The organism is Candidatus Hydrogenedentota bacterium, assembly GCA_012730045.1.
In the GTDB taxonomy this organism is placed as follows: Bacteria; Hydrogenedentota; Hydrogenedentia; order Hydrogenedentales; family CAITNO01; genus JAAYBR01.
Map to the genome: position 1 here is coordinate 1 of JAAYBR010000044.1, position 48,567 is coordinate 48,567.

Genomic DNA, 48,567 nt, shown 5'->3' on the forward strand with positions numbered 1-48,567 from the left:
CTTCTGACGAAGTACGAGTTCCCCGGGGACGAGATTCCGATCATCCGGGGCTCGGCGCTGAAGGCGATGGAGGGGGACCCGGAGGCGGAGCAGAAGATATTCGAGCTGATGCAGGCGGTGGACGACTACATTCCGACGCCGGTGCGGGCGCTTGACAGGGACTTCCTGATGCCGATCGAGGACGTGTTCACGATCACGGGCCGCGGGACGGTGGTGACGGGGCGCATCGAGCAGGGCAAGGTGAAGGTCGGGGAGAAGGTGGAGCTTGTGGGGATCCACGAGGAGACGAAGGACACGACGGTGACGGGGGTGGAGATGTTCCGCAAGATGATGGACGAGGGCCAGGCTGGGGACAACGTGGGGCTTCTTCTCCGGGGCGTGGACCGCGAGGAGGTGGAGCGCGGGATGGTGGTCGCGAAGCCGAAGAGCATCAAGCCGCACACGAAGTTCCAGGGCGAGGTGTACGTGCTGAAGAAGGAGGAGGGGGGCCGGCACACGCCGTTCTTCACGGGGTACCGCCCGCAGTTCTACTTCCGGACGACGGACGTGACGGGCGCGATGGACCTTCCCGAGGGCGTGGAGATGGTGATGCCGGGCGACAACATCCGGATCACGGCGGAGCTGATCACGCCGATCGCCATGGTGGAGGAGCTGCGCTTCGCCATCCGCGAGGGCGGCCGCACCGTCGGCGCCGGCGTCGTCACCAAGATTTTCGAGTAGGAGCAACCTGGGCGCCGCGCCGCGCGGGGCCCGAACTGGAGACTGAGACATGGCATCAGGCCATAAGATTCGCATCAAGCTGCGGGCGTACGACCACCGTCTGCTCGACCTGGCGACCGCGGGCATCGTGGACGCCGCCAAGCGCACCGGCGCGGGCGTGCACGGGCCGATCCCGCTGCCGACGACGATGTCGAAGCTGACGGTGCTGCGCGGGCCGCACATTGACAAGAAGTCGCGCGAGCAGTTTGAGACGCGGACCCACAAGCGGCTGATTGACATCGTCGGGCCGAGCGCGAGCACGGTTGACGCGCTGATGAAGCTGGTGCTCCCCGCCGGCGTGGACGTTGAAATCAAGCAATAACCGCGGCAGGCGCATGGCACGGCAACGTGCCGCGTTGTAAGGACACTGAACGATGCTGAAAGGTTTATTGGGGCGAAAGTTGGGCATGACCCGCATCTTCAACGAAGACGGGCTTTGGGTGACCGTCACCCTTCTGGAGGCCGGGCCCTGCACGGTGGTTCAGCGCAAGACGACCGAGAACGACGGGTACGAGGCGGTGCAGGTGGGTTTCGGCGACGTCAAGGAGAAGCGGTGCACCAAGCCGCTGCGCAGCCACTTCCAGAAGGCCGGCGTGGCCCCGAAGCGGGTGCTCCGCGAGTTTCGGGTGGACCAGGCGAGCGTGCTGAAGCCCGGCGACGAGGTCGGCACGGACATCTTCAAGGTGGGCGACCATGTGGACGTGTCGGGCGTGTCGAAGGGCAAGGGCTTCCAGGGCATCATGAAGCGGCACGGGGCGCACGGCGGCCCGGGCGGCCACGGCTCGAACTTCCACCGGGCGCCCGGCTCGATCGGCTCCAGCGCCGACCCGTCCGAGGTCATGAAGGGCAAGACCCTTCCGGGCCGGATGGGCAACGAGCTGGTGACGGTGCAGCACCTTCAGGTGGTGGACGTCGTGCCGGAGAAGAACCTCCTGGTGGTGCGGGGCGCGGTTCCGGGCGCCCCCGGCGGGATGGTTGTGGTGAAGCAAAGCGTGAAAGGATCCAAATAACCATGGTGTCCTTGAAGGTCATAAACATGGACGGCGCCGAGCAGGGCGTCGCGCAGGCCAGCGACGCGGTGTTCGCCGTCGAGGCGAATGAGGCGCTGGTGCACGACGTGGCGGTGGGCCTGATGGCCTGCCAGCGCCAGGGCACGCACAAGACCAAGGTCCGGCACGAGGTTTCCGGCGGCGGCATCAAGCCGTTCCGCCAGAAGGGCACGGGCCGCGCGCGCCAGGGCAGCAGCCGGGAGCCGCACATGCGCGGCGGCGGCACGGTCTTCGGGCCGGTGCCGCGGGACTACCGCCAGTACGTCACGCCGCGGGCGAAGCGCCAGGCGCTGTGCTGCCTGCTGAGCGACCGCGCGCGGGGCGAGCGGCTGAGCGTGGTGCGCGGGCTGTCGGTGGAGGCGCCGAAGACGAAGGTGGTGGCGCGGATGCTGTCGCAGGCGGCGCCGGAGGCGCGCAAGACCCTGATAGTGACGGCGGACCACGCGCCGAACGTGGTGCTTTCCTCGCGGAACCTGCCGCTGGTGACGGTGCGCACGGCCGCGGACGTGAACGCCCTGGACGTGCTCCATGCGTCGCGGGTGCTGGTGCAGGAAGAGGCCCTTGCCAAGCTCGAGGAGCGGCTGTCATGAAAATTGACCCCCACAAGGTCGTGCTGAGTCCGATCATCACGGAAGAGGCGCAGATCCAGACGACGAAGTCGAAGTCGGCGAAGTACACGTTCCGCGTGACCCCGAAGGCCACGAAGTCCCAGATCCGGGACGCCGTGGAGGAGATCTTCAAGAAGAGCGAGATCCGGGTGGTCGCGGTGAACACGATGAACTACGAGGGCAAGGTGCGCAACCGCATGGCGTCGCGCCGGCCCGGACGCCGCCCCAACTGGAAGAAGGCGATCGTGACGCTCCGGCCGGGCGACGCCATCGAATTGATCTAAGGAGTTCCCGGGATGCCTCTGAAAAGATTCAAACCCTACACGCCGTCGCGGCGCTCGATGACCGTGTCCGACTTCTCCGAGCTTTCGGGGAAGGCGCCGGAGAAGGGCCTGCTGGAGAGCAAGCGCCGCATCAGCGGGCGCAACAACCAGGGCCGCATCACGATGCGGCGCCGGGGCGGCGGCGCGCGCCGGAAGTACCGGATTGTGGACTTCCGCCGGGACAAGGACATGATCCCCGCGCGGGTGACGGCGCTTGAGTACGATCCGAACCGGTCGGCGCACATCGCGCTGCTGGTGTACGCGGACGGCGAGAAGCGCTACATCGTGGCGCCGGGCGGGCTGGCGGTGGGCCAGACGGTGCTCAGCGGCGACGACGGGGTGGAGTTCGAGGTGGGCAACTGCATGCCCCTGTCGCGGATGCCCCTGGGCGCGAACGTGTACAACGTGGAGCTGCGCCCGGGCGCGGGCGGGCAGATCGCCCGGTCCGCGGGCAACGGCTGCCAGCTGCTGGCGAAGGAGGGGCGCTACGTGGCCCTGCGCCTGCCGTCGGGCGAGATGCGCCGGGTGCTCAGCAACTGCCGGGCGACGGTGGGCCGCGTGGGCAACGAGGAGTGGCAGAACGTCCACCTGGGCAAGGCGGGGCGCACGCGGTGGCTCGGCCGGCGTCCCAAGGTGCGCGGCGTGGTGATGAACCCGGTGGACCACCCGCACGGGGGCGGCGAGGGCCGCACGTCGGGGGGCCGCCACCCGGTGAGCCCGTGGGGCACGCCGTCGAAGGGCTACAAGACGCGCAAGAAGAGCAAGAGCACGAACAAGTACATCATCCGCCGCAGGAACGGCTGAAGATGGGGCCCGCCGGGCGGCGCGGGTGCGCCGGCGGCAACAAGGAGATTGGACAGTGCCTCGTTCGTTGAAGAAAGGCTATTTCATTGAGGGCTCGCTGCTGGAGAAAGTCCAGCGGCACCAGAGCTCGGGCGACCACCGCGTCATCAGGACCTGGTCGCGGCGGTCCACGATCATTCCGGAAATGGTCGGGCTGACGATCGCGGTGCACAACGGCAAGACGCATATCCCGGTGTTCGTCACCGAGAACATGGTCGGCCACAAACTGGGCGAGTTCGCGCCGACGCGTGTCTTCAAGGGGCACGCGGGCGCGAAAAAGTGACGGGAGTTTTGACCAATGGCTAACGAGCGAAACGACAGCGCGGCGGCGCCCAAGTACGCGGAGGCGCGCGCCCGGCTCAGCGGGCTCCAGATGTCGCCCCGCAAGGTGCGCCTGGTGGCGGACATGATCCGCGGCAAGCGCGTTGCGGACGCGAGGGACATCCTGCAGTTCACCGTGAAGGGGTGCTCGGAGCCGCTTCGGAAGCTCCTGGACTCCGCGGTGGCGAACGCGGAGAACGCGGCGGCGGAGGTTCGGCGGCGGATCAACACGGACGACTACCGGGTGACGCACATCGCCGTGGGCGACGGGCGGACCCTCTACCGGTTCCAGAACATGCCGCGCGGGCGCGCCGGCAGGGTCAGGCACCGCAGCAGCCATGTGGACTTGGTGATCTCGCAAGAGTAAGGAGAATGTGATGGGTCAGAAGGTGCATCCTTTCGGCTTCCGGCTGGGAGTGATTCAGGACTGGAGTTCGCGCTGGTACGCGGGAAGGAAGGACTATGTGGAGCTTCTCCACAAGGACCTGGAGATCCGGCGCTACGTGAAGCAGCGGCTGGACAAGTCGCTGTCCGACGGCCGCGCCGAGATCGCGAAAATTGACATCGAGCGCGCGGGGCGGAAGGTGAAGGTCATCCTGCACGCCGGGCGCCCCGGCCTGGTGATCGGCCCCCGCGGGGAGCGCGTGGACGAGCTGCGCAAGGAGCTCGAGGTGCTGACGGGCCAGGACGTGATGCTGGACGTGCGCGAGGTGAAGGTGCCCGACCTGAGCGCGCAGCTGGTGGCGGAGCGGCTGGCGGCGGACATCGCCAAGCGGGTGTCCTTCCGCCGGGCGATCAAGCGGGCGATGCAGAACACGATGCGCGTGGGGGCCAAGGGCATCCGCGTGCGGGTGGCGGGCCGGCTCAACGGCGCGGAGATCGCGCGGACGGAGCAGGCGCGCGAGGGCAGCGTGCCGCTGCACACGCTGAAGGCGAACGTGGACTACGGTTTCGCCATCAGCCACACGACGTACGGCACGATCGGCGTGAAGGTCTGGATTTATCTGGGCGACATCAAGCCGGGCGAGCGCGTGACGGCGGTGGGCGAGGAGATCCTGCGGGGGGCGGACGCGCGGCGCGGCGACCGGGACCGTGACGGCGGCCGGGGCGGCCGGGGCGGCCGCGACGGCGGCCGCGGCGGCCGGGGCCGGAACTGAAGAGCGGAATAGTCGCGGGCGGCGTTCGGCCGCCCGAGTGGAGAACCTGAACGATGTTGATGCCGAAGCGAGTCAAGTACCGCAAGCAGCAGCGCGGGCGACGGTCGGGGATGACCAAGGGCGCGGCGACGGTGGACTACGGCGATTTCGGGATGAAGGCGCTGGAGGACGGCTGGGTGACGGCGCGCCAGATCGAGGCGGCCCGCGTGGCGATCACGCGCCACCTGCGCCGCGGCGGCAAGGTGTTCATCCGGGTGTTTCCGGACAAGCCGATCACGAAGAAGCCGGCCGAGACGCGCATGGGCAAGGGCAAGGGCGCGCCGGAGGCGTGGGTGGCGGTGGTGAAGCCGGGGCGGATGATGTTTGAGATTGAGGGCGTGCCCGAGCAGCTTGCGCGCGAGGCCGTGAGGCTGGCGGGCTTCAAACTGCCCATAAAGACCAAGTTCGTCGCCAGGGCCATCTGACCGGGCGCAAATCGGGAGACCAGGACGTGAAGGCACGTGAATTGAGAGAGATGAACGAGGAGGCGCTGCGCGACCTTCTGGGCGCGCGCAAGGCCGACATCATGAATTTCCGGCTGCAGCTTGCCACCAGCGTGGTGGAAAACGTGCGCCAGGCGCGCGAAAAACGGCGTGACATCGCGCGCATCCTGACGATCCTCAGGGAGCGGGAGCAGTCCGCGGCGAAAGGGATGAAGTAGGATGGAAGACCGGGTGAATGCAGAAGTCGTTGACGGGCGCGGGCACCGCAAGGACCGCGTGGGCATCGTGGTGGCCAACAAGTCCCAGAAGACCATCACGGTGGCCGTGGAGACGGTGAAGACGCACCGGCTCTACAAGAAGGCGCTCAAGCGGACCAAGAAGTTCCGTGCGCACGACGAGGAGCAGCAGTGCAACCTCGGCGACGTGGTGCGCATCCGGGAGACCCGCCCCCTCAGCGCGACCAAGCGCTGGCGCCTGGTGGAAATCATCAAGCGTGCCGACTGACCAGGGAAGGACTGAGTCATGATACAGATTTACTCAAAGCTCAACGTGGCCGACAACTCGGGCGCGCGCACCATCCGGGTGATCCAGGTGATGGGCGGGTCGAGGCGGCGCTACGCCGGCCTGGGCGACATCGTCACCGCGAACGTGCGGGACGCGCTCCCGAACGCCGCGATCAAGAAGGGCGACGTGGTCAAGGCCGTGGTCGTCCGCGTGAGGCACGACACCCAGCGCCCGGACGGGACGGTCATCCGTTTCGACACGAACGCGGCGGTGATCATCAACAACCAGAAAGAGCCGCGCGGAACCCGGATTTTCGGGCCCGTGCCGCGCGAACTGCGCGAGGGGGGGTTCCTGCGGATCCTCTCCCTGGCGCCAGAAGTGCTGTGAGGTAGGCCATGTTCATCAGAAAAAAAGACACGGTGGTGATCACACGCGGGGCCTACAAGGGCCGCCGGGGCAGGGTGCTGGAAGTGTACCCCAAAGAGGGGCGCCTCCTGGTGGAGGGGGTGAACATGATGAAGCGGCACACGCGCGCCCGCAGCCGGAACCAGTCCGGCGGCATCGTGGAGCGCGAGGCGCCGATCCACATCTCGAACGTGATGCCCTGGTGCGAGGCGGCCGGCAAGCCGTCGCGGATCGTGATGAAGCGCCTGGAGGACGGGCGGCGCATCCGGGTGTGGAAGCTGACCGGAGAGACGCTTGACTGACCGGGTCCGCCCGTGTCGGATGGCAGGATGGAACCAGAATCAAGGAGTGGCCCGCCGTGGCAGACAGACTCAAGGACAGGTACAGGACGGAGGTGGTGCAGGCGCTGATGGGCGAGTTTAAGCACTCGAACATCATGGAAGTGCCGCGCCTCGAAAAGGTGGTGGTCAACATGGGCGTGGGCGACGCGATCGCCGACGCGAAGCTGCTGGACGCGGCGATGGCGGAGCTGGCGACGATCACGGGCCAGAAGCCGAGCGTGCGCCGGGCGCGGAAGTCCATCTCGAACTTCAAGCTGCGCGCCGGCGTGGCGATCGGCTGCGCGGTCACGCTGCGCGGCGACCGGATGTGGGAGTTCATGGAGCGGCTTTTCAACGTCGCCATCCCCCGCATCCGCGACTTCCGGGGGATCAACCCCCGGGGCTTCGACGCCTTCGGGAACTTCACGCTGGGCCTGCGCGACCAGACGATCTTTCCGGAGATCGACATGGACAAGGTGGCGCGCGTGCGCGGCATGAACGTGACCTTCGTGATGAAGGCCGCGTGCCCGGCGGCGGAGAGCCTTTACCTGCTGAAGAAACTTGGAATGCCCTTCGCCAGCTGAGGCGGGGCGCCAGAAGAAGAGGACAAGACCCGTGGCCAAAACGAGCAAGATTGAGAAGAACAAGAAGATTCTGCGCCTCATGGCGAAGCACCACGCGCAGCGCGAGGAGTTGAAGGCGCGGGTCCAGGACCAGGAGCTTTCCTTCGAGGAGCGCAAGGCGGCGATGATGACCCTGGCCGCGCTGCCGCGCAACGCGTCGCCGGTCCGCTACCGGAACCGGTGCAAGGTGAACGGGCGGCCCCGCGGCTACCTGCGCGCCTTCGGCATGTCCCGCGTTTCGTTCCGGGAGCTTGCGCTTGAGGGCAAGATCCCCGGCGTCACAAAGTCCAGTTGGTAACAACAGCCCATTAGGAAGAGCACGAACCATGTCAATGAGTGACCCGATCGCCGATCTGCTGGCCAGGATCCGCAACGCCGTGCAGGCGCGCCACGCGACCGTGGACGCCCCGCACTCGCGGCTGAAGGTGGAAATCTGCCGGATCCTTAAAGAGCAGGGATTTATCAACGGTTTCGAGGTGGCGGAGGATCCGAAGCCCGGCATCATCCGGATCACCCTGCGGTACCTGCCGGACGGCACCTCGGTGCTTCACGGCCTGCGGCGGGTGAGCAAGCCGAGCCTGCGCGTCTACGTGGGGCACGGCAGCATCCGCCCGGTGCGCAGCGGCCTGGGGGTTTCGATCCTCAGCACGCCGCGCGGGGTGATGACGGGGAAGAGCGCCCAGCGGTCGAAGGCCGGCGGCGAGGTTCTTTGCGAAGTGTGGTAACGGCCCCCCGGCCGCAACGTTGAAAGGAGTGACGCAGTGTCACGTGTAGGAAGAATGCCGGTACCCCTCCCGAAGGGGGTTCGCTGCGAGCAGTCGGGCGCCGTCCTGAAGGTGACGGGCCCCAAGGGCTCCCTTGAGATGTCGGTAAACCCCGAGATTTCGCTTGAAATCACGGACGCCGAGGTTGTGGTGACGCGCCCCTCGGACAAGCCGGTGCACCGTTCGCTGCACGGCCTGACCCGCGCGCTCGTCAACAATCTTGTGGTGGGGGTGAGCCAGGGCTACCAGAAGACGCTGCTGCTTGAGGGCACGGGCTACCGCCTGGCCATGCAGGGCGCCAGCCTGAGCCTGACGGTGGGCCACAGCCACCCGGTGGTGTTCGAGCCGCCCGCGGGGATCACGCTCGCGGTCGAGGGCACGCAGACCCTGCGCGTGTCGGGGATAGACAAGCAGCTCGTGGGCCATGTGGCGGCGCGCGTGCGCCGCATCCGCCCGGTGGAGCCGTACAAGGGCAAGGGCCTGCGCTACGAGGGCGAGAAGGTCATCCGCAAGGAAAGCAAGAAGGGCGCCTGATCCCGGCGCGTCGCGCGCACAACGCGCGCGCACCCCGGGGGGCAGCCCCTTAGGAGAGCATTGAGATGGGCAACCTGAAGGACAAGACGGCGCACCGCCTGCGGCGCGCGAAGTACATCCGCAAGCGGATCTCCGGCACGCCGGAGCGGCCGCGGCTGCGCGTGACCCGGACCCTGGGCCACATCTACGCGCAGATCATTGACGACACGACGGGCCGCACGCTGGCCAGCGCGTCGTCGGTGGCGCTCAAGATCGGTGGCGGGAACATCGCGTCCGCCAAGGCCGTCGGCAAGGCCCTGGGCGAGGCCGCCCTGGCCAGTTCCATAGAGAAGGTGAGCTTCGACCGCGGCGGCCGTCTGTATCACGGGCGCATCAAGGCCCTGGCCGACGCGGCGCGCGAAGCCGGTCTGCAATTCTAGACAGGAGACAAATCCTTTGAGCAGCACAGCGTCAGGAAACAGGCGGGATGACCGCCGCCGCAGCCGCGATGACGAGCCCCAGAACGAGTTCATCGAGCAGGTGGTGAAGATTTACCGCGTGGCCAAGGTCGTCAAGGGCGGCCGGCGGTTCAGTTTCAGCGCCACGGTGGTCGTGGGCGACGGCAAGGGCCGCGTCGGCGCGGGCAAGGGCAAGGCGGGCGAGGTGCCCGAGGCCATCCGCAAGGCGGTGGAGCGCGCGAAGCGCGACATGGTCACGGTGCCCATCGTGAACACGACGGTGCCCCACGAGGTGATCGGCCGGCTCGACGCGGCGCAGGTGCTGCTGAAGCCCGCGTCCCTGGGCACGGGCATTGTGGCGGGCGGCCCGGTGCGCGCCGTGGTGGAGGCGGCGGGGTACCAGAACATCCTGACGAAGTCTCTCGGGTCGAACAGCGCCACGAACGTGGTGTGGGCGACCATCGAGGGGCTCAAGCAACTGAAGACGGTGGAAGACCTTGCCTCCGAGCGCGGACTGGAAGTTTCCGAGGTGCTCTGAGCCGGGGCCGACGGCGCCGCGCGCGGCGCGGCACAAGGATGAAAACATGGAACTGCACTCACTGAAAGCGGGCCCCGGGGCCCACAAGAAGGCCAAGCGCAAGGCGCGGGGGCACGGGTCCGGCAACGGCAAGACGGCGGGCCGCGGCTACAACGGCCAGAAGTCCCGGTCCGGCTACAGCCGCAAGATGGGGTTTGAAGGCGGGCAGATGCCGCTGAACCGGCGGCTGCCGAAGCGCGGGTTCTTCCACGAGAAGCGCCGGCCCTTCGCCGAGATCAACATAGACGTGCTGGCCGACCGGTTTGCGGACGGCGACCTGATCACGACGGAAATGCTCCAGGAGCGGGGCATTGTGAAGACCGAGTGCGCCGGGGTGAAGCTCCTCGGCCGCGGCGAGCTGGCCAAGAAGTTCACCATCCGCGTGGAGCAGGCCTCCGCCTCGGCGAGGGCCAAAGTGGAGAAGGCCGGCGGCACCCTCGAACTGGCGCCCGCGGCGCCGGCCGCGGAAGGCGCGTGAGCGCCGGCGCGGACATGCGGAAGGCCTGGAATAGCAAAGGATTGTTTCAGTGGCAGAACCGGTAGAAGCCTTTAAAAACGCGTTCAAAATCCCGGAACTCCGCAGCAGGCTGATCTTCACCCTGTTCATGCTGGTGCTGTTCCGCCTCGGCGCGTTCGTTCCGGTCCCCGGAGTGGACGGCGCGGCGCTGGTCGAGATGCTCGGCCGCACCGGGGGCGGGCTCCTGGGATTCTACGACATGTTCACGGGCGGCGCTTTCAGCCGCGCGACGGTGTTCGCCCTGGGCATCATGCCCTACATCACGGCGTCCATCATCCTGTCGCTGCTGATCCCGGTGATCCCGTCCCTGGAGGCGATCCAGAAGACGGGGGCCGAGGGCCAGCGCAAGATCAACGAGTACACGCGCTACGGCACCATCGCCCTGTGCATCGTGCAGTCGGTGCCCATCAGCCTCTATCTGCAGAGCATGGGCGGGGAGGTGGTGCCGAACCCCGGCCCGCTGTTCATCGCCCTGAGCGTGCTCACCCTGACCACCGGCACGGCGTTCCTGATGTGGATCGGCGAGCAGATCAGCGAGCACGGCATTGGAAACGGCATATCGCTGCTGATCTTCATCGGCATCGTGGCCGACATGCCCAACGCCCTGCGCAACGCGGGCCGGATGATCGCCAACGACCAGATGAGCGTTTTTGTCGGCCTGGCGCTGGTGTTCATCATGGTGATGGTGACGGCCGGGGCCATCGTGATCACCACGGGGCAGCGCCGCATCCCCGTGCAGTACCCGCGCCAGATCAAGGGCCGGGGCATGACCGGCGGCACGCGGACCTACCTTCCCCTGCGTGTTAACCACGCGGGCGTCATCCCGATCATCTTCGCCAGCTCGATCCTCATGCTGCCGGGGACCATCGCCGAGCAGATCAAAATCCCCGGGGTGGAAAGCGCGGTGGCCTGGCTGTTCAACCCGTACGGGCTCCCCTACAACCTGATGTACGCGGGCATGATCATCTTCTTCGCCTTCTTCTACACGGCGATCACGTTCAACCCGGTGGAGATGGCGGACAACCTGAAGAAGTACGGCGGGGTCATTGTGGGCGTGCGCCCGGGCAAAACCACGGCGGACTACCTGAACTCGGTCATGGTGCGCATCACGACGAGCGGCTCGCTCTTCCTGGCGGCGGTGGCCCTGGTGCCGATGGCGCTGTTTGCGGTGCTGGGCGTGCAGGAATTCAACCTGATCCATTTCTTCGGCGGCACGACGCTCCTGATCCTGGTGGGCGTGGGGCTGGACACGATCAAGCAGATCGAGCAGCACCTTATCATGCGCCACTACGAGGGTTTCAGCAGCGGGCGCGGCAAGATCCGCGCGCGCCGGTAGCGGCCGCGGGTGAACCGTTCGCGGCGGCTGTGTTACAATTGAATACTTCACTTCGGTCCGCGGCCGCGGCGCGCGCGGGGCGGTCAAGACGGGTGGTCCCTGGATGATAGCGATCCGCAGCGAGCGGGAAATCGGCCTGATCCGCGAGGCGAACCAGATTGTGGCGGCCGTGCACGACCTTCTGTCGGGCATGGTGGCGCCCGGCGTCACCACGCTGGAGCTGGACCGCGCGGCGGAGGCCCTGATCCGGGAGCGCGGCGCGAAGCCGGCCTTCAAGGGCTACCGGGGTTTCCCCGCGACGCTGTGCGTGTCGGTGGACCAGGAGGTGGTGCACGGGATCCCCGGCAGGCGGGCGCTGCGCGAGGGCGAGCTGGTCAGCATAGACTGCGGCGCCCTTTACCACGGGTACTACGGCGACGCGGCGGTGACCCTGCCGTGCGGCGAGGTGGACGAGGCGCGGCGCGGCCTGATGCGGGCCACCGACCGGGCGCTGGCGCGGGCGGTGGCGGCGGCGCGGGCGGGAAGCTATCTGCGCGCGGTGGGCCAGGCGGTCGAGGCCGAGTGCCGCCCCGCCGGGTACGGCATCGTGCGGGACTTTGTGGGCCACGGCATCGGCACGGAGATGCACGAGGACCCGCAGATTTTGAATTTTGACTCGGGCGAGAACGGGCCCCTCCTCCGGGAGGGCATGGTGCTCGCCATTGAGCCCATGGTAAACCTGGGCACGCACCGCGTGCGCGTGCTGCGGGACGGGTGGACGGTGGTGACGGCGGACGGCAAACCGAGCGCCCATTTCGAGCACACGGTGGCCGTGCGGAAAGGCGGCGGCGAGATATTGTCACAGGGTTCCCGCATCCGGTGGGGGCTCCTGGACGGCGAGAAGGACGAGGCCCGCGGCCCCGGGGCGGCGGGCGGGAAGGCGTGATTCCGGAAACGGAAGAAGAAGCTGCATGAAAGAAGAGGCAATCGAAGTCGAGGGCACGGTGGTTGAGCCCCTGCCGAACGCGATGTTTCGCGTGGAGCTGAAGAACGGGCACATGCTGCTGGCGCACATCTCGGGCAAGATGCGGATGCACTACATCCGGATCCTTCCCGGCGACACCGTGAAGGTGGAGATGTCGCCCTATGATCTGACACGGGGCCGCATCGTCTACCGTCAGAAGTAGCGGCCCGCACGACAAGGCATGACAGGAGGCCCCCGCGGGCCTGGACACAGGGCGCGCGTTGCGCGCAACCGGGAGAGACAGTTCATGGCGCGTATCATTGGCGTGGATCTGCCCCGCGAGAAGCGGATTGAGGCGGGGCTGCAGTACATCTACGGCATCGGGCTGACGCGTTCGCGGAAGGTGCTGGCGGCGGTCGGCATCAGCCCCGACATCCGCGTCCGCGACCTCACGGACGAGCAGGTGTCCGCCATTGCGGCATGCATCCAGAACGAGTACAAGGTGGAGGGCGACCTCCGCCGCGACACCGGGTCGAACATCAAGCGGCTGATGGACATCAACTGCTACCGGGGCACGCGCCACAAGCGCGGCCTTCCGGTGAACGGCCAGCGCACCAGCACCAACGCCCGCACCCGCAAGGGTCCGCGGCGCATCGCGGTCGTCAAGAAGAAGTAGCGGCGCCGCCGCCCCCGCCGGGGGGGAACCCAGGGCACAAGGAACGCGCCGCGGCACTGCGGACGCTCAAGGAGACCAGCAAACGTGGCGAAAGACAAACGCAAGGCAAAGACGAAGAAGCGCAGGCTGGCGCTGAATGTGACCTCCGGGGTCGCGCACATCCAGGCCACCTTCAACAACACGATCATCTCGATCACCGACATGCAGGGCAACGTGATCTCCTGGTCGAGCTCGGGCCAGGTCGGGTTCTCCGGATCCCGCAAGAGCACCGCGTTCGCCGCCCAGGTCGCGGCCGAGCAGGCGGGGAAGAAGGCGCTGGACATGGGGCTGCGCGAGGTGCGGGCCTATGTCAACGGGCCGGGCGCGGGGCGCGAGTCCTCCATCCGGGCCATCCAGGCCGCCGGGCTCACCGTCACGCTGATCCGCGACGTCACACCGATTCCGCACAACGGGTGCCGGCCGTCTAAGCGGCGGCGCGTCTGAGGCGCCGTGACGGCGCCTGCGGCGCCGTGGCGGCTTTTCGCACACGTGGCTTCCAAGAGGGGCGTGCGTCTGCCAGGGCTCAAGTGTTGAAAGGCGTGAACTGATGATAAGCAAAGAATTCACCATCCCCAAGACCGTGAAGGCCGATTCCGGGGCGGACGGGCACAGCGCCCGCATCGTCGTGGAGCCTTTTGAGCGCGGCTACGGCACCACTGCGGGCAATGCGCTCCGGCGCGTGCTGCTGGCCTCCCTGGAGGGGTCGGCGGTCACGGCGATCCGCTTTGAGGACATCCACCACGAGTTCTCGGCGGTTCCCGGGGTGCTGGAGGACGTCACAGACGTCGTCCTCAACCTGAAACGCTGCCGGATCCGCCTGAACGACAAGGAATCCGTCATCTTCACGTTCACGTGGACGGGCCGGGAGGGGCCGGTCACGGCCGCCGACCTGTTCGCCGGGCAGGACATAGACGTTTTCAACCCCGACCACGTTGTGTTCACCTGCGTCAAGGCGGGGACGAAGATCAGCATGGAGATCAAGGTCGCCCGGGGCCGGGGCTACGTCACGGCCGACCAGTTCGAGCTGGAGCACGCCCCCCTCGGCACCATCTATCTCGACGCGGGCTTCTCCCCCGTGGTCAAGGTGAACTTCCAGGTGGAGGACGCGCGCGTCGGCCACCGCACGGACTACGACCGCCTCATCCTCGACATCACGACGGACGGGTCCATCTCGCCGTCGGACGCGCTGACCGAGGCCGCCGACCTGCTGATCCGCCACTTCACCATCTTCATCCCGAAGGAGGACGAGGAGGGCGGCGCCGGCGGCGGCGGGATACCGGAGGACAGCGAGCTGGTGCAGCTTCTCACCCGGCCGATCGCCGAGGTCGAGCTGAGCGTGCGCGCGGCGAACTGCCTCAAGGCGGAGCGCGTCCGCACGCTGGGCCAGCTTGTGGCCCGGACGGAGCCCGAGCTTCTCGCCTTCCACAATTTCGGCAAGCAGTCGCTCAAGGAGATTGAGGACAAGCTTGCGGAGCTGGGCCTGAGCCTCGGCATGGCCGTGGGCGCGCTGGGCGACATCCCCGCCGACGACCCGGCCGACGAGGAGGACGAACCGAAACCCCGCCGTCGGAAATCCGCCGACGATGATGACGAAGACGAAGACGAAGAGGAATAACCAGAAATGCGACACATGAAATCCGGCCGCCGGCTCGGCCGCGACACGTCCCACAGAAAAGCGACCATGAAGCACCTTGCCGTGGCCCTGTTCCGGCACGGCGCCATCACCACCGGCGTCTTCAAGGCCAAGGAGCTCCGCATATTCGCCGAGCCCCTGGTCACCCTGGCGAAGACGGACTCCGTGGCCAACCGCCGCCGCGCCTTCGCCGCCCTGCGCGACGACGACGTCGTCCGCAAGCTGTTCAACGAGATCGGCCCGTCCTTCTCCGAGCGCCCCGGCGGCTACACGCGCATCCTGCGCCTCGGCAACCGCAAGGGCGACGGCAGCCCCGTGGCCCGCATCGAGCTGGTCGGCATCGGCGAGTACAAGCCGGAGGAGTAGCCCCCGGTCCGGGTAGTTTTTCAGACGGAGCAGCACGCCGGCACACGGCCTGCTGCTCCGCCGTTTCTCTTGCGGCGCCGCGCGCCGCCCGCGGGCCGGGTTCCCCGGCCCCCGAAAGGAGCCCAGGATGCCCCGTCCCCACGCCCTCCAGCTCTATTCGGTCCGTGACGAGCTCGCCGCCGATGCCGGGCGCGCCCTGGCGCGGGTCAGGGCGGCCGGCTACGACCACGTCGAGCTCGCGGGCACGGCCGGCCTGCCCCAGGAGGAGTTCGCCGCCCTGCTGGCCGGGGCGGGACTGCGGGCCGTGTCGGCCCATCTTCCCTACGCGGAGCTGACCTCGGACCCCGCCGCGGCGGCCGAGACCGCGCGGTGCTTCGGCGTCGGCCACGTGGTCATGCCCTGGATAGACCCCTCCGCCTGCGCCGCAGCCGCCGACTGGGTGGCCGCGGCCCGCGCGCTGGACGCGGCGGGGGCGTGCCTTCGGGCCGAGGGGGTGACCCTTGGATACCACAACCACGACCACGAGATTCCGGCGGTCTTTGACGGGCGCAGCGCGCTGGACCTTCTGATGGCGCACAGCGACCCCGGCCATCTCACCCTGGAGCTGGACCTGTGCTGGGCCGCCGCGGGGGGGGCGGATCCCGCCGGGCTGCTGCGCCGTTACGCGGGCAGGGCGCCCCTGGTCCACGTGAAGGACAGCCGGCCCGGACCGGACGGAAACCTTGTCTTCACCCCCCTCGGGCGCGGTACCATGTGCTGGGAGACCCTGCTTCCCGCGGCGGAAGCGGCCGGGGCCGCGTGGTTCATTGTGGAGCAGGACACGGCCCTTGGGGACGCCATGGCCGAGGTGGCCGAAAGCGCCGCCTTCCTGCGCCGGTACAACGAAGAAGCGGGCTGACATGAAAGAAGAAACCACGCGGCGGGCCATCCCGCGCCGCCTGCGGGCCGCGGTCTTTGCGGCCGCCGTTCTCGCCGCCTCAGCCTGCCTGCCGGGCTGCGGTTCGCGGACGGTTGTGCGCGGCACGGTGCGCGATGTGGCGGGCGAGGCCCTGCCCGGGGTGGCGGTGGCGGTGGACGGGGCCGAGGCGGACCTGATCACCGACCTGCAGGGGCGCTACGCCGTCCGCGCGGGGCGGGGCCGCGCGGCGCTCACCTTCATGAAGACGGGGTACGCGACGGCGCGGATCGAGGTGGAGGCGCCGGGCGGCCGGGTGGACGCCCCCGAGGCGCGCCTTTGGCCGCTTCCGGAGTCCGAGGGGGTGTTCCTTTTCTCGGGCTACCGCTACACCGAGCTGGAGCGCCCGCGCCCCCTGGCCTACATGACCGCAGACCGGGGCGTGGTCCACGGCACCCCCGTCACCCCGGCGGGCGAGGGCGTGGCGCCGTTCGGCGGCGGCACAGCCGGCGCGGAGGGCCCCCTGCTGGCGGCCTGCAAGCTTCCCGGCTACGACGCCCGCCTGGTGCGCCTGCAGCGCGTGGCGGCCAAGCAGACCCAGGGTGTGCGGCCCGGCACCTCGGGGCCGGTGCTCCGCGAGGTGGAGGAGCAGGTGTGGGTGGCCGACACGCCGGTGCCCGCGACGATGGAGTCGCTGGACGGGCAAGAGCACCAGCTGGTGCGCATTGAGCCCGTCGAGCCGCTGACGCCGGGCGTGTACGCCGTGCATTGGGGCGTCCTCGACGGCCTTTCGGGCATCGAGCAGCGCGCTTTTCTGTTCCGGGTCTTCGACCCCCTGGGCGGGGTGGAGGCCCAGGATGAGGCCGGCGGGGGCAAAGACGGGGCGGAGGAGGCGGAGAAAGAGCGCCGCCGCCTGGAAAACCAGAAGGAAATGAACAAGGAGACGGACGAGGGGATGGGCTGAGCCCCGCCCCGCCGGTTTCCGGAGGACAAAGATGAAGCGCCAGTATGTAAACGCCCTGCAGGAGGGGGACCACGTCAACGACTACTTCGTGGCGTCGCGCAAGGACCTGCGCCAGAAGCAGGACGGCGGAAAGTTCCTCGGCATGGTCTTCAAGGACAGGACCGGGGAGATCGGCGGGGTCCTGTGGAACAACGCCACCGACACCGCCAAGCTGTTTGAGCCGGGAGACGTGGTCAACGTGCGCGGGCTGGTCAGCGTGTTTCAGGGGCGGCTGCAGGTCCGGGTGGAGGCGGTGCTGCCCATGCGTTCCGACGAGTATTGCGTCGAGGACCTGGTGAACACCCCGGAGAACGCCAAGGAGAGCCTGGACGGCCTGATGGCCCTGCTGGACACGGTGGAGGACCCGCATCTGGCGCGCCTGCTGGCCGCGTTCCGCGGGGACAAGGCCCTGATGGACCAGTTTGCCGCGGCGGCGGCGGCGAAAAAATGGCACCATGAGTACGCGGGCGGCCTGGCGCGGCACTGCTATGAGATGGCCCGCCTCGCCGTCACACTTTGCGAGCTTTTTCCCGAGGTGAACCGGGACATCCTCCTCTGCGGCATCTTCCTGCACGACATCGGCAAGCTCGACGAGATGAGCCACGAGCTGTTCGTGGACTACACGACCCCCGGCAAGCTGCTGGGCCATCTGCACATCGGCTGCCGGATGGCCGAGGCGAGGATGGCGGAGGTGGCGGACTTCCCGGAGCCCCTCCGGATGCGGCTCCTGCACTGCATCCTCTCCCACCACGGCGAGCTGGCCAACGGCTCCCCCGTGACGCCGCGCACTCTGGAGGCCGTGGTGCTGCACCACCTCGACAACCTGGACGCCCAGGCGACGGCCTTCTCCCGCATCATCCGCGAGACGCGCGACAAGGGCCAGGAATGGTCGGAGTACATCCCCCTCATTGACCGGGTGATCTGGGCAAAATGACGGCGTCCGCCTTCAGCGCGCCAGTGACCGGTTGATCACCGCCTGGATGTCCGTGGCCGAGAGGCCGCGCCCATCCACGTCCGCGTCCACGCCGACCGTGTCTCCGAGCACGGCGTTGACGGCGAGCTGGATGTCCGCCGCCCCGACCAGGCCGTCGCCGTCGAGGTCCCCGTCCGAAATGGCCACATCCCGCCGGGTGGCGGGCCCCCCGGCCACGGTGATCCCGTCCACATGGTAGGGGATGTAGCCCGGCGCCTCCCAGGAGAGGCTGTACGTGCCCGGCAGGAGCAGGCGGTGGTAATTGCCCGCGTGGGGGCTGGAGAAGACCGGCTGGCTGTTGCCCGCCACGTCCACCCGCGCGAGGACCGGCGCGCCGGTGGCGCGGTCCAGGCACAGCCCGCGCACGCCGAGGTGCGCGGTCTCGATGTAGGCCAGCATGGCCTCGCGGTTGGCCTCCCAATACGACGGGAGCAGCGTGTAGTTGGGCCACTTCGTCGTGCCCAGCTCCACCGTCACCTCCAGGCACCCCATGAACCGGTACGACCAGTCCTGCATGGTGCCTGTGGCGGCGTACCAGGCGGAGCCGTTGGTGATCCCCTGGGGGAAGAGCGTGCTCGCGTACATGTCCGGATTGCGGGAGGAGTACTCCAGGGAAATCACCCGGAGGAGGTCCTCGTCCGGCGAAAGGGCCGGCTGCCCGCTGGGCACGCCCGGCTGGTGGTCGTAGGGGTAGTTGACGACCAGCGCGCCGCCGTGGAAATTGGCGGACAGGACAAAGGGCCGCGAGGCGGACCAGCGCATGACCGCGGCCACCTCCGGCTGCCGGTCCCCGTCGCCCAGCGGCGAGTCGAAGAAGGTGCCGGTGTAGTTCGCGCCGTAGACCGGGAAGACCCGGTTAAGGTCCTGGCTGTTGGCATTGTAGCGCGAGCGCGCCTCCATGCCGTCCGGGTTCAGGAGCGGCACCAGCCAGAGGTCCGTGGCGTCCACCAGCGCCGTGAGGCGCGGATCGGTCCCGTAGCCCTCCAGCAGGAGTTCCGCCAGCTCCAGCAGCAGTTCCGTGCCCACGGGCTCGTTGCCGTGGATGGTGGAAAGGAGCTTTACGGCGGGCTTGTCCGCCTCCACGGCCGGGTTGGCGGTGATCCGGAGATACCATAGGTTCCGCCCCTGCGCGGAGGTTCCCAGCGACCCCGTCGCGCACAGCCCGGGATACGCCGCCGCCCACTGGGTGAAGGCGGCCTCAATCTCGGGGTTGGCGCGATAGTTGAGCACCGCCTTGTCGTCCGGCGCGTCCGGCGGCAGGATGCGGTAGGCGCAGCCCAGCGCGTCCAGCGCGGCGCGGTCGTTCCCGAGCAGATAGACGCGCGCGGTGAGGCCGGCAACGTTGTCCACCACCAGGCCGGACGCGGCGAGGCGGGCCATTTCCTCCGGGGACGCGGCGGTGACCTCGGCGACCTCGCCGCGGGGAAAGGCGCCCCCGTCCGCGAAGACGGCGGCGCACAGCGTCAAGGCGGCGGCCAGCGCCGGGGCTGCGGCGTTTCGGAGACAGCGGGTCATGATCGCGTGCGAGTCCTCCAGCCGGGGCCGCGCACGGCGTCCCCGCATTCAAAGTATAGCAGAAAGTGCGGGCGCGGGCCGGGCGAAGGCGCGCCGCGCGCCGCGAAACAAGTTGAGCCGGGGCCCGAAATATGCTATGATTGCAAGCTACTCGCCCCGGCTCCCGCCGGGGCTTGAATTTCCGCAAAGGAGGTGAAAAGAAACATGAGAACATACGAAGCGCTGTACATCGTCGCCCCTGACATGGACGACGATGCCATCCAGGCGGTGGCCCAGGGGGTCGAGGACCTCATCACGTCGAACGGCGGAACCATCGCGCGCTCCGAGCACTGGGGCCGGCGGAAGCTGGCCTACGAGGTGAAGAAACACGGCGAGGGCTACTACGTCCTGCTGCGTTTTGACGCCGAACCCGGAGTGGTGAAAAAACTTGACACTATGTTCAAGTTGTCCGAGTCGGTGATTCGGTTCCTGATCCTCTGCCTTGACGCGCGCACGCTCAAGCTGGAAATCCAGCAGCAGCACCAGCGCGAGCAGGAGGCCGAGGCGGCGGCGTCCCGGTCCCGCGAAGCGGGCGGGGACGACGATGAAGACGACGATTTCGACTATGCCGGCGCGGGGCGCGGGCGGCGTCGGGGCCGTTCAGACGACGACGATTAACCGAAAGGAACCGGGACAATGGGAGACCTCCGCTTACCGGATCTTAACATGGTGATTCTGGCGGGGCGCCTGACGCGCGACCCTGAGCTGAAGTACACAGCGTCGGGCCAGGCCTACTGCAAGTTCGGCATGGCCAACAGCCGGTATTTCAAGGACAAGGCCGGAAACCGCCAGGAGGCGACGACCTTCGTGGACGCGGTCGCCTGGGGGCCGATGGCCGAGTTTGTGGGGCAGCGCCTGCACAAGGGCCGGGCGATCCTCATCGAGGGCAGGCTGAGTTTCAGCGAGTGGGAGGACCGGAACACCGGCCAGAAACGCTCCCGTCTCGAGGTGAACGCCACGCGCGTCTCGCCGCTGGAATGGGACGAGAACCGCTCCGGCGGTCCGGCGCCCCGGCCCGCCCAGGAGGCGCGCCCGCCCGAGCCGGCCGAGCCCATGGAAGAGCCCATAGCCGAGGACGACATCCCGTTCTGACCCAAGAAACCGACAGGACAACCGGAATATGGCAAAAATATCGGCCAAGGCGAAGGCCAAAATTCGCGACAAGAAGCTCAAGCGCAAGAAGAAGAAGAAATCTTCGCGCGCCAAGATCTGCCGGCTCACGGCCGATCGGGTGGTGTTTATTGACTACAAGGACACGAACCTCCTCAAGCACTACGTGACCGAGCGCGGGAAAATCATCCCCCGCCGGATCACGGGTGCCAGCGCGAAACATCAGCGGATGCTCACGCGCGCCATCAAACTGGCGCGGGAAGTGGCCCTGCTGCCGTTCTGCGCCGATTGAGGAGCGCGGCTGACGCCGGGACGGCGCGCCCATGAACGCTTCGGCTTTCGCGGGGTTCCTTCTGGTGGCCGCGGTCGTTGCACTGCCCTTTCCCGTGGCGGTGCTCTGGATCCGCGGCCGCCGGGCGTCCGCCCTGCTGCTGGCCCTGGTGGCGGGCCTCCCGCTCTTCGCGGCGGGGGGCGCCCCCGTCACCCTGGCGGCGGCGGCGGTGGTGGCCGCCGCGGGCACGCTGCTGGCGCGTCTGGCGGGGCGGGGCTGGTCCTACGGCCGCTGCGTGGCGGCGCTGGCCCTGCTGCTCTTTTTTCTGGCCGCGGGCGGCGCCTCGGCGACGGCCCGGCAGGACTGGACGGTGTTTTTTGCGGCGCGTGCCGCGGAATTTGAATCGCCTGACGGCGCTGGAAACGCCGCGTTTGCAGGCTGGCTGAAATGGCTGGACGAGCACCTGGTCTTTGTGGGCTACGGCCTGCTGTTCCAGGGGGCGCTTTTCGCGGCGGCGGTCCAGGCCGCGCTGTTTTTCGGCTGGCTCCGCGCGACCGCCGGGGAGGGCGCGGCGCCCCTCCCGGAGGGGCGCTTCCGGACCATGCGCCCCCCGGAATGGCTGGTGTGGGCGGTGATCCTGGTGCTGGTGACGTGGCTGGTGGACAACCGCTGGCCCAACGACGCCCTGCGCGCCTGCGCCTGGAACGGCGCGGTGGCCCTGGGCGCGGTGTACTGGCTGAACGGGCTCGGCATCCTGCTGTGCGCCACCGAGGCGTTCAGGTTCCGGCCCGGACTGGTGGTGCTGACCGTGTCCCTGGTGTTTCTGCTGACCCAGCAGCAGCTGCTTGCGCTGGTGGGGCTGGTGGACATCTGGTTCGACCAGCGGCTGGCGGCGGCGCGGCTTGCCGAGGCGTGGCGGACGCGGCGTGACAGACGAGACGACGACAACGACGACAACGACGAGTAACGAACAGCGCGCCGGCGGCCCTTCGGGGGCGCGGCGCGAAAGAACACAAAGGGAGTGGTGACCATGAACGTCATCCTGTGCGAGAACATTGAGAGCCTTGGCGTGATGGGCGACCGGGTGAGCGTGGCGGACGGGTATGCGCGGAATTTCCTGATTCCCCGGAAGCTCGCCGTGCCCGTGGACACCGCGTCCGCCAAGCAGATTCAGCACGAGCTGGGCATCATCAAGCGGCGCGAGGACAAGCGCCGCACCGAGATGACGGCCGTCGCCGACCAGATGCGCGGCCTGACCCTCGAGTTTCAGATGCGGGCCGGGGAGGAGGACCGCATCTTCGGCTCCGTCACCCCCCAGATGATCGCCGAGAAGCTGACGGAGGCCGGCCACGCGGTCAGCAAGAAGTCCGTCCTCCTCGAAGAGCCCATCAAGTCGCTCGGCATCTTCAATGTGTCGGTGAAGCTTTTCCCGGGCGTCGAGACCGAGGTCAAGGTGTGGGTCACGGGCCTGGAGAACGAGGTCACCACTTCCGAGGCCGAGGTTGAGGAAGAGGACGACGACGACGACGACGAGGACGACGACGACTTCTAAGCCGGGGGCGTACCGTGAGCACGACTCCGAGGAAAAAGACGCCGGCCGGCGCCGGCGGCGTCACCTTTGACCGGACCCCGCCCAGCAGTATAGAGGCGGAGCGGTCTGTGCTGGGGTCCATCGTCATCAGCCCCCAGGCCGTCGGCCAGGCCGTCGAGATCCTCGGCGAGTCGGGCGAGGCCGCCTTCTACGTCCCCGCGCACCAGTTCATCTACAACGCCTGCGTCGCCCTGCACAAACGAAACTACCCCGTGGATCTCGTCACCCTCACGGACGAGCTGGCCCGGAACGGCCAGCTCGACGCGGTGGGCGGGGCGACCTACCTCTCCGAGCTTTCCGGCGTCGCCCCCACCTCGGCGAACCTGGAATACTACGCGCGCATGGTGCAGGACACGGCGGTGCTCCGCAGCCTGATCACCGTCTGCGGCAACGTCAGCGCCCAGGCCTACAGCCACGAGGAGTCCGCCGACGTTGTGCTCGGGCAGGCCGAGAAGGACGTCTTCGAGCTCAGCCAGCGGCGCCAGACCAGCCAGGTGCACCCGCTGAACGCCCTGCTGAACGAGGGCGTCAGGCAGCTTGAGGAGAAGATCAAGAACAAGACGAGCATCACGGGCGTGCCCACGGGCTACCCGGACCTCGACAAGCTCCTTTCCGGGCTCCAGCCCTCCGACATGGTCGTGCTCGCCGCCCGCCCCTCGCTGGGCAAGACGGCCCTCGCGCTGAACATCGCGGCGAACGCGGCCATGCAGCAGGGAAAGCGGGTGCTCATCTTCAGCCTGGAAATGGCCAAGGAGCAGCTCGTGCAGCGCCTGCTCTGCATGGTCGGCGGCATCAACTCGCAGAACCTGCGCGACGGGTTCCTGGCCGACCGGGAGTTCCCGAAGGTGCAGGCCGCCTGCCAGGACCTCATGTCGGCGCAGATATTCATTGACGAGTCCGCCGGCCTCACGCCGCTCGAGCTGCGCTCGAAGGCGCGCAAGACGGCCCTGGGCCTGAAGGCCACGGAGGACAGGCCGGCGGGACTCGACCTGGTCATCATAGACTACCTCCAGCTCATGCACATCGCCGGGCGCCAGTCGGAAAGCCGGCAGACGGAGATTTCGGAGATCAGCCGGGCCATCAAGGGGCTGGCGCGCGAACTCCACGCGCCCGTCCTCGCGCTGTCGCAGCTCAGCCGCGAGGCGGAGAAGGACGACAACGGCACGCCCAAGCTCTCGCACCTGCGCGAGTCGGGCGCCATCGAGCAGGACGCCGACGTGGTGATGATCCTCTCGCGCCCGCCGCTCAAGGAGCGCACGGCGGACCGCGAAAACGTCATGTGGGTCAACATCGCCAAGCAGCGCAACGGCCCCACCGGCCGGATCGAGCTGCTGTTCCAGCGCAATCTCCAGCGCTTCGTGTCCCTCGCCTCCGGCCCGGACGGGCACGCGGCGGCGCACACCGCGCCCTCGCAGGTGCCCGACGCCTTTGACATGGAGTCGGCGGCGGCCTACGGGGAGGACGAGGTGCCGTTCTAGGCCCCGCCGGGGCCCCGCAGACAACCGCCCCGCCCGCCGGGGCGCAACAGCAATACCGACACAATGAAAGGAAAGAAGAGGATGTTCAAGGGCTCTTATGTGGCGCTGGTGACGCCGTTCAAGCAGAACATGGAGGTGGACTTCGAGGCCTACGGCCGCCTCATTGACTTCCACCTGGAGAAGGGCACCGACGGCATCGTCCCGTGCGGCTGCACCGGCGAGGCCGCCACGCTCTCCCACGACGAGCAGAAGCGCTGCATCCGCTTCACCGTCGAGCGCGTGGCCGGGCGCGTGCCCGTCGTCGCCGGCACCGGCTCCAACAACACCGCCGAGGCCGTCGGCCTCACGAAATACGCCGCCGAGGCGGGCGCCGACGGCGCGCTCCTCATCACGCCCTACTACAACAAGCCCACGGCCGCCGGGCAGATCGCCCACTACCGGGCCGTCGCCGCCGCCGTGGACATTCCGATCATGCTCTACAACGTGCCCGGACGCACGGGCGTGAAGATGGAGCCCGCCACCGTCGCCGAACTCAGCCGCACGCCAAACATCACGAGCATCAAGGAGGCCTGCGGCAGCGTGGACCAGGTCACGCAGATCATCAGCCTGTGCGGCATCACCGTGCTTTCCGGCGACGACAGCCTCACCCTGCCGATGATGGCCGTCGGCGCGACGGGCGTCGTGTCCGTCGCGGCCAACGTGGCCCCCGCCGAGGTCGCCGCGCTCTGCCGACAGGCCGCCGCCGGCGACTTCGCCGCGGCGCGGGAGACGCACTACAAGCTGGCCGCCCTCTTCAAGGGGCTCTTCGTCGAGACCAACCCCATGCCGGTCAAGGCCGCCCTCGCCCGCATGGGCCTCATCGAGAACGTCCTGCGCCTGCCGCTGGTCCCCCTGACCGAGAGCAAGCAGGGTGAGCTGGACGGCATCCTGAAGGACCTGGCCATCCTCTGACAGGAACCCGCCCCCGCGCGGGGCGGCGTGAAACGCCAACCCACGGGGCGCGCCTTCGGGCGCGCCCCTTCCGTGTTCACTGGGTCGAGGCGATGGTCCAGGCGAACCACGCCTGGGCGGCGTAGTACAGCGGCAGGCCGATGAGCCGGTTCACGAAGCCCGGCCGCACAAAGCGGTCCCGCGCCACGAAAAAGTCCGACGCGTAGAAGAGCACCGCCGCCGCCAGCAGCTCCCCGCTGCGCAGGTCGGCCACCGTGCCCGCAGCCAGGGTGACCATCAGCGTGATGACCCCCATGTACGCCAGCACGGGGGCGCGCATGTCCCCCAGGTGCGGCTTCAGGTAGCGGGCGACCCCCAGCGACACGGGCAGCACGAGGACCCCGCCGATGATGACGCCCGCGGGCGCCGCCCCCTGCACCAGGAACGCCGCGCAGTACGCCAGATGCGCCAGGAAGAACGCCGCCATCCCCATCAGGAAAATGTGGCGGTTCCGCGAGATGAGGAAGAAGTCCCCCCACCACGAGAACCCCAGCGCGGCGAGCACCGCCAGGCCGTAGGCGCTGTGGAAGCCCCCGGCGGCCACGCCCAGGGCGATGAACCCCGTGGACGCGACAATCTTGAACAGCCCCGAGGCGTGGTTCCCGAGCGGCTCCGCCGCCAGCATCAGCGTCAGCCCCACGGTCATCAGCAGGATGCAGAATGTCATGGTGTTCCCTCCTTGCCGGCGTCCTTCGCGTCAGGCCGGGCTCTCCGGCCCCTCCGAAAGGATCGCCACGCCCGCGCTCGTGCCGACCACGCTGGCCCCCGCCTGCAGCATCGCCACCGCGCCGCCCCAGGTGCGGACGCCCCCGGCGGCCTTCACCCCCAGCCGGTTGCCCACCGTCTCCCGCATCAGCGCCACATCCTCCACCGTTGCGCCGCCCGGGCCGAAGCCCGTCGCCGTCTTCACAAACGCCGCCCCCGCCCGCACCGCCATCTCGCAGACCATGATCTTCTCGTCCCGGTTCAGGCAGCCCGTCTCCAGGATCACCTTCAGCGGAACCTCCTTCACCGCCGCCGCCACCGCCGCGATCTCCCGCTCCACAAAGTCCGGATACCCCGACTTCAGCGCGCCGAGGTTGATCACCATGTCCAGCTCCCGCGCGCCGTTCTGCACCGCCTCCTTCGCCTCCTCCACCTTCATCCGCGCCGTCGCCGCCCCCAGCGGAAACGCCACGCACGCGTCCACCACCACCTGCGTCTCCCGCAGCAGCTTTGCGCAGAACGTGACCCACGCCGGGTTCACCGACACCGCGCGGAACCCGTGCTCCGCCGCCTCCACGCACAGCTGCCGCACCTCCGCCTCCGTCGCGTGGGCGCGCAGCAGCGTGTGGTCAATCCTCCGGGCCATGTCGGCGCGCGATATCAAGGCAAAAACTCCCAATAAATGCGGTTCATCCCGACCCCGGTCCCCGCGGGCCATGATACCACGAACCGCCGCCGCGCCGGGAACGGCGCCCGCAGCGTAGACGCGGCATCCTGCCGCGTTCTTGGGGCGTGCCGTAGACCCGAAGAACGCGGCAGGATGCCGCGTCCACGTTTTCGGCCCCCCCCGCAGTCATCGCGGAGGAGGCCGCGCAGCGGCCGACGCGGCGACCTCTTGTCGGAAAGCCCCCGGTACGCGGATTCGTTTGGAGAGCGGCGGTTGCGCGCGACTGCCCCGCGGTTGTAGGATGGCGAACAAGTAGGACAGCACCCTTCGACGGGGGACAAGACGGGGATGACTCCGTACCACAGCCAATACTGGGCGCACGCCCTGACGCTCCGAAGCGCGGCGGGGAGCATAGAGACCCTGTCCCGCTCCCTCTCCAACGCCCGCGTTGACCTCAATCCCCACCAGGTGGACGCCGCCCTCTTCGCCCTGCGTTCGCCCCTGTCCAAGGGGGTCATTCTGGCCGACGAGGTCGGCTTGGGCAAGACCATTGAGGCGGGTATTGTGATCGCCCAGCGCTGGGCGGAGCGCCGCCGCAGCATCCTGCTGATTGTGCCCGCCACCCTGCGCAAGCAATGGCAGCAGGAGCTTGAGGAAAAGTTCTACGTGCCCACCGTGGTGCTCGACGCCCGGGCCTGCGCGCTGATGGAGCGGGAGGGCGCCGCCAACCCCTTCCAGCAGCACGACCGCATCGTCATCTGCTCCTACCAGTTCGCCGCCGCCCGCGCGCAGGATGTCGCCGGGACCCCGTGGGACCTGGTGGTCATGGACGAGGCCCACCGGCTCCGCAACGCGTTCAAGCCCTCCAGCCGCATGGCGCGCACCGTCGCCTTCGCCGTGGGCCAGTCGCCCAAGCTGCTCCTGACGGCCACCCCTTTGCAGAACACCCTCATGGAGCTGTACGGCCTGGTCAGCATCATTGACGAGCATGTCTTCGGCGACGCGGCGTCCTTCCGCGAGCAGTTTCTCCGCACGCCCGACGAGCAGACCCGCAACTACGGCCTCCGCGAGCGGCTCCGCTCCGTGTGCATGCGCACCCTGCGCAAGCAGGTGGTCGAGTACATCCCGTTCACCCGGCGCATCCCCATCGCGCAGGACTTCTGCCCCGGCGATGAGGAGCAGGCCCTCTACGACGCCATTTCATCCTATTTGCAGCGCGAGACGCTCATCGCCCTTCCCGCCAGCCAGCGCATGCTCATCACTCTTGTGCTGCGCAAGCTGCTGGCGTCGTCCACCTTCGCCATCGCGGGCACCCTGCGCAGCCTGATCGCCCGGCTGGAGGGCATTTCCGCGTCCGTCGGCTTCACCGAGGAGGACCTGGAGGAAATCGGGGAACTCGAGGAGGAGTGGGCGTCCGACGACGAGGAGCCCCCCGACAGCGGGTTCGAGATAGACCCCCGGCTCCTGAAGGAGGAGCTTGGGGAGCTGCGCCGCTTTGCCGCCCTTGCGGACGCCATCCGGGTCAACGCCAAGGGTGAGGCCCTTGTGCCCGCGCTGGCCATGGCCTTTTCCAAGGCGGAATCCATCGGCGCGCAGCGCAAGGCCATCATTTTCACCGAATCCCGGCGGACCCAGCAGTACCTCTTCGACCTGCTCTCGGAAAAGGGCTACGCCGGGCGGCTGGTCATGATGAACGGGGCCAACAACGACCCCGTCTCCCGCGAAATCTACGGCCGGTGGCTTGAGCGCCAAAGGGACCGGGACACCGTCACGGGCTCGCGCGCCGTGGACGTCAAGGCCGCCATCGTCGAGCACTTCCGCGACACCGCCTCCATCATGATCGCCACCGAGGCCGCCGCCGAGGGCGTCAACCTCCAGTTCTGCTCCCTCGTCGTCAACTACGACCTCCCGTGGAACCCCCAGCGGATCGAGCAGCGCATCGGCCGCTGCCACCGTTACGGTCAGAAGCATGACGTGGTCGTGCTCAACTTCCTCAACCGGCGCAACCAGGCCGACCAGCGGGTCTACCAGCTCCTCAGCGAGAAGTTCCGCCTGTTTGACGGCGTCTTCGGGGCCAGCGACGAGGTCCTCGGCGCCCTGGAGTCCGGCGTGGACATCGAGCGCCGCATCGCCCAGGTCTACCAGAGCTGCCGCACCCCCGACGAGATCGCCGCCGCCTTCGACGCCCTCCAGGCCGAACTCGACACCGAAATCCAGTCCCGCATGGCGGAAACACGCCGCACCCTCCTGGAAAACTTCGACGAGGAGGTCGGCGAGCGCCTGCGCATCCACCGCGACAGGACCCTCGAAAGCCTCTCCGAGCGCGAGCGCTGGCTCATGAACCTCACCCGCGCGGAGCTCAAAGGGCAGACGGAGTTCGACCCGGAGCGCCCCCGGTTCCGCTATTTCGGCCCCGACGCCCCGCACGGCTGGTACGACCTCGACTGGAAGCGCGCCGAACAGGGCGGCGAAATCTTCTACCGCCAGGGCCACCCGCTCGCCGCCCGCATCATTGACCGCGCCCTGGAGAGAGCCCTGCCGCCCGCCGCCCTCGCCTTCGACTATTCCGGGTCCGGCGCCGTCATCAGCATCCTCAAGCCCCTCGTGGGCCGCGCCGGATGGCTCGAACTCTCCAAGCTCACCGTCGAGTCCTTCGACACCGAGGAGTTCCTCGTCTTCGCCGCCCGCACCGAGGACGGCGACCCCCTGGACGACGAGACCTGCCGCAGGCTGCTCTCCCTCCCCGCCGCCGCAGACCCCGCCTGCCCCCCCCCGCCCGGACTGGAGGAGCTCCGCGCGGCGGAGGTGGGCGCCCGCCTGCGGATGGTCGAGGAGCGCAACGCCCGCCTCTTCGACGAGGAGGTCGTCAAGCTCGACCGCTGGTCCGACGACCTCAAGCAGGGCATGGAGCGGGAAATCAAGGAACTCGACAAGGCCATCCGCGAGGCCCGCAGGGCCGCCGCCCTCGCCGCCGCCCTTGCCGACAAGCTGGAGGCCCAGAAGCGGATCAAAGCCCTCGAGGCGGAGCGCGGACGCATGCGCCGCGAACTCTTCGACGCCCAGGACAGGATTGACGAACAGCGCGACGGGCTGATAGAACGGATCGAAAGACAGATGAAACAGCGGCAGACCTGTCAACCGGTGTTCACACTCCGGTGGCGCCTGCACTGAGGGAGACGCGCACATGGACGACAGCAGGATCACGGGTCCGGCCCGTCATTTTGCCGGCGCCGGCAAAATGATCGAACTCGGAAAGGGGGGGGAACGCGAAGTCCCTGATTCCCACCTCTCCCGCTTTGCCTGCTATCTCATCGCCCGGAACGGCGGCCCCCGCAAGCCGGAAGTCGCCCACGCGCAGGAATACGTAGCCGTGCAGACCCGGTGTCTGGATGCGCTCGCGGGCAGGGGCGTTCTCGCCCGGGTCGGAACAACGGGAAAGGGAACGCACTACGTCCTTTCACGGAAAGGGCTCACAAAGGGCTCATAGGGCTCACGGCGCAAAAGGGCTCGCAAAGGGCGCAATGGGCTCATGGCGGAGGAACACAGAAGGCCGAAACCCCGGGGAAGGCCCCGGGTGGAGCGGGAAAGCATGGCGAACACAAGACAAAAACTCGAACTCACCTGGATCGGAAAGGAAAACCGGCCCCGCCTGGAGCCGCGCATCCTCCTGGAGGACCCGGAGAGGTCGTACCATGCCGCAAGCCGGGTCTCCGAGAACGATCTCTTCGACAACCGGCTGATCTTCGGCGACAACCTCCTGGCGCTCAAGGCACTGGAACAGGAGTTCACCGGCAAGATCAAGTGTATCTACATCGATCCGCCGTTCAACACAGGTTCTGCGTTCGAACACTATGACGATGGCCTAGAACACTCCACTTGGCTCCAACTCATGCAACACCGATTGGAGATTCTGAGGCGCCTCTTGCTTCCTGAAGGCGTGTTGTTGCTTCACCTTGACGACAAGGAAATGGCATACGCCAAAGTGCTCTGCGATGAGGTATTTGGACGGCCTCAGTTCTTGAATATGTTTGTCGTAAAGACTTCGGATCCATCTGGACACAAAACGGTCAACCCGTCCCCTTATTCCCAAACAGAATATGTGCTTTTTTATGCAAAAGACCGTGCGCGGTACAAGTATGACCAGCGGTATGTCGAGTCATCTTACGACACCGGATACAACCGAGTGATATTAAACCCTAAGGAACCGTACACCAACTGGCGCTTTGGGAACATCAATGAGATTGTTTCAAAGCAGCTTGGGCACGACAGCACTCGTGAGGCGCAGAAATTCATGGGTCGAATGACCTTTTATGCTGTTGTGGCTCAATACGCGCTAGAGAATGCGCATGCTGTGTTTCAATTGACAGCGATTAGCAATGCTGCAGGTCGTTCGATAGTTAAAATGCGAGATGAGTCAGCGGCGAATCATGACAGAGTGTTCTTTCACCCGCGTGAGGGGCACGAGGATATTTATATTCTCAATGGAAGACAGATGTATTTCTACTCATCAAAAACCAAAGTGATCGATGGATCTAAGGTTCCAGCCAAGCCGCTAACAAATCTCTGGACAGATATTTCTTGGAACGGAATAGCCGGGGAGGGCGGAGTCGAGTTTAAGAATGGTAAGAAACCGGAGAAGCTGGTTCATCGCTGTATTGAGCTGTCCACTGAGCCCGGAGACATTGTTCTCGACTCCTTCGCGGGTTCCGGGACAACGGGTGCGGTGGCGCACAAGATGGGGCGGCGGTGGATCATGGTGGAGTTGGGCGAGCACTGCCACACACATATCATTCCCCGGCTGCAGAAGGTAATTGACGGCGAGGATCCGGGGGGGATCACGGAGGCCGCAGGCTGGCAGGGCGGGGGCGGGTTCCGGTACTACCGGCTGGCGCCGTCGCTGCTGGAGCGGGACCGGTTTGGCAACTGGGTCATCAGCCGGGAGTTCAACGCGGCCATGCTGGCGGAGGCGGTGTGCAAGCTGGAGGGGTTCGTGTATGCGCCGAGCGACGCCGTGTACTGGCAGCACGGTCACTCGACGGAGACGGATTTCCTTTATGTGACGACGCAGACCCTGACGCGGGACATGATGCAGCAACTGAGCGACGAGGTGGGCGCCACCCGCTCGCTGCTGGTGTACTGCGGCGCGTTCAGGGGCCGGGCGGACGCCTTTGCCAACCTGACGGTGAAGAAAATCCCCAAGGCGGTGCTGAGACGGTGCGAGTGGGGCCGCGACGACTACAGCCTGGAAGTGAGCGAGCTGCCGCCGCCCGCCCCCGCCCCGCCCCCCGAAGCGGCCCCGCCCGTGGCGCGCGGCAGCGCAAGGAGACAGCAGGAAACGGCATCGGGCCAGACGGACCTGTTTGAAGAGGGGGGCGAGCGATGAACCCGCAGGTGAACACCATCAGCAACCGGCTGAGCCTGCGCGCGCCGCAGCGCGAGGCGCTGGAGATTCTGGACCGCGTGTGCGACTTCATCCCGCTGCAGAAGGGCGGGGATGTCGGGGCGGCGCTGGACGCCATCCGGCCCTTATTCCCGTCGGTCGCGGATTTCGAGCGCGACTTCCCGTCGTTGTGCTTCGCGCTGGCGACGGGCGTGGGCAAGACGCGGCTCATGGGCGCGTTCATCAGCTACCTGCACCGCGTCGAGAGCATCCGGCACTTCTTCGTGCTGGCGCCGAACCTGACGATCTACGGCAAACTGATCGCGGACTTCACGCCGAACACGCCGAAATACGTGTTCCAGGGCATCTCCGAATTTGCCACCACGCCGCCGGTGATCATCACGGGCGACACCTATGAGCAGGGCATCGGCGTCCGTGACGGCTACCTGTTCGAGGCGGGCGAGGTGCACGTCAACATCTTCAACATCTCGAAGATCACCGGCGAAATGCGGGGGGGCAGCGCGCCGCGCATCAAGCGCCTGAGCGAGTACATCGGCGAGAGCTACTTCGAGTACCTGTCCAAGCTGGACGACCTGGTGCTGATCATGGACGAGTCGCACCGGTACCGGGCGGCGGCGGGCATGCAGGCCATCAACGACCTGAACCCCGTCCTGGGGCTGGAGCTGACGGCGACGCCCTTCATCCAGGCCGGGCAGCAGGTGCACCCGTTCCAAAACACGATCTATAGCTACCCGCTGTCCTGCGCGCTGAGCGACGGGTTCGTCAAGGAGCCCGCGGTGGCGACGCGCGAGAATTTCCAGGCGGACAACTACGACGGCGACGGCCTGGAACGGCTGAAACTGGAGGACGGCATCCGCTTCCACGAGAACACCAAGGTGGAGCTGGAGGTGTACGCGCGCGAGAACAGCCGGCCCATCGTGAAGCCGTTCATGCTGGTGGTGGCGCAGGACACGGGGCACGCTGACGCGCTGGTGCGGGTCATCGAGGACGACGGGTTCTTCGAGGGCCGGTACCGGGGCCGGGTCATCACGGTCCACTCCAACCTGCGCGGCGAGGAGCGGGACGAAACGGTCCAGCAGCTGCTCTCGGTGGAGGACCGGGAGAACCCGGTCGAGATCGTGGTCCACGTCAACATGCTCAAGGAGGGGTGGGACGTCACGAACCTGTACACCATCGTGCCGCTGCGGGCGGCCAACGCCCGGACGCTGGTGGAGCAGTCCATCGGGCGCGGCCTGCGCCTGCCCTATGGGAAGCGGACGGGCAACCCCGCCGTGGACCGCCTGACCATCGTGTCCCACGACCGGTTCCAGGAGATCATTGACCACGCCAACGACCCCCACTCCGTGATCCGGACGGGCATCGTCATCGGCCGCGACGTGCCGGACGGGAAGACGCGGGTGGTGGTGGCGCAGCCGACCCTGGAGACGCAGCTCCTGGGCGGGGAACCGGGGGCACCGGTGCAGGGGACCCTCCTGTTCGCGCGGCCCGAAGAGCGCCAGGCCATCCGCACGGTGCTCAACATCATCCGGGACTACGAGCGCCTGCCCCGTTCGGCGGACCTGCAGCTTCCGGAGGTCCAGCTGGAGCTGGTGGCGCGGGCGCGGGAGGTGATGACGCCGGCCCAGTACGAGATCGCGGGCACGTCGGAGCGGGTGGACCTGGAGCGGGTGGTGCGCGAGACGGCGGCGCGGTATGTCGCCTTGTCCATAGACATCCCCCGCATCGTGGTGGTGCCGAGGGGCGCGGTGACCGGCGGGTTCCGCGACTTTGACCTGGACACCTCCAACGTGCGCCTGCTGCCGGTGGCCACCGGCCTGATCTCCCAGGGGCTGCACGACGGAGCCCGGTATCGCCTGACCGGCGGCGACGGCATTGCGCCGGAGGACCGCCTGGAGGACTACCTCGTGCGCGGCCTCATAGACTTCGACGACGTGAACTACGATGAAAACGCCGAGCTGCTCTACAAGCTGGCCGGGCAGATGGTGCGCCACCTGCACTCGTACCTGAAGGACGACGACGAGGTGCTGAACGTGCTCCAGCACCACCAACAGACACTGGTCAACCTCATCCACGCGCAGATGCAGAACCACTACGAGGAGACGGCGGCGGAGTACGAGGCAAAGGTCAGCAAGGGGTTCACGACCATCCGGGAGACCGCGTTCAACGCGGCCGCCGACGAGGAGGTGCGCAATGTGCGCGCGCCTGTGGCCGACAGGCAGAACATCCGGCGCATGCTTTTCGGCGGCTTCCAGCGCTGCCTGTACTCCGTTCAGAAGTTCGACGCCGACTCCGAGCGGCGGTTTGCCGTGATCCTGGAAACGGACCCCGATGTGCTCAAATGGTTCAAACCGTCCCGGGGCGCTTTTGAGATCCACTACGGCCACGACGACGCGGCGTACAACCCCGACTTTGTGGTGGAGACCCAAACGGCCAAGTTCATCTGCGAGCCCAAGGCCGCCAATGAGATGGCCGACGAGACGGTGCTCGCCAAGGCCAGAGCCGCCGCCGTCTGGTGCCAGCACGCCACCAAACACGCCGAGACCTGCGGCGGCAAACCGTGGGCCTACCTGCTCATCCCCGACTCCGTCATCCAGGAAAACATGACCCTGCAGGGCCTGGCCGCCGCCCACACGTTCCGGCTGCCCGGCTGATTCCTCTTCCCGCTGTCTGTCGGTGGCGCCGTCGGTGCCTTTCCCGGGGTTGCGGCATGTCCGGGGGGTGTGCGATGTTACTCTGTGGGACGCATTGGGGCGGCCGAGAGGGTGCGATGACGGACAGCCGGGACATATCCCCCAAGTGGTATCAGCGGAGCTTCGGCGCGCTGTACCCGCTGGTCTACGCCCACCGGAGCCCGGAGGCGGCGGCGGGGGAGGCGCGTTTTGCCGCGGAGGCCGTCGGGTTGGGCGCGGGGGACCGTGTGCTGGACCTGTGCTGCGGCGCGGGGCGGCATGCGGCGCATCTGCTGGGGCGGACCCGCCGGGTCACGGGGCTGGACTGGTCGCCGGAGCTGCTGGCGGCGGCGCGGGCGGGGCTGGGGGGCGCGGCGGCGCTGGTGCGGGGGGACATGCGGGCCCTGCCTTTCGGCGGGGTCTTTGACGGGGTGTTCAATTTTTTCACGAGCTTTGGCTATTTCGCGGACGACGCGGAGAATGCGCGGGCGGCGGGGGAGATGGCGCGGGTGCTGCGGCCCGGCGGGCGGCTGTTTCTGGACCATATCGGCGCGGCGTGGGCGGCGGCGCGGCTGGTGCCGCGTTCGGAGCGCGAGCAGGACGGCCTCCGCATCGTGGAGGAGCGCTGGCTGGACGGCGGCGAACCGCCCGCGCGGGTGAACAAGGTGACCACGGTCTGGCGGGACGGCGCGTGCCTCGGGCGCTTTCCGGAGTCGGTGCGGCTGTACACGCTGGAGACGCTGGGGGCCGTGCTGTCCGGCGCGGGGCTGGCGGTCGAGCGGGTGTTTGGCGACTACGGGGACGTTTCCCCCGGCCCCGACGCGCCCCGGCTGATTTTCGTGTGCAGAAAGGGCGGGTGACATGACGGCGGATTTTGCGGCAGCCTATGCGTCCGGCGACCCAGCGGCCTGCGCGCTCCTTGGCGGGCCGCACGGGCGGCTGTTCACCGCGCCCGGCCCCGTGCCCGCGCCGCCGCCGGAGGTTGTTTCCGAGATCAACGAACACCAGGCGCGGCTGGGCACGGCCGCGCGGATTCCCGCAGGCGCGCGCCTCCTCGTCACGGGCCAGCAGCCCGGCCTCTTCGCGGGGCCGATGTACACGGTGTACAAGGCGGCGACGACGGTGTTGCTGGCGCGGGAGCTGGCGGCCACCACCGGCGCGCCCTGCGCGCCCGTGTTCTGGACCGCCTCCGAGGACCACGATTTCGACGAGGTGCGCACGGCGCACTTTCTCGACGCGCGCCGCGCGCCGTTTTCCCTGTCCCTGCCCGCGGAGGACCCGCCGTCCGACCGGCCCCTGTTCGCCGTGCCCGCAACCGAGGCGCTGCACGCGCTCATTGACGAGGCGGCGGCCCGCTGCGCGGGGTCCGAGCTGACGCCGGAGGTGGCGGCCTTCCTGCATGACACGGCGTCGGCGTCGGACTCGCTGGCGGATTGGTTCCAGCGCATAATGGCCCGCCTGTTCGGCGGCACGCCGCTGGTCCATTTCGCGCCCCACTGGCCCGCCGCGCGGGCGGCGGTGCGCGGCGTGATCCGGCGCGAGATCGAGACCCCCCTCGTGTCCACGCGCCTCGTGAACGGGGCGGCGTCGGCGCTGGAGCGCCTGGGGTATGCGGCGGGGGTGCGGCGTCCGGAGACGGCGTGCAACTTCTTCCTGCTGTCCGGCGGGCGGCGGCTGCGCGTCCACTGGCAGGACGGCCGCTTTGTGCTGCCCGACGCCCCCGGCGGGGACTACGAACCGGCGGCGCTGCTGGACCTGCTGGAGGCGGAACCGGGGCGCTTCTCGCCGAACGTGGTCCTGCGGCCCGTGGTGCAGCAGGCGCTCTTCGGCGCGGCGGCCTGCGTCTGCGGCCCCGGCGAAACGGTATACTGGGCGCAGCTCGGCGGCGTCTTCGACCACTTCGACACGCCCTTCCCCGTGGTGTGGCCGCGGGCGCGCGCCGTGATCCTCGGCGCGAAGGAGCGCAAGCACCTGCGCGCATTCGGCCTGCCGGCGGAGGCGCTGGCCACCGGGGCGGACGCGGTGGTGGACCGGGCGCTGCGGGACGCGCCGCCGCCGGAGGCGCTGGCGGAGGCGCGGCGGCGACGCGACGCGATGCTCGCGGAGGCGGAGGCGCTGCGCGCGCGGCTTGGCGAAGGCCCCGCGGCGGACGCGGCGGCGAAACTGGCGGAGGCGGTGGGGCAGGGCTTCGGGCGCGTCGAGCGCGCGCTGCTGCACGGAGACCGCGAAAAGGTCGCCGCGCTGTCGGCGCGGGCGCGGCGGCTGTGCGATGTGGCGATGCCCGGGGGGCGTCCGCAGGAGCGGGCGCTGTCCCCGTTCACGTGGCTGTTTTCCGAGGGCTTCGGCTTCACGGACGCCGTGCTGCGCGGGCTGGACCCGCACGCGCCCGGCGTGCAGGAGATGGAAATCGGATGAGCGGAGAGACCACACCGGTGGATGTGCTGGCCGTCGGCGCGCATCCCGACGACGTCGAGATCGGCTGCGGCGGGCTGCTGGCGAAGCTCGTGCGCGACGGATACAGCGTCGCCCTGGCCGACCTTACGGCGGGGGAGACGGGCACCCGCGGCACCGTGGAGGAGCGGCGCGTGGAGGCGGCGAACGCCGCACGCGTGCTGGGGGTCCGCGCGCGCGTGTGCGCCGGCCTGCCCGACGGCGGCGTGGCCAACACGCCGGAGCAGCAGCGCGCGGTGATCCAGATCGTGCGGCGGTTCCGGCCGAAGGTGCTGGTGACGCTCATGGACCGCGACCGGCACCCGGACCACTCGGCGGCGCATGTCCTCGTGCGCGAGGCGAACTTCCTGGCGGGACTCGCCCGCATCGAGACGGGCCAGCCCGCCCACCGCACCCCGGTGCTTTATTACTTCCACCCCTACACCGACTTCACCGGCACGCCGGACTTCCTCGTGGACGTGACCGACACCTTCGACACCAAGCTCGCCGCCCTGGCGGAGCACAAATCCCAGTTCCACAACCCCGACCATCCCGGCGAGCAGACCTACATCTCGTCGCCCGAATTCTGGGAGGGCATCACCGTCCGCGCCCGCTACTGGGGCGGGCGCATGGGCGTGCGGTACGCCGAGCCCTTCTTCTGCGAGGGGCCCCTGCTGTTGGACACCCTCCCCGGGCTGAAAGGAACCGCCCCATGAAACTCGGCATCACCTGCCAGGCCGGCACCGGCGGCAGCGGCATCCTCGCCACCGAACTGGGCCTCGCCCTCGCCGCGCGGGGACACGAGGTCCACTTCGTCACCCTCGAGCAGCCCTTCCGCCTCGCCGGCTTCCGCGAGAACGTGTACACCCACTACGTCGAGGACGTGACCTACCCCGTGTTCCGCGTGCCGCCGTACACCCTGTCGCTGGCGTCCAAGATCAGCGAGGTGGCCGAGGAGCACGGGATCGAAATCTGGCATGCCCACTACGCCATCCCCAACGCGGCGGCGGCGCTCTTCGCGCGCGACATGCTGCCGCCCGAGCGGCGATTCTGCCTCGTCACCACGGTCCACGGCACCGACATCACCCTCGTCGGCGGGCACCCGTCGTTCTACCGCGCCACGCGCTTCGCCATGGAGAACAGCTGCGTCGTCACCGCCGTGTCCGACTGGCTCAGCCGCGAGACGGAGCGCGAGTTCGCCCTGACCGTTCCCGTGCGCACCATCCACAACTTCACGGACCCCGAACGGTTCAAACCGAAGCCCGCCGTGAACCGCGACCGGCTCGCCGCCCCCGGCGAGCGCATCGTCATGCACGTCTCCAACTTCCGCCCCGTGAAGCGTGTCACCGACGTGGTGCGCGCCTTTGCCCGCATGCTGGAGGAGGTGGACGCGCGGCTGCTCCTCGTGGGCGACGGCCCCGAGCGCCTCAGCGCCGTCGGCGTGGCCAAGCAGCTCGGCGTCCTCGACAAGATCACCAGCCTGGGCAACGTGGAGAACATCGAGGACCTGCTGCCCGCCGCCGACCTCGTGTTCCAGCCCAGCGAGCACGAGAGCTTCGGCCTCGTCCCGCTCGAGGCCATGGCCTGCGGCGTGCCCGTCCTTGCCACCGCCAGCGGCGGCGTCACCGAGGTCGTCGAACACGGCGTCACCGGCTACCTTTGCGGGGTCGGCGACATTGACGCCATGGTCCGCCACGGCGTCGCCATCCTGTCCGACCCCGCCCTGCGTGCGGCCCTGGGCGCGCGGGCGCGCGAGCGCGTCCTGACGCGGTTCCCCGTGGACCGCATCGTCGGCCAGTACGAGGCCCTGTACGCGGAGGTGCTGGAGCGCCGCCGCGCGCTCGGCGGCGCCCCCCACTGAGAAAGGAGAGAGGTCATGGGCTGCGAAACCTGCTTCATGCGCAAACACTACGAGAAGAACCCCCGCTCCCTGCTCGGGCGGATCTGGCGCTGGCACACGGGCTTCTGCCCCGGCTGGCGCGGCTACCTCAAGAGCCTGACCCCCGAGGCCCGCGCCGAACTCGACGCGCGGCTGGCCGAGGCGGCGAAGAAGTGACCGGGGCGCCCCGCCCGCGGCGCGGCGGGGGATGCACGTAACATAGAGAGGGTTGTGCGATGAGAATGGGCGCGTGGATCGGTCTGTTCCTGATTGCGGGGGCGTCTCTCGCCGCGGAGCCGGTGAAACAGTGGGAGGACACGCTCACGCTGCCCACCTACGGGTGGGAGGACGACCCGAACCCGGTGTTCCAGGCGTATGAGACATCCATCTACTACCCCTGGACCCGGCAGGACCACCTGCCGCCGCACAAGGAGGACCGCGCCTACCGCGCCCTGCACCTGGAGAACGAGTACCTGCACGTGGTCTGCCTGCCCGGGCTGGGCGGGCGCATCCACTCGGTGTTCGACAAGACCACCGGGGAGGAGATGTTCCACAAGAACGACGTGATCAAGCCCGCGCTCATCGCCATGCGCGGCGCGTGGATCGCCGGCGGCATCGAGTGGAACGTCGGCCCCCAGGGCCACACGGTTTTCATGATGGAGCCCGTGGGCGGCGTGCTGGAGGCGAACCCCGACGGCTCCGCCACCCTCATTGTCGCCGCCGTGGAGAAGACCTTCCGCACGCGCTGGGAGGTGCGCCTCACCCTGCATCCCGGCCGCGCGCTCCTCGACGAGGAAATCCGCCTGACGAACCCCACCGACGGGGTGCAGCCCTACTACTTCTGGAACAACACGGCCTTCCCCAGCCGGCCCGGCACCCGCTTCATCTACCCCATGACCCTGGGCACGGACCACAACGGCACCACCTTCTTCACCTGGCCGGAAAACGGGGGCCGCGACATCACCTGGCTCAAGAACTACGACACCATGACCTCCGTGTTCGGGTACAAGGTGGACTTCGACTTCTTCGGCGCCTATGACGCCGAACGCGACCGCGGCATCGTGTCCCACGCCAACCACCACCAGGTGCCCGGAAAGAAGGCCTGGACCTGGGGCACCGACGACTTCGGCGTTTACAGCCAGACGGGCCTCACCGACGCGGGCCGCGACGAGGCCCCCTACATCGAGGTGCAGAGCGGCCCCCTGCGCACGCAGGCGGACCACGGCATGATGCGCCCCCGCCAGACCATCGCCTGGCGCGAGTGCTGGTATCCCGTCCACGGTCTCGGCGACGGCTTCGACTTCGCCAACGGCGACCTGGCGGTCTCCGTGAAACGCGACGGCGCCGGGCTCGCGGTCCGCATGATCGCCACCGCCGAACACGCCGCCGCCGAGTGCGCGCTCTTCGGCGCGGACTCCGCGCCGCTGGGCGCGCGGATCGTCACCCTCTTCCCGAAGACGCCCAACGTCCTCGCGTTCGACCTCGGGAAGGACGTGCCCGCCGACGCGCCCCTGCGGCTGCGGGTCTCCGTCCCCGGCGCGGTCCTGCTGGACCAGGTTTTCCCCCTGCAAATCCCCAAGGTGAACCCGCCCAGCCTGGAGAAGAAGCCGTCCCGCGCCGACGGCCTCCCCACGGCGGACGAACTGTTCGCGGAGGCTTTCCTGCTGGACAGCCAGTCGGATCCCGACGGGGCCCGCACCGCCTACGGCAAGGCGCTCGCGACGGACCCGGCCCATGCCGACACGCTCTGGGCGCTGGCCGTCCTCGACAACGAGCAGGGGCTCCACGCAGACGCGGCGGCCCATGCGGAAAAGGCCCTCGAGCGCGACCCGGAGCACGGCCCCGCCGCCTACCAGCTCGGCGTGGCCTGCCTGCGCCGGGGGGATTTCGCGGCGGCGGCCACCTGGGGGTGGAAGGCGTCGCGCTGCGCGGGCCTGGAGGCCGCCGGCCTCAACCTAGCGGGCCGCGCCGCCATGAACCTCGGACGGCCCGACGAGGCGCGCTCCCTGTTTGAGCGCGCCGCCGCGTGGGCGCCCCAGGACCGCGCCAACCGCGACAGCCTGCTGGCCGCGCGGTACGCTCTGGGCGGCGGGGAGGCCCTGGCAAAGGACCTCGCGGCCGTCCGCAAGGACGCCCCGCTCGACCCGCTGCCCGCGCTGCTGGAGCCGATGGCGCGCGGCGAGGTTCCCGCGCTGGTGCCCGCCCTCCGGGGGCTTGGCGGCGACCCCGTGTTCAACGTTCTCGACGCTGCCGCGTTCTTCGCGGACCACGGCCAGCCCGCGGCGGCGCTGCTGCTGCTGCGCGCCGCCCTCCCCGACAAGACGCTGTTTCCGCAGGACGACCCCTTCGTCCTCTACGCCGCCGCGTATTACCGCGACCGGCTCGGCGACGACGCGCCGCCCCCCCTGAAGGCCGTCCCCGTGGACGACCTGCTCGCCCGCGCCGCCGCCGCGCCCCTGTCCAAGAACTTCCCCCACGGCGCGCAGGCCTTCGCCGTGCTGGAATGGGCCGCCGCCCGGCAGCCCGCCGCCGCCAACGCGCCGTACCTGCTCGGCCTTGCCTGCGCGGGCGCCCACCGCCTGGACGAGGCCGTCGCGCGGTGGGAGGCCGCCGTCGCGCTCGACCCGGCCCTCGCGCCCGCGTGGCGGCTCCTCGGCCTGCACCGCTGGAAAAAAGACGCCGACCTGGCCGGTGCGGAGGAGTGCCTGAAGAAGGCCTTCGCCGCCGCCCCCGGCGACCAGGTCATCCTTAACGACCTCGCCGCCGTGCTCACGGCCCTCGGGCGGCGGCCCGAGGCGCTCGCGCTGGTCGAGGCGCTGCCCGCCGGCGTTGACATCCGCTACGACCTCGCCCTCTGGCGCGCAGAGGCCCTGCTGGGCGAGAAGCAGTACGACCGCTGCCTCGACCTCCTGCGCACCGGCGACTTCACCAACTGGGAGGGCGCCACCAAGCCCCGCGACCTCTACACCGCCGCCCTCACGGCGCGCGGGAAGCTCCGCGCCGAAGAGGGGCGCACCGGGGACGCCCTCGCCGACTTCCGCGAGGCCCTCACCTACCCCGAAAACCTCGGCGTCGGCCGCAAATACAAACCCACCGAGGCCGAGGCCCGCTACTGGGCCGGCAAAATGCTCCACCTGCTCGGCCGCACCGAAGAGGCCCGCGCCGAATGGACCGAGGGCGCAAGCCAGGTGGACCGCCAGTCCCCGCCGCTCCCCTTCATCACCGTCACCGACGCCCAGGACGCGCACGTCAAAAAATGCGCCGCCGCCCTCGAACTGCTGCCGAAATAGGCGGGAAAGGGGAGGGCGCCAGGCCGCGCCCCAATATGCGTTGACCTGCGGCGCACGCCTGTGGGGGCGCCGCCCGCCGCGCCCTCTCCCCGTGCCCGGGGCGCACACGAAAAGACCAGGACCCCCGCCCGTAGGGGCGCCGCTTGCCGCGCCCTCTTCTCGCGCCCTCTCCCCGCACAACATCCCCGTTTTTGAACGCGGTCTTACCCGGCAACGGCCGCCCCCGCTTTGACAATTCCCCCGCAGAAACGGTACTATTCCCCGGAGCGGCGCATGCGCCGCTACTGTCTTTTCTACAGTGGACGGGTAGCTCAGTTGGTAGAGCATCGGACTTTTAATCCGGTGGTCGCGGGTTCGAGCCCCGCCCCGTTCACCATTGATTTACAACGCAAACGCCGCAACTCCCCCGCCTCCCAGCGCCCGAAAACCGCCGGCATTCCTTACTGCCCCAGGGACCGCGCCGTGCTACGCCCCTTGGAGTGCGGTAGCTTGCTACCGCCTTTCTTCGCGCGGGCTCGCCCGCGCGCCCCTTCCTGCAGACTCCAGACTCTTCTTTTCCCCCTCAAACCTCCGCGTCCTCGTCGCCGGAAGGCTCCGGGCCTGCATTGCCCTCCAGCACCTGGTTCGCGTGCCGCGTCACCAGGCTGTCCCAGCTCACATCCGCGCGGATCAGCGTCGCGTCCACATGCACCGTCCGGGCGTTCACCAGCCCCGCGTCCCTATTCATTGGCGCTGCGGCAGGGAATGCCCCCTTCTCCGTTCCACCTGTTCCACCCAATCCCGGCCGAAGCCAGAGATTCTTCTTATAAGGAAGTGTTATTATTTAGAACCCGCTAAGTGCTATTGACAAACAATCAAAACATCTATATACTGGTGGGCGAGACTTGATACGGGGGAAACAGTGGCCGGTTGCTTGTAGTTGGATCGGCTGCACAGGGAAAGGGATGGTCATGCGTGGTACGGTTCGGCTGGGTGTGCTGGTTGGGGTTGCGGTGCTGGCGCTTGGAGGGGTGGGGTTCTTTGCCGGGTGGGCCGGGTTGCCGGGGGCTTCGGCGCAGTCGCCGTCCCCCTCCCCGTCCCCCGCTCCTGCCGTCAGCCAGGCCGCGGCGGTCCGCGCGTGGTATGAGCGGACCCTCCAAGCCTCTCCGCCGCCCGCACACACACCCATGGAGGTCTGCGAGACCTCGCTTTCCACGGACATTCCCGCCGCGCTGCTTGATCCGGAGGCCGTCACCGAACTTCTCCCCGAGGCAAAGAGCCTGAAGGGCCTGGAAAACCGCCTGGAAACCCTGCGCGACCGCCGTTCGCCGACGGCGGCGAAGATGCAGTCCGGGGGAGCCTCCCGCGCGCCGAAGGACCTCAAGACGCTGGACCAGTTCTTTGTCAGTCTCAACCTGGCCTCAGATTTCGCGTACACGTGGGAGTACTTTGACAGCACTGCCGCCCCCGGGACCATAGACTGCAACGCCCTGCTGACGACCACGGCGGGACAGATCACCCCGCTCGCCCCCAACGGCATCCCGGACCAGACCGAATTCCTTCTGCTCCAGGAAATCCTCCAAACCGAGGGGTATGACCGTTCCGCGCAGGGGGGGGCCTCCCAGGCCGCCGCCGCCGCGCGGTGGTACACCATCGAGGACGCGTTCGCCCTGGTGGAAGGGGTCTCCTCCGTGGACCAGCGAATCAGGAACACCATCACCGCCTATTGCATGCTCGGGGACTTGGTGTCTGTCTATGTCGGCCTGCTGATGGGGTCGGCCGTCGGATGGCTCCCAGAAACCGAGACCGCCCAGAACGACCTGCTCCATTATCCCCCCTGGCCCTTCAGCTTTGTTGGGGACACCGACGGTGACGGGCTCAGCAACCTGCTGGAATGGCAGGACGCCCCGTCAACCTACCTTGTCAGGGCGGCCGACCCGCTCCAATGTCCGACGGGCACCTTCCGCACCATGACCCGCACCATGGAGGGGGGCGCTTTGTGGCCCTACCCCGTGGCGGAGAAATACGCCTCCGGATCGGACGCCATGCTCCGCGCCATCGCCTGCCCGCCGTGGGAGTTCAAGCGGTGGGAGATCACCCCGTCCGGCGGCAGCATGCAGACCAGCACGGCCAACCCGCTGTTTGTGACCATGGACACGGACGTCGCCGTCCACGCTGTCTACGGTCCGGACGAGGACGCCGACATCGCGCCGTACATAGACGACCCCGCGCTGGAACAGGCCATTCGTGTGGCCGTCGGCTCGTTTGGCGGCCCTCTGTACTGGTCCGAGGTGCTGGACGGAAAGCTCACCTCCCTGACCGCCTCCGGCCTGGGAATCAGCCACCTTGACGGCCTGGAGCTGCTGGTGGAGCTGGTCACCCTCGACCTGTATGACAACGAGATTGCGGACATCGAGGAGGTGTCCATGCTGACCTCCCTCGAAGAGCTGGACCTGGGGCGCAACAGCATCACGGACCTCTCCCCCCTCGCCCCGCTGGTCAACCTGACGGCGGTGGAGCTTGGCTGCGGCAACATCCTCACCCGGGGTATTGCGCCCATTCCCGGCCAAAGTAACCAGATTGTGGATGTCAGCCCCCTGGCGGACCTCACGCAGCTCACTTTTCTCGGCCTCAGCGGCAATGACATCACAGACGTTTCCCCGCTGGCGGATCTGGAGAATCTCCAATACCTTGCCCTTAGCGGCAATCCGGCCACGGACTTCTCCCCCCTCTACGGGTTGCAGGACCTGGTCCTGCTGGGGCTGGGCGACCTCGGGCTGAACGACACGCAGATGACCTCCCTGCTCTCCAACTGGCCGGACCTCATGGGCGTGGACGTCTCCTGGAACAACCTCACCTCCCTCTCCTGCGTCTCCTCCTGCACGGGGCTGCAGCTCATTCTGGCGCACGGTAACTTCTCCCTCGCCAGCATCGCCGCCCTGTCCAACACGCCAGACCTCCAGGTGCTGCTGGCGGCAAGCTGCCAGATCACCTCCGCCGACGCCCTCGCCGGGGTCGCCGAGTCGGAAAACACCTTCTATCTCCAGGACAACCAGATTTCCGGCCTGTCCGCCCTTGCTGCGGCGACGTTCACGGACAGTTACGTTGACCTGACCGGCAATCCCCTCACGCAGGACGACGTGTGCACCCATATTCCGGTCCTGGAGGCGCGGGACAACCAGGTGGACCACGACGCCTTTTGCGGCCCGTCCTATTCCCTGGGCACCGCCGTGAGCCCGGCCGATTCGGGGGCCGTCTCTCCCTTCACGGGCACCCGCGCGGTCGCGCAGAACAGCACGGTGCAGCTGGAGGCGGTGCAGACTAATCCGGCCTATGTGTTCCAGTCGTGGCAGGGCGACGCCTCGGGCACGGACCCGCAGACCGCCGTCGAGATGACGGCGAACAAGAATGTCACCGCCGTGTTCGCGGCCAGTGCCATCACCCTGACCATGCTACCCCACGAAGGCGTGGGGACGGTGTCCCCCGCCCCCGGCGAATGGGCCTGCCGCAGCGGCGAATACCGCTGCCTCTCCGCCGCCCCCGGCCCTGGATGGGCTTTCCTGCACTGGGTGGACAGCGCCAATGCGGTGGTTTCCGACGACCCGAACCACTGCTTCGAGGTCTCCGCCAGCACCTCCTTCAGGGCGGTCTTCCTGCCCGCCGAGGTGACGCTGGACATGTACCGCGTGGGCGAGGGGTCTGTGCAACCCCCGGAGGGGCGCCACTATTTCCTCTACAACGACGATGTCTCCCTCCAGGCCTGGCCGTTCTCCGGCTGGTTCTTTGACCAGTGGTCCGGTGACGCCGCGGGAGGCGAACCCCTCAGCTCCATCGTCATGAACCAGAACCGGGAAATCACGGCGAACTTCGCGGCCTATGACGGGTCCCTCACGGTCCAGGTGACCGGCCAGGGCTCCGTGTCCCCCACGCCGGGCGTCCATTGCCACCTGGACGGCGACGTGGTCCCCTTTGAGGTGGACCCGGCCCCCGGCTGGATGCTCGACCACTGGGAGGGGGCGCTCGCCTCCGAGGGCCGCTACCGCAAGCCCTCCCTGGTCACCCAGGGCACGCAGACCGTCACCGTGGTCTTTGTCCAGGTGCCCCAGACCGCAGTGACCTTCGCCGACGCCAACCTGGAAGCCGCCGTGCGCGGCGCCATAGACAAGCCCGCGGGTGACCTGTACCTCACCGACCTGGTCGGACGCGATCCGGAGTTCACCGAACTCGACGCCTACAGCAGCCAGATCGCCTCGCTGCAGGGCCTGGAACACTGCGCCGACCTGACCTTCCTGAATCTCTCCGGCAACCCGGGCATCACCAGCCTTGCCCCCGTGGCCCCGCTGGTCAACCTGCAGATACTTATCCTGTCCGGGACCCAGCCCGTCTCCCTGGAGCCCATCGGGGACCTGCACCACCTGTTCGGGCTCGTGCTGGACGGGTGCGGCGTGTCGGACTGGTCCTTCCTGGCCCCTCTCACGGAGCTGTGGGTACTCAGCGTCGGGGACAACGGTGTGTCGGACCTGTCTTTCCTGGCCAATCGCACGGGGCTGTGGGGTCTCAGCATCGCCGACAACGATGTGACAGACCCGTCCATCCTCTCCACCCTCACGAACTTGGAGCACTTGGAAGTCTCCTCCAACCCCCTGGCGACCGCCGGGTTGGGCTTCGCCGCTCCGCTGGTCAACCTCACGTATTTTCAGGCGGATGACATCGGCGTGTCCGATCTCACCCCCCTGGCGGGACTGGGAAACCTGGAGATGCTGTATCTGGAGGACAATGACATCACCGACCTGGCCCCCCTCGTGGCAAACACCGGCCTGGCCAGCGGCGACGACGTGCGTCTTTCCATGAACCCCCTGACCCAGGAGGCTCTCTGCACGCAGATTCCCGCCCTGCAGGCCCGCGGCGTGTATGTCTTGCATGACGGGTCGTGCCGGCATGTCCTGGATGTGGACGTCGTCGGGGAGGGCTCGGTCGCCCTGTCCCCGGACCAGACGGACTATGCCCCGGACACGGAGGTCTCCCTCACCGCCACAGCGGACGACCACTGGCATTTTGTGGAGTGGCAGGGCGACGCCACCGGCGGCACTTCCCCCGCCACGGTCACCCTCGACACCAACCGGGCGGTCACCGCGGTCTTCGCCGTGGACCGCCACACCGTCACCGTCACCGCCCCCGGGGGCGGGCTGGTCACCCTGAGTTCCGGGGAGGAAAGCGACGGCCCCGCGGCGGAGGTCTCGCTGGAGCTGGACTACGGCGCTTCGTACACCGTCACAGCCACCGCGGAGGACCACTGGCATTTCCTCGAATGGCAGGACGACTTGACAGGCGCCCAGACCCCGGCCCAGGGCACCGTCTCCGGGGACCTGGAGATCACCGCGGCCTTTGAGAAGGACACGCACACCGTGTCCCTCTCCACCCTGCAGACCACCGGCGGCACGATCACCCTGGCCGCCGGCGCGAATTCCGACGGCCCGGACACCGAGGTCTCTCTGGAGGTGGACTACGGGACCGAAGTGACCCTCACCGCCGCCCCGGCATCGTTGTGGCAGTTCTCCGAGTGGACCGGCGACGTGACGGGATCGGGGAATCCCGTGGCAGTGACGGTCGGCGAGGATATGGACGCCGAGGCCGTCTTCACGCAGACCCAGCACACCATCACGGTGAGCGCCGTCAGCGCCCACGCGGGGCTCTCCCTCCCGGTGGAATGCGCCATCACACTCACCCTCACGGCCAACAACCTCTATGACGGCCCCGCGGCCTCCGTCTCCCTGCCCAATGTGTCCTACGACGCGGCGTTCACCGTCGAGGCCGATGTGGCCGAGGGATGGCGGCTCAAGGAATGGCAGGGCGGGGGCGTCTTCACGGGCAATGCCCTGCTGCTGCAGGGCACCTTCGCCGGGGACCTGACGGGCACCGCCGTCTTTGCCAAAGAACAGACGCTTTCCGTGGAGCTGGCCCCGGACTCGCTGGTGAAGGTGGACGTCTATGGGCCGGACCTGATGGCCCCGGACGCCTCCACGGTGCTGGACGCGACGGAGCAGCGGGTGCTGTATGAGTATGTCGTGGACTATGGCACGGAGCTGACGCTGTATCCCTATCCGCTCAACGAGGCCCCGTGGCGCTTCACGGGGTGGCTGGGGGACGACGCCTCTCTGGTGGTGGACGGGGTGGTGGAAATGACGGACGACATCGCCCTGGTGGCCGGGTTCACGCCGGAGTGGGCGCTGGTGCTGGAGGATCCGGGTATTGCCGCCGTGCCGGAACCGTATTACACGGGCCGGTATCTGGACGGCGTGGAGGTGGTGCTCACGGCGGTGCCGCCGGAGGGGTACCATCTCTCCGGGTGGACGGGCCACCTGTCGGGGGCGGTGAATCCGGAAACGCTGGAGATGGACGGAAACAAGGCGGTCGGCGCGGTCTACGCGAAGGACGGGCACACGCTCACCGTCGCCTGCGACGGGGA

The 48,567-nt window shown here is 68.3% G+C and carries 51 protein-coding genes, 1 tRNA gene and 1 pseudogene; 49 read left to right on the forward strand and 4 right to left on the reverse strand.

All coding sequences use genetic code 11. The features are described from left to right. From tuf to GXY15_04450, 31 genes are all read left to right on the forward strand, one after another. Positions 1 to 720 (forward strand): elongation factor Tu (gene tuf / locus GXY15_04300; protein ID NLV40434.1); only part of this gene is annotated, 720 nt, incomplete at its 5' end. Positions 721 to 769: 49 nt separating this feature from the next. Next, positions 770 to 1,081: a 30S ribosomal protein S10 gene (gene rpsJ / locus GXY15_04305; protein NLV40435.1), complete on the forward strand. Its 312-nt coding sequence runs from the start codon at positions 770 to 772 to the stop codon at positions 1,079 to 1,081. 52 nt (positions 1,082 to 1,133) lie between these two features. Continuing rightward, positions 1,134 to 1,769: a 50S ribosomal protein L3 gene (gene rplC, locus GXY15_04310; GenBank protein NLV40436.1), complete on the forward strand. Its 636-nt coding sequence runs from the start codon at positions 1,134 to 1,136 to the stop codon at positions 1,767 to 1,769. Between the two features lie 2 nt (positions 1,770 to 1,771). Further along, on the forward strand, positions 1,772 to 2,398 hold the full coding sequence (gene rplD, locus GXY15_04315) for a 50S ribosomal protein L4 (protein ID NLV40437.1): 627 nt from the start codon (positions 1,772 to 1,774) through the stop codon (positions 2,396 to 2,398). Positions 2,399 to 2,400: 2 nt separating this feature from the next. Further along, complete coding sequence (gene rplW, locus GXY15_04320) at positions 2,401 to 2,700, forward strand: 50S ribosomal protein L23 (protein NLV40438.1); 300 nt, start codon at positions 2,401 to 2,403, stop codon at positions 2,698 to 2,700. Positions 2,701 to 2,712: 12 nt separating this feature from the next. Then, positions 2,713 to 3,543, forward strand: coding sequence for a 50S ribosomal protein L2 (gene rplB / locus GXY15_04325; protein ID NLV40439.1), 831 nt, complete (start codon positions 2,713 to 2,715; stop codon positions 3,541 to 3,543). Positions 3,544 to 3,598: 55 nt separating this feature from the next. After that, positions 3,599 to 3,865, forward strand: coding sequence for a 30S ribosomal protein S19 (rpsS, locus tag GXY15_04330; protein ID NLV40440.1), 267 nt, complete (start codon positions 3,599 to 3,601; stop codon positions 3,863 to 3,865). Between the two features lie 15 nt (positions 3,866 to 3,880). Beyond that, entirely contained in the window at positions 3,881 to 4,270 is a 390-nt protein-coding gene (rplV, locus tag GXY15_04335; protein NLV40441.1) for a 50S ribosomal protein L22, read from the forward strand. Positions 4,271 to 4,280: 10 nt separating this feature from the next. Continuing rightward, entirely contained in the window at positions 4,281 to 5,060 is a 780-nt protein-coding gene (gene rpsC / locus GXY15_04340; GenBank protein NLV40442.1) for a 30S ribosomal protein S3, read from the forward strand. A 53-nt stretch (positions 5,061 to 5,113) separates the two neighbouring features. Beyond that, entirely contained in the window at positions 5,114 to 5,524 is a 411-nt protein-coding gene (gene rplP, locus GXY15_04345; GenBank protein NLV40443.1) for a 50S ribosomal protein L16, read from the forward strand. 50 nt (positions 5,525 to 5,574) lie between these two features. Further along, positions 5,575 to 5,760, forward strand: a complete 186-nt coding sequence (gene rpmC, locus GXY15_04350) for a 50S ribosomal protein L29 (GenBank protein ID NLV40444.1) — start codon at positions 5,575 to 5,577, stop codon at positions 5,758 to 5,760. Between the two features lies 1 nt (position 5,761). Further along, positions 5,762 to 6,046, forward strand: a complete 285-nt coding sequence (gene rpsQ, locus GXY15_04355; GenBank protein NLV40445.1) for a 30S ribosomal protein S17 — start codon at positions 5,762 to 5,764, stop codon at positions 6,044 to 6,046. A gap of 18 nt (positions 6,047 to 6,064) precedes the next feature. Further along, entirely contained in the window at positions 6,065 to 6,433 is a 369-nt protein-coding gene (gene rplN, locus GXY15_04360; protein ID NLV40446.1) for a 50S ribosomal protein L14, read from the forward strand. 8 nt (positions 6,434 to 6,441) lie between these two features. Continuing rightward, on the forward strand, positions 6,442 to 6,753 hold the full coding sequence (locus GXY15_04365; protein NLV40447.1) for a 50S ribosomal protein L24: 312 nt from the start codon (positions 6,442 to 6,444) through the stop codon (positions 6,751 to 6,753). Positions 6,754 to 6,809: 56 nt separating this feature from the next. Next, positions 6,810 to 7,355 (forward strand): 50S ribosomal protein L5, encoded by a 546-nt coding sequence (gene rplE / locus GXY15_04370; protein ID NLV40448.1) that lies wholly within the window; start codon positions 6,810 to 6,812, stop codon positions 7,353 to 7,355. Positions 7,356 to 7,386: 31 nt separating this feature from the next. Next, on the forward strand, positions 7,387 to 7,692 hold the full coding sequence (gene rpsN / locus GXY15_04375; GenBank protein NLV40449.1) for a 30S ribosomal protein S14: 306 nt from the start codon (positions 7,387 to 7,389) through the stop codon (positions 7,690 to 7,692). A gap of 28 nt (positions 7,693 to 7,720) precedes the next feature. Next, the gene (gene rpsH, locus GXY15_04380) at positions 7,721 to 8,119 is read left to right on the forward strand and encodes a 30S ribosomal protein S8 (protein NLV40450.1); all 399 of its coding nucleotides are present in this window, start codon (positions 7,721 to 7,723) and stop codon (positions 8,117 to 8,119) included. Between the two features lie 36 nt (positions 8,120 to 8,155). Then, positions 8,156 to 8,692, forward strand: a complete 537-nt coding sequence (gene rplF, locus GXY15_04385; GenBank protein NLV40451.1) for a 50S ribosomal protein L6 — start codon at positions 8,156 to 8,158, stop codon at positions 8,690 to 8,692. A gap of 65 nt (positions 8,693 to 8,757) precedes the next feature. Beyond that, positions 8,758 to 9,111, forward strand: coding sequence for a 50S ribosomal protein L18 (locus GXY15_04390; GenBank protein NLV40452.1), 354 nt, complete (start codon positions 8,758 to 8,760; stop codon positions 9,109 to 9,111). Positions 9,112 to 9,202: 91 nt separating this feature from the next. Then, positions 9,203 to 9,667: a 30S ribosomal protein S5 gene (rpsE, locus tag GXY15_04395; protein ID NLV40453.1), complete on the forward strand. Its 465-nt coding sequence runs from the start codon at positions 9,203 to 9,205 to the stop codon at positions 9,665 to 9,667. Between the two features lie 46 nt (positions 9,668 to 9,713). Then, positions 9,714 to 10,184 (forward strand): 50S ribosomal protein L15, encoded by a 471-nt coding sequence (rplO, locus tag GXY15_04400; protein ID NLV40454.1) that lies wholly within the window; start codon positions 9,714 to 9,716, stop codon positions 10,182 to 10,184. Positions 10,185 to 10,233: 49 nt separating this feature from the next. Beyond that, a complete protein-coding gene (gene secY / locus GXY15_04405) occupies positions 10,234 to 11,559 on the forward strand; it encodes a preprotein translocase subunit SecY (protein NLV40455.1) in 1,326 nt (441 codons plus the stop codon). A gap of 103 nt (positions 11,560 to 11,662) precedes the next feature. Continuing rightward, positions 11,663 to 12,484 carry a type I methionyl aminopeptidase gene (gene map, locus GXY15_04410; GenBank protein NLV40456.1) on the forward strand — a complete coding sequence of 274 codons (822 nt, stop codon included), beginning with the start codon at positions 11,663 to 11,665 and terminating at the stop codon, positions 12,482 to 12,484. 25 nt (positions 12,485 to 12,509) lie between these two features. Further along, positions 12,510 to 12,725, forward strand: a complete 216-nt coding sequence (gene infA, locus GXY15_04415) for a translation initiation factor IF-1 (GenBank protein ID NLV40457.1) — start codon at positions 12,510 to 12,512, stop codon at positions 12,723 to 12,725. Positions 12,726 to 12,809: 84 nt separating this feature from the next. Beyond that, positions 12,810 to 13,178 (forward strand): 30S ribosomal protein S13, encoded by a 369-nt coding sequence (gene rpsM / locus GXY15_04420; GenBank protein ID NLV40458.1) that lies wholly within the window; start codon positions 12,810 to 12,812, stop codon positions 13,176 to 13,178. 84 nt (positions 13,179 to 13,262) lie between these two features. Next, positions 13,263 to 13,661: a 30S ribosomal protein S11 gene (gene rpsK, locus GXY15_04425; GenBank protein NLV40459.1), complete on the forward strand. Its 399-nt coding sequence runs from the start codon at positions 13,263 to 13,265 to the stop codon at positions 13,659 to 13,661. A 103-nt stretch (positions 13,662 to 13,764) separates the two neighbouring features. Continuing rightward, entirely contained in the window at positions 13,765 to 14,832 is a 1,068-nt protein-coding gene (locus GXY15_04430) for a DNA-directed RNA polymerase subunit alpha (GenBank protein ID NLV40460.1), read from the forward strand. Between the two features lie 6 nt (positions 14,833 to 14,838). Beyond that, on the forward strand, positions 14,839 to 15,216 hold the full coding sequence (rplQ, locus tag GXY15_04435) for a 50S ribosomal protein L17 (GenBank protein NLV40461.1): 378 nt from the start codon (positions 14,839 to 14,841) through the stop codon (positions 15,214 to 15,216). A gap of 127 nt (positions 15,217 to 15,343) precedes the next feature. Beyond that, positions 15,344 to 16,114 (forward strand): sugar phosphate isomerase/epimerase, encoded by a 771-nt coding sequence (locus tag GXY15_04440; GenBank protein NLV40462.1) that lies wholly within the window; start codon positions 15,344 to 15,346, stop codon positions 16,112 to 16,114. A 1-nt stretch (position 16,115) separates the two neighbouring features. Beyond that, on the forward strand, positions 16,116 to 17,075 hold the full coding sequence (locus tag GXY15_04445; GenBank protein ID NLV40463.1) for a carboxypeptidase-like regulatory domain-containing protein: 960 nt from the start codon (positions 16,116 to 16,118) through the stop codon (positions 17,073 to 17,075). Positions 17,076 to 17,106: 31 nt separating this feature from the next. Then, positions 17,107 to 18,048 (forward strand): HD domain-containing protein, encoded by a 942-nt coding sequence (locus GXY15_04450; protein NLV40464.1) that lies wholly within the window; start codon positions 17,107 to 17,109, stop codon positions 18,046 to 18,048. 12 nt (positions 18,049 to 18,060) lie between these two features. On the opposite strand, the gene GXY15_04455 is transcribed toward GXY15_04450, so the two are convergent. Continuing rightward, positions 18,061 to 19,602 (reverse strand): hypothetical protein, encoded by a 1,542-nt coding sequence (locus GXY15_04455; protein NLV40465.1) that lies wholly within the window; start codon positions 19,600 to 19,602, stop codon positions 18,061 to 18,063. A gap of 204 nt (positions 19,603 to 19,806) precedes the next feature. On the opposite strand from GXY15_04455, the gene rpsF reads away from it, so the two are divergent. The 7 genes and pseudogenes from rpsF (at position 19,807) to GXY15_04490 (ending at position 25,042) form a co-directional block, all read left to right on the forward strand. Beyond that, the gene (gene rpsF / locus GXY15_04460; protein ID NLV40466.1) at positions 19,807 to 20,259 is read left to right on the forward strand and encodes a 30S ribosomal protein S6; all 453 of its coding nucleotides are present in this window, start codon (positions 19,807 to 19,809) and stop codon (positions 20,257 to 20,259) included. Between the two features lie 48 nt (positions 20,260 to 20,307). Further along, entirely contained in the window at positions 20,308 to 20,733 is a 426-nt protein-coding gene (gene ssb, locus GXY15_04465) for a single-stranded DNA-binding protein (GenBank protein ID NLV40467.1), read from the forward strand. Next, positions 20,619 to 21,043, forward strand: a pseudogene (locus GXY15_04470) (30S ribosomal protein S18). Before ssb ends, GXY15_04470 begins: the two are co-directional and overlap by 115 nt. Positions 21,044 to 21,074: 31 nt before the next feature. Next, a complete protein-coding gene (locus GXY15_04475; protein ID NLV40468.1) occupies positions 21,075 to 21,989 on the forward strand; it encodes a DUF2232 domain-containing protein in 915 nt (304 codons plus the stop codon). Between the two features lie 63 nt (positions 21,990 to 22,052). Beyond that, positions 22,053 to 22,574, forward strand: a complete 522-nt coding sequence (locus GXY15_04480) for a 50S ribosomal protein L9 (GenBank protein ID NLV40469.1) — start codon at positions 22,053 to 22,055, stop codon at positions 22,572 to 22,574. Between the two features lie 14 nt (positions 22,575 to 22,588). After that, complete coding sequence (gene dnaB / locus GXY15_04485; protein NLV40470.1) at positions 22,589 to 24,091, forward strand: replicative DNA helicase; 1,503 nt, start codon at positions 22,589 to 22,591, stop codon at positions 24,089 to 24,091. An 81-nt stretch (positions 24,092 to 24,172) separates the two neighbouring features. Next, positions 24,173 to 25,042 carry a 4-hydroxy-tetrahydrodipicolinate synthase gene (locus tag GXY15_04490; GenBank protein ID NLV40471.1) on the forward strand — a complete coding sequence of 290 codons (870 nt, stop codon included), beginning with the start codon at positions 24,173 to 24,175 and terminating at the stop codon, positions 25,040 to 25,042. A gap of 76 nt (positions 25,043 to 25,118) precedes the next feature. Here the strand turns inward: GXY15_04490 and GXY15_04495 are convergent, their stop codons facing one another. Continuing rightward, positions 25,119 to 25,748 carry a lysoplasmalogenase gene (locus GXY15_04495; GenBank protein NLV40472.1) on the reverse strand — a complete coding sequence of 210 codons (630 nt, stop codon included), beginning with the start codon at positions 25,746 to 25,748 and terminating at the stop codon, positions 25,119 to 25,121. A gap of 30 nt (positions 25,749 to 25,778) precedes the next feature. Beyond that, the gene (deoC, locus tag GXY15_04500; protein NLV40473.1) at positions 25,779 to 26,504 is read right to left on the reverse strand and encodes a deoxyribose-phosphate aldolase; all 726 of its coding nucleotides are present in this window, start codon (positions 26,502 to 26,504) and stop codon (positions 25,779 to 25,781) included. A gap of 297 nt (positions 26,505 to 26,801) precedes the next feature. On the opposite strand from deoC, the gene GXY15_04505 reads away from it, so the two are divergent. The 10 genes from GXY15_04505 (at position 26,802) to GXY15_04550 (ending at position 42,498) form a co-directional block, all read left to right on the forward strand. Further along, a complete protein-coding gene (locus GXY15_04505) occupies positions 26,802 to 29,624 on the forward strand; it encodes a DEAD/DEAH box helicase (GenBank protein NLV40474.1) in 2,823 nt (940 codons plus the stop codon). Between the two features lie 418 nt (positions 29,625 to 30,042). Then, complete coding sequence (locus tag GXY15_04510) at positions 30,043 to 31,836, forward strand: site-specific DNA-methyltransferase (GenBank protein ID NLV40475.1); 1,794 nt, start codon at positions 30,043 to 30,045, stop codon at positions 31,834 to 31,836. Next, positions 31,833 to 34,505 (forward strand): DEAD/DEAH box helicase family protein, encoded by a 2,673-nt coding sequence (locus GXY15_04515; protein NLV40476.1) that lies wholly within the window; start codon positions 31,833 to 31,835, stop codon positions 34,503 to 34,505. Before GXY15_04510 ends, GXY15_04515 begins: the two co-directional genes overlap by 4 nt. A 116-nt stretch (positions 34,506 to 34,621) precedes the next feature. Continuing rightward, positions 34,622 to 35,383, forward strand: a complete 762-nt coding sequence (locus tag GXY15_04520) for a methyltransferase domain-containing protein (GenBank protein NLV40477.1) — start codon at positions 34,622 to 34,624, stop codon at positions 35,381 to 35,383. Position 35,384: 1 nt separating this feature from the next. Continuing rightward, positions 35,385 to 36,938 carry a bacillithiol biosynthesis cysteine-adding enzyme BshC gene (gene bshC / locus GXY15_04525; protein ID NLV40478.1) on the forward strand — a complete coding sequence of 518 codons (1,554 nt, stop codon included), beginning with the start codon at positions 35,385 to 35,387 and terminating at the stop codon, positions 36,936 to 36,938. Beyond that, positions 36,935 to 37,669 (forward strand): bacillithiol biosynthesis deacetylase BshB1, encoded by a 735-nt coding sequence (gene bshB1, locus GXY15_04530; protein NLV40479.1) that lies wholly within the window; start codon positions 36,935 to 36,937, stop codon positions 37,667 to 37,669. Before bshC ends, bshB1 begins: the two co-directional genes overlap by 4 nt. Then, positions 37,666 to 38,814, forward strand: coding sequence for an N-acetyl-alpha-D-glucosaminyl L-malate synthase BshA (bshA, locus tag GXY15_04535; protein ID NLV40480.1), 1,149 nt, complete (start codon positions 37,666 to 37,668; stop codon positions 38,812 to 38,814). Before bshB1 ends, bshA begins: the two co-directional genes overlap by 4 nt. Positions 38,815 to 38,829: 15 nt before the next feature. After that, positions 38,830 to 39,009, forward strand: a complete 180-nt coding sequence (locus GXY15_04540) for a hypothetical protein (protein ID NLV40481.1) — start codon at positions 38,830 to 38,832, stop codon at positions 39,007 to 39,009. 59 nt (positions 39,010 to 39,068) lie between these two features. Continuing rightward, positions 39,069 to 42,122: a DUF5107 domain-containing protein gene (locus GXY15_04545; GenBank protein NLV40482.1), complete on the forward strand. Its 3,054-nt coding sequence runs from the start codon at positions 39,069 to 39,071 to the stop codon at positions 42,120 to 42,122. Between the two features lie 300 nt (positions 42,123 to 42,422). Next, positions 42,423 to 42,498, forward strand: a tRNA-Lys gene (locus GXY15_04550). A gap of 186 nt (positions 42,499 to 42,684) precedes the next feature. Here GXY15_04550 and GXY15_04555 read toward each other — a convergent pair. Then, a complete protein-coding gene (locus GXY15_04555; GenBank protein NLV40483.1) occupies positions 42,685 to 42,828 on the reverse strand; it encodes a hypothetical protein in 144 nt (47 codons plus the stop codon). A gap of 244 nt (positions 42,829 to 43,072) precedes the next feature. On the opposite strand from GXY15_04555, the gene GXY15_04560 reads away from it, so the two are divergent. Next, positions 43,073 to 48,567, forward strand: a 5,495-nt coding sequence (locus GXY15_04560; GenBank protein ID NLV40484.1) for a hypothetical protein, incomplete at its 3' end; no start/stop codon positions are given.

Excerpts from the sequence above, each read along its gene's own strand:
- rplV (NLV40441.1), top strand. The coding sequence starts at position 3,881 with ATGGCTAACGAGCGAAACGACAGCGCGGCGGCGCCCAAGTACGCGGAG.
- map (NLV40456.1), top strand. The coding sequence starts at position 11,663 with ATGATAGCGATCCGCAGCGAGCGGGAAATCGGCCTGATCCGCGAGGCG.
- GXY15_04445 (NLV40463.1), top strand. The coding sequence starts at position 16,116 with ATGAAAGAAGAAACCACGCGGCGGGCCATCCCGCGCCGCCTGCGGGCC.
- GXY15_04515 (NLV40476.1), top strand. The coding sequence starts at position 31,833 with ATGAACCCGCAGGTGAACACCATCAGCAACCGGCTGAGCCTGCGCGCG.
- rplD (NLV40437.1), top strand. The coding sequence starts at position 1,772 with ATGGTGTCCTTGAAGGTCATAAACATGGACGGCGCCGAGCAGGGCGTC.
- rplC (NLV40436.1), top strand. The coding sequence starts at position 1,134 with ATGCTGAAAGGTTTATTGGGGCGAAAGTTGGGCATGACCCGCATCTTC.
- rplQ (NLV40461.1), top strand. The coding sequence starts at position 14,839 with ATGCGACACATGAAATCCGGCCGCCGGCTCGGCCGCGACACGTCCCAC.
- rpsF (NLV40466.1), top strand. The coding sequence starts at position 19,807 with ATGAGAACATACGAAGCGCTGTACATCGTCGCCCCTGACATGGACGAC.
- GXY15_04505 (NLV40474.1), top strand. The coding sequence starts at position 26,802 with ATGACTCCGTACCACAGCCAATACTGGGCGCACGCCCTGACGCTCCGA.
- rpmC (NLV40444.1), top strand. The coding sequence starts at position 5,575 with ATGAACGAGGAGGCGCTGCGCGACCTTCTGGGCGCGCGCAAGGCCGAC.
- GXY15_04480 (NLV40469.1), top strand. The coding sequence starts at position 22,053 with ATGAACGTCATCCTGTGCGAGAACATTGAGAGCCTTGGCGTGATGGGC.
- GXY15_04520 (NLV40477.1), top strand. The coding sequence starts at position 34,622 with ATGACGGACAGCCGGGACATATCCCCCAAGTGGTATCAGCGGAGCTTC.
- GXY15_04490 (NLV40471.1), top strand. The coding sequence starts at position 24,173 with ATGTTCAAGGGCTCTTATGTGGCGCTGGTGACGCCGTTCAAGCAGAAC.
- GXY15_04545 (NLV40482.1), top strand. The coding sequence starts at position 39,069 with ATGAGAATGGGCGCGTGGATCGGTCTGTTCCTGATTGCGGGGGCGTCT.
- infA (NLV40457.1), top strand. The coding sequence starts at position 12,510 with ATGAAAGAAGAGGCAATCGAAGTCGAGGGCACGGTGGTTGAGCCCCTG.
- rplO (NLV40454.1), top strand. The coding sequence starts at position 9,714 with ATGGAACTGCACTCACTGAAAGCGGGCCCCGGGGCCCACAAGAAGGCC.
- rplB (NLV40439.1), top strand. The coding sequence starts at position 2,713 with ATGCCTCTGAAAAGATTCAAACCCTACACGCCGTCGCGGCGCTCGATG.
- rpsC (NLV40442.1), top strand. The coding sequence starts at position 4,281 with ATGGGTCAGAAGGTGCATCCTTTCGGCTTCCGGCTGGGAGTGATTCAG.
- rpsQ (NLV40445.1), top strand. The coding sequence starts at position 5,762 with ATGGAAGACCGGGTGAATGCAGAAGTCGTTGACGGGCGCGGGCACCGC.
- rpsJ (NLV40435.1), top strand. The coding sequence starts at position 770 with ATGGCATCAGGCCATAAGATTCGCATCAAGCTGCGGGCGTACGACCAC.
- rpsM (NLV40458.1), top strand. The coding sequence starts at position 12,810 with ATGGCGCGTATCATTGGCGTGGATCTGCCCCGCGAGAAGCGGATTGAG.
- bshB1 (NLV40479.1), top strand. The coding sequence starts at position 36,935 with ATGAGCGGAGAGACCACACCGGTGGATGTGCTGGCCGTCGGCGCGCAT.
- rplP (NLV40443.1), top strand. The coding sequence starts at position 5,114 with ATGTTGATGCCGAAGCGAGTCAAGTACCGCAAGCAGCAGCGCGGGCGA.
- GXY15_04455 (NLV40465.1), bottom strand. The coding sequence starts at position 19,602 with ATGACCCGCTGTCTCCGAAACGCCGCAGCCCCGGCGCTGGCCGCCGCC.
- GXY15_04430 (NLV40460.1), top strand. The coding sequence starts at position 13,765 with ATGATAAGCAAAGAATTCACCATCCCCAAGACCGTGAAGGCCGATTCC.
- deoC (NLV40473.1), bottom strand. The coding sequence starts at position 26,504 with ATGGCCCGCGGGGACCGGGGTCGGGATGAACCGCATTTATTGGGAGTT.
- bshC (NLV40478.1), top strand. The coding sequence starts at position 35,385 with ATGACGGCGGATTTTGCGGCAGCCTATGCGTCCGGCGACCCAGCGGCC.
- GXY15_04365 (NLV40447.1), top strand. The coding sequence starts at position 6,442 with ATGTTCATCAGAAAAAAAGACACGGTGGTGATCACACGCGGGGCCTAC.
- GXY15_04495 (NLV40472.1), bottom strand. The coding sequence starts at position 25,748 with ATGACATTCTGCATCCTGCTGATGACCGTGGGGCTGACGCTGATGCTG.
- ssb (NLV40467.1), top strand. The coding sequence starts at position 20,308 with ATGGTGATTCTGGCGGGGCGCCTGACGCGCGACCCTGAGCTGAAGTAC.
- bshA (NLV40480.1), top strand. The coding sequence starts at position 37,666 with ATGAAACTCGGCATCACCTGCCAGGCCGGCACCGGCGGCAGCGGCATC.
- GXY15_04390 (NLV40452.1), top strand. The coding sequence starts at position 8,758 with ATGGGCAACCTGAAGGACAAGACGGCGCACCGCCTGCGGCGCGCGAAG.
- rplN (NLV40446.1), top strand. The coding sequence starts at position 6,065 with ATGATACAGATTTACTCAAAGCTCAACGTGGCCGACAACTCGGGCGCG.
- GXY15_04475 (NLV40468.1), top strand. The coding sequence starts at position 21,075 with ATGAACGCTTCGGCTTTCGCGGGGTTCCTTCTGGTGGCCGCGGTCGTT.
- rpsH (NLV40450.1), top strand. The coding sequence starts at position 7,721 with ATGTCAATGAGTGACCCGATCGCCGATCTGCTGGCCAGGATCCGCAAC.
- GXY15_04510 (NLV40475.1), top strand. The coding sequence starts at position 30,043 with ATGGCGAACACAAGACAAAAACTCGAACTCACCTGGATCGGAAAGGAA.
- GXY15_04440 (NLV40462.1), top strand. The coding sequence starts at position 15,344 with ATGCCCCGTCCCCACGCCCTCCAGCTCTATTCGGTCCGTGACGAGCTC.
- GXY15_04450 (NLV40464.1), top strand. The coding sequence starts at position 17,107 with ATGAAGCGCCAGTATGTAAACGCCCTGCAGGAGGGGGACCACGTCAAC.
- GXY15_04540 (NLV40481.1), top strand. The coding sequence starts at position 38,830 with ATGGGCTGCGAAACCTGCTTCATGCGCAAACACTACGAGAAGAACCCC.